The 57163-nt window shown below is 66.8% G+C and carries 51 protein-coding genes and 1 tRNA gene (1 of these 52 cut by a window edge); 17 read left to right on the plus strand and 35 right to left on the minus strand.

Annotated features, from left to right (window positions below; genetic code table 11):
- Positions 1 to 65: 65 nt before the first annotated feature.
- The 4 genes from ASD82_RS17345 to ASD82_RS07640 form a co-directional block, all read right to left on the minus strand.
- On the minus strand, positions 66 to 881 hold the full coding sequence (locus tag ASD82_RS17345; protein WP_082585278.1) for a hypothetical protein: 816 nt from the start codon (positions 879 to 881) through the stop codon (positions 66 to 68).
- A 75-nt stretch (positions 882 to 956) separates the two neighbouring features.
- Positions 957 to 1691 carry a hypothetical protein gene (locus tag ASD82_RS17695; RefSeq protein ID WP_157599217.1) on the minus strand — a complete coding sequence of 245 codons (735 nt, stop codon included), beginning with the start codon at positions 1689 to 1691 and terminating at the stop codon, positions 957 to 959.
- 34 nt (positions 1692 to 1725) lie between these two features.
- A complete protein-coding gene (locus ASD82_RS07635) occupies positions 1726 to 2070 on the minus strand; it encodes a hypothetical protein (protein WP_056717243.1) in 345 nt (114 codons plus the stop codon).
- Between the two features lie 431 nt (positions 2071 to 2501).
- Positions 2502 to 3260 (minus strand): hypothetical protein, encoded by a 759-nt coding sequence (locus ASD82_RS07640; RefSeq protein ID WP_056717244.1) that lies wholly within the window; start codon positions 3258 to 3260, stop codon positions 2502 to 2504.
- Between the two features lie 121 nt (positions 3261 to 3381).
- On the opposite strand from ASD82_RS07640, the gene ASD82_RS07645 reads away from it, so the two are divergent.
- The 3 genes from ASD82_RS07645 (at position 3382) to ASD82_RS07655 (ending at position 7534) form a co-directional block, all read left to right on the plus strand.
- Positions 3382 to 3966: an RNA polymerase sigma factor gene (locus ASD82_RS07645; RefSeq protein WP_235577826.1), complete on the plus strand. Its 585-nt coding sequence runs from the start codon at positions 3382 to 3384 to the stop codon at positions 3964 to 3966.
- Positions 3966 to 4976: a FecR domain-containing protein gene (locus tag ASD82_RS07650; protein ID WP_056717245.1), complete on the plus strand. Its 1011-nt coding sequence runs from the start codon at positions 3966 to 3968 to the stop codon at positions 4974 to 4976. Before ASD82_RS07645 ends, ASD82_RS07650 begins: the two co-directional genes overlap by 1 nt.
- 146 nt (positions 4977 to 5122) lie before the next feature.
- Positions 5123 to 7534 carry a TonB-dependent receptor gene (locus tag ASD82_RS07655; protein WP_235580663.1) on the plus strand — a complete coding sequence of 804 codons (2412 nt, stop codon included), beginning with the start codon at positions 5123 to 5125 and terminating at the stop codon, positions 7532 to 7534.
- A 17-nt stretch (positions 7535 to 7551) separates the two neighbouring features.
- Here the strand turns inward: ASD82_RS07655 and ASD82_RS07660 are convergent, their stop codons facing one another.
- The gene (locus ASD82_RS07660) at positions 7552 to 8601 is read right to left on the minus strand and encodes a DUF535 family protein (RefSeq protein WP_056717246.1); all 1050 of its coding nucleotides are present in this window, start codon (positions 8599 to 8601) and stop codon (positions 7552 to 7554) included.
- 103 nt (positions 8602 to 8704) lie between these two features.
- A complete protein-coding gene (locus ASD82_RS07665; RefSeq protein WP_056717247.1) occupies positions 8705 to 9745 on the minus strand; it encodes a hypothetical protein in 1041 nt (346 codons plus the stop codon).
- A gap of 218 nt (positions 9746 to 9963) precedes the next feature.
- On the opposite strand from ASD82_RS07665, the gene ASD82_RS07670 reads away from it, so the two are divergent.
- Complete coding sequence (locus ASD82_RS07670) at positions 9964 to 10446, plus strand: hypothetical protein (protein ID WP_056717248.1); 483 nt, start codon at positions 9964 to 9966, stop codon at positions 10444 to 10446.
- 51 nt (positions 10447 to 10497) lie between these two features.
- Here the strand turns inward: ASD82_RS07670 and ASD82_RS07675 are convergent, their stop codons facing one another.
- Positions 10498 to 13200 carry a M1 family metallopeptidase gene (locus tag ASD82_RS07675; RefSeq protein WP_056717249.1) on the minus strand — a complete coding sequence of 901 codons (2703 nt, stop codon included), beginning with the start codon at positions 13198 to 13200 and terminating at the stop codon, positions 10498 to 10500.
- A 296-nt stretch (positions 13201 to 13496) separates the two neighbouring features.
- On the opposite strand from ASD82_RS07675, the gene ASD82_RS07680 reads away from it, so the two are divergent.
- Both ASD82_RS07680 and ASD82_RS07685 read left to right on the plus strand, forming a co-directional pair.
- Positions 13497 to 14444 carry a LysR substrate-binding domain-containing protein gene (locus ASD82_RS07680; protein WP_056717250.1) on the plus strand — a complete coding sequence of 316 codons (948 nt, stop codon included), beginning with the start codon at positions 13497 to 13499 and terminating at the stop codon, positions 14442 to 14444.
- A gap of 73 nt (positions 14445 to 14517) precedes the next feature.
- Positions 14518 to 15114 (plus strand): hypothetical protein, encoded by a 597-nt coding sequence (locus tag ASD82_RS07685; RefSeq protein WP_056717251.1) that lies wholly within the window; start codon positions 14518 to 14520, stop codon positions 15112 to 15114.
- Here the strand turns inward: ASD82_RS07685 and ASD82_RS07690 are convergent.
- The gene (locus tag ASD82_RS07690) at positions 15108 to 15626 is read right to left on the minus strand and encodes an adenine phosphoribosyltransferase (protein ID WP_056717252.1); all 519 of its coding nucleotides are present in this window, start codon (positions 15624 to 15626) and stop codon (positions 15108 to 15110) included. The two genes, ASD82_RS07685 and ASD82_RS07690, sit on opposite strands and share 7 nt — an antisense overlap.
- Before the next feature lie 36 nt (positions 15627 to 15662).
- The gene (locus tag ASD82_RS07695) at positions 15663 to 15938 is read right to left on the minus strand and encodes a DUF2007 domain-containing protein (protein ID WP_056717253.1); all 276 of its coding nucleotides are present in this window, start codon (positions 15936 to 15938) and stop codon (positions 15663 to 15665) included.
- 110 nt (positions 15939 to 16048) lie between these two features.
- Between ASD82_RS07695 and ASD82_RS07700 the strand changes: the two genes are divergently transcribed.
- The 4 genes from ASD82_RS07700 (at position 16049) to ASD82_RS07715 (ending at position 21121) form a co-directional block, all read left to right on the plus strand.
- Positions 16049 to 17809 (plus strand): glutamine--tRNA ligase/YqeY domain fusion protein, encoded by a 1761-nt coding sequence (locus tag ASD82_RS07700; RefSeq protein ID WP_056717254.1) that lies wholly within the window; start codon positions 16049 to 16051, stop codon positions 17807 to 17809.
- 12 nt (positions 17810 to 17821) lie between these two features.
- Positions 17822 to 18382 carry a nucleoside deaminase gene (locus ASD82_RS07705; protein ID WP_056717255.1) on the plus strand — a complete coding sequence of 187 codons (561 nt, stop codon included), beginning with the start codon at positions 17822 to 17824 and terminating at the stop codon, positions 18380 to 18382.
- A complete protein-coding gene (locus ASD82_RS07710; RefSeq protein WP_056717256.1) occupies positions 18379 to 19095 on the plus strand; it encodes a VTT domain-containing protein in 717 nt (238 codons plus the stop codon). The genes ASD82_RS07705 and ASD82_RS07710 overlap by 4 nt, the downstream gene beginning before the upstream one ends.
- A gap of 127 nt (positions 19096 to 19222) precedes the next feature.
- Complete coding sequence (locus tag ASD82_RS07715; RefSeq protein ID WP_235580664.1) at positions 19223 to 21121, plus strand: hybrid sensor histidine kinase/response regulator; 1899 nt, start codon at positions 19223 to 19225, stop codon at positions 21119 to 21121.
- A gap of 51 nt (positions 21122 to 21172) precedes the next feature.
- Here the strand turns inward: ASD82_RS07715 and ASD82_RS07720 are convergent.
- The 19 genes from ASD82_RS07720 to ASD82_RS07810 form a co-directional block, all read right to left on the minus strand.
- Positions 21173 to 21248, minus strand: a tRNA-Lys gene (locus ASD82_RS07720).
- Between the two features lie 72 nt (positions 21249 to 21320).
- On the minus strand, positions 21321 to 22007 hold the full coding sequence (gene queC, locus ASD82_RS07725; RefSeq protein ID WP_056717294.1) for a 7-cyano-7-deazaguanine synthase QueC: 687 nt from the start codon (positions 22005 to 22007) through the stop codon (positions 21321 to 21323).
- Positions 22008 to 22144: 137 nt separating this feature from the next.
- Complete coding sequence (gene queE / locus ASD82_RS07730) at positions 22145 to 22837, minus strand: 7-carboxy-7-deazaguanine synthase QueE (RefSeq protein WP_056717258.1); 693 nt, start codon at positions 22835 to 22837, stop codon at positions 22145 to 22147.
- An 11-nt stretch (positions 22838 to 22848) separates the two neighbouring features.
- Positions 22849 to 23718 carry a tol-pal system protein YbgF gene (gene ybgF, locus ASD82_RS07735; protein ID WP_056717259.1) on the minus strand — a complete coding sequence of 290 codons (870 nt, stop codon included), beginning with the start codon at positions 23716 to 23718 and terminating at the stop codon, positions 22849 to 22851.
- A complete protein-coding gene (gene pal / locus ASD82_RS07740; RefSeq protein WP_056717260.1) occupies positions 23718 to 24224 on the minus strand; it encodes a peptidoglycan-associated lipoprotein Pal in 507 nt (168 codons plus the stop codon). The genes ybgF and pal overlap by 1 nt, the downstream gene beginning before the upstream one ends.
- 250 nt (positions 24225 to 24474) lie before the next feature.
- Entirely contained in the window at positions 24475 to 25806 is a 1332-nt protein-coding gene (tolB, locus tag ASD82_RS07745; protein WP_200946195.1) for a Tol-Pal system beta propeller repeat protein TolB, read from the minus strand.
- Positions 25803 to 26747: a cell envelope integrity protein TolA gene (tolA, locus tag ASD82_RS07750; RefSeq protein ID WP_056717261.1), complete on the minus strand. Its 945-nt coding sequence runs from the start codon at positions 26745 to 26747 to the stop codon at positions 25803 to 25805. The genes tolB and tolA overlap by 4 nt, the downstream gene beginning before the upstream one ends.
- The gene (gene tolR, locus ASD82_RS07755) at positions 26734 to 27186 is read right to left on the minus strand and encodes a protein TolR (RefSeq protein ID WP_007808412.1); all 453 of its coding nucleotides are present in this window, start codon (positions 27184 to 27186) and stop codon (positions 26734 to 26736) included. The genes tolA and tolR overlap by 14 nt, the downstream gene beginning before the upstream one ends.
- A gap of 13 nt (positions 27187 to 27199) precedes the next feature.
- Complete coding sequence (gene tolQ / locus ASD82_RS07760; RefSeq protein ID WP_007808409.1) at positions 27200 to 27886, minus strand: protein TolQ; 687 nt, start codon at positions 27884 to 27886, stop codon at positions 27200 to 27202.
- A gap of 38 nt (positions 27887 to 27924) precedes the next feature.
- The gene (ybgC, locus tag ASD82_RS07765; RefSeq protein ID WP_056717262.1) at positions 27925 to 28332 is read right to left on the minus strand and encodes a tol-pal system-associated acyl-CoA thioesterase; all 408 of its coding nucleotides are present in this window, start codon (positions 28330 to 28332) and stop codon (positions 27925 to 27927) included.
- Positions 28325 to 29374: a Holliday junction branch migration DNA helicase RuvB gene (gene ruvB / locus ASD82_RS07770; protein ID WP_056717263.1), complete on the minus strand. Its 1050-nt coding sequence runs from the start codon at positions 29372 to 29374 to the stop codon at positions 28325 to 28327. Before ruvB ends, ybgC begins: the two co-directional genes overlap by 8 nt.
- Positions 29375 to 29577: 203 nt before the next feature.
- Positions 29578 to 31509 (minus strand): potassium transporter Kup, encoded by a 1932-nt coding sequence (locus ASD82_RS07775; protein WP_056717264.1) that lies wholly within the window; start codon positions 31507 to 31509, stop codon positions 29578 to 29580.
- A gap of 15 nt (positions 31510 to 31524) precedes the next feature.
- On the minus strand, positions 31525 to 32121 hold the full coding sequence (gene ruvA / locus ASD82_RS07780) for a Holliday junction branch migration protein RuvA (protein ID WP_056717265.1): 597 nt from the start codon (positions 32119 to 32121) through the stop codon (positions 31525 to 31527).
- Positions 32122 to 32158: 37 nt separating this feature from the next.
- Complete coding sequence (ruvC, locus tag ASD82_RS07785; RefSeq protein ID WP_235577823.1) at positions 32159 to 32701, minus strand: crossover junction endodeoxyribonuclease RuvC; 543 nt, start codon at positions 32699 to 32701, stop codon at positions 32159 to 32161.
- Positions 32702 to 32813: 112 nt separating this feature from the next.
- Positions 32814 to 33536, minus strand: coding sequence for a YebC/PmpR family DNA-binding transcriptional regulator (locus ASD82_RS07790; RefSeq protein WP_007808398.1), 723 nt, complete (start codon positions 33534 to 33536; stop codon positions 32814 to 32816).
- A gap of 84 nt (positions 33537 to 33620) precedes the next feature.
- A complete protein-coding gene (locus ASD82_RS07795) occupies positions 33621 to 34268 on the minus strand; it encodes an alpha/beta hydrolase (protein ID WP_056717267.1) in 648 nt (215 codons plus the stop codon).
- Between the two features lie 89 nt (positions 34269 to 34357).
- A complete protein-coding gene (gene aspS / locus ASD82_RS07800; RefSeq protein WP_056717268.1) occupies positions 34358 to 36112 on the minus strand; it encodes an aspartate--tRNA ligase in 1755 nt (584 codons plus the stop codon).
- Between the two features lie 121 nt (positions 36113 to 36233).
- Positions 36234 to 36797 (minus strand): DUF3011 domain-containing protein, encoded by a 564-nt coding sequence (locus tag ASD82_RS07805; RefSeq protein WP_056717269.1) that lies wholly within the window; start codon positions 36795 to 36797, stop codon positions 36234 to 36236.
- 105 nt (positions 36798 to 36902) lie between these two features.
- Positions 36903 to 37229 (minus strand): zinc ribbon domain-containing protein, encoded by a 327-nt coding sequence (locus ASD82_RS07810; RefSeq protein ID WP_056717270.1) that lies wholly within the window; start codon positions 37227 to 37229, stop codon positions 36903 to 36905.
- 278 nt (positions 37230 to 37507) lie between these two features.
- On the opposite strand from ASD82_RS07810, the gene ASD82_RS07815 reads away from it, so the two are divergent.
- The gene (locus ASD82_RS07815) at positions 37508 to 39991 is read left to right on the plus strand and encodes a TonB-dependent receptor (protein WP_056717296.1); all 2484 of its coding nucleotides are present in this window, start codon (positions 37508 to 37510) and stop codon (positions 39989 to 39991) included.
- A gap of 480 nt (positions 39992 to 40471) precedes the next feature.
- Complete coding sequence (locus tag ASD82_RS07820) at positions 40472 to 41203, plus strand: CsgG/HfaB family protein (protein WP_056717271.1); 732 nt, start codon at positions 40472 to 40474, stop codon at positions 41201 to 41203.
- A gap of 108 nt (positions 41204 to 41311) precedes the next feature.
- Here the strand turns inward: ASD82_RS07820 and clpB are convergent, their stop codons facing one another.
- Complete coding sequence (gene clpB, locus ASD82_RS07825; protein WP_056717272.1) at positions 41312 to 43903, minus strand: ATP-dependent chaperone ClpB; 2592 nt, start codon at positions 43901 to 43903, stop codon at positions 41312 to 41314.
- A gap of 148 nt (positions 43904 to 44051) precedes the next feature.
- Here clpB and otsB point away from each other — a divergent pair, with 148 nt between their 5' ends.
- The 3 genes from otsB to otsA are packed head-to-tail and all read left to right on the plus strand — an operon-like array spanning position 44052 to position 48038.
- Positions 44052 to 44891 carry a trehalose-phosphatase gene (gene otsB / locus ASD82_RS07830; protein ID WP_056717273.1) on the plus strand — a complete coding sequence of 280 codons (840 nt, stop codon included), beginning with the start codon at positions 44052 to 44054 and terminating at the stop codon, positions 44889 to 44891.
- Positions 44851 to 46656, plus strand: a complete 1806-nt coding sequence (locus ASD82_RS07835; RefSeq protein ID WP_056717274.1) for a glycoside hydrolase family 15 protein — start codon at positions 44851 to 44853, stop codon at positions 46654 to 46656. Before otsB ends, ASD82_RS07835 begins: the two co-directional genes overlap by 41 nt.
- Complete coding sequence (gene otsA / locus ASD82_RS07840; RefSeq protein ID WP_056717275.1) at positions 46656 to 48038, plus strand: alpha,alpha-trehalose-phosphate synthase (UDP-forming); 1383 nt, start codon at positions 46656 to 46658, stop codon at positions 48036 to 48038. The genes ASD82_RS07835 and otsA overlap by 1 nt, the downstream gene beginning before the upstream one ends.
- Before the next feature lie 3 nt (positions 48039 to 48041).
- Here the strand turns inward: otsA and pgeF are convergent, their stop codons facing one another.
- Together pgeF and rluD are read right to left on the minus strand one after the other, a co-directional pair.
- Positions 48042 to 48791, minus strand: coding sequence for a peptidoglycan editing factor PgeF (gene pgeF, locus ASD82_RS07845; RefSeq protein ID WP_056717276.1), 750 nt, complete (start codon positions 48789 to 48791; stop codon positions 48042 to 48044).
- A 69-nt stretch (positions 48792 to 48860) separates the two neighbouring features.
- Positions 48861 to 49835: a 23S rRNA pseudouridine(1911/1915/1917) synthase RluD gene (gene rluD / locus ASD82_RS07850; RefSeq protein WP_056717277.1), complete on the minus strand. Its 975-nt coding sequence runs from the start codon at positions 49833 to 49835 to the stop codon at positions 48861 to 48863.
- Positions 49836 to 49939: 104 nt separating this feature from the next.
- On the opposite strand from rluD, the gene ASD82_RS07855 reads away from it, so the two are divergent.
- Positions 49940 to 50770, plus strand: coding sequence for an outer membrane protein assembly factor BamD (locus tag ASD82_RS07855; RefSeq protein WP_235580665.1), 831 nt, complete (start codon positions 49940 to 49942; stop codon positions 50768 to 50770).
- A 60-nt stretch (positions 50771 to 50830) separates the two neighbouring features.
- Here ASD82_RS07855 and ASD82_RS07860 read toward each other — a convergent pair whose 3' ends face one another.
- The 4 genes from ASD82_RS07860 to sucC form a co-directional block, all read right to left on the minus strand.
- Complete coding sequence (locus ASD82_RS07860; protein WP_056717297.1) at positions 50831 to 52462, minus strand: NAD+ synthase; 1632 nt, start codon at positions 52460 to 52462, stop codon at positions 50831 to 50833.
- Positions 52463 to 52636: 174 nt separating this feature from the next.
- A complete protein-coding gene (locus ASD82_RS07865; RefSeq protein ID WP_056717279.1) occupies positions 52637 to 52972 on the minus strand; it encodes an endonuclease domain-containing protein in 336 nt (111 codons plus the stop codon).
- Positions 52973 to 53311: 339 nt separating this feature from the next.
- The gene (gene sucD / locus ASD82_RS07870; RefSeq protein ID WP_056717280.1) at positions 53312 to 54184 is read right to left on the minus strand and encodes a succinate--CoA ligase subunit alpha; all 873 of its coding nucleotides are present in this window, start codon (positions 54182 to 54184) and stop codon (positions 53312 to 53314) included.
- A 14-nt stretch (positions 54185 to 54198) separates the two neighbouring features.
- The gene (gene sucC, locus ASD82_RS07875; RefSeq protein WP_343123467.1) at positions 54199 to 55533 is read right to left on the minus strand and encodes an ADP-forming succinate--CoA ligase subunit beta; all 1335 of its coding nucleotides are present in this window, start codon (positions 55531 to 55533) and stop codon (positions 54199 to 54201) included.
- Between the two features lie 116 nt (positions 55534 to 55649).
- On the opposite strand from sucC, the gene ASD82_RS07880 reads away from it, so the two are divergent.
- Positions 55650 to 57163, plus strand: the 5' portion of a protein-coding gene (locus ASD82_RS07880; protein ID WP_056717282.1) for an ATP-binding protein. The gene runs 136 nt beyond the window's last position; only the first 1514 of its 1650 coding nucleotides appear in the window; its start codon is at positions 55650 to 55652; its stop codon lies off the right edge, out of view.

The raw sequence follows: 57163 nt of genomic DNA on the forward strand, positions 1-57163 counted from the left end.
CGCCCCAGGAGTGCTTCGATGAAAGCTGATCAGCTGTGCAGTTCAAACTTGATGCTACGCAGCACCTAGAAGAGTGTTTTTGCTACCTTTGAAACACCTTGAATCAAATCCTCAACCTGAGCAGAGGTTGGATCTGTTTGTTTATTGTGATCACAAAGATTTCGTATATCTGCGAGATGCTGATGGAACCTCCATTCTGGGGTACCAATCACATCCGAGTTTTTGAGCAAATCATTTAGGTCAGCGATAGTTGGATATTTCTTGCTAATTTTGATGTTGTGGTTGTTGCAGACTTCAAGCAAGTGCTTCTCCAAGACAACGCCTGCCACGGCCCCGGCAGCACGCATGAACTTGTGCTTCAGCAGTTCTCTTGCCGAGTCTAGCTCTGAGTCTAATAGATCAGCCTGAACAAGTTGCCGAATGTCGTACAGCGAGCTTTCAAATCTATTTTTTAGAGAATGGAGTATCGCTATCTGTTGCTTGATGTGAGGTATGGCTGACTTGGAATCAGCTACAACTTCGCTACCATAGCGGGTGATGCGTAAGCCTTGAAGGGCGTCTTCAATGCGATAGTTCTCGAAGCTAATGTCCTTGCGACCCTTCGGCTTTTCGTACAAGCGAATAAAGTCGTTCAACCTGTCGGGGAGAAGCTGCCTTAGCAAAGCTATGCACTCCGAATACCACGACTGGTAAGAGTCACTGAAGTTTGGCAGCGCATCGAGATAGGCCTTCGCGGCCTTTTTGTCACCTTTACTCGATTTCAATACAGCCGATTCGTACTCATCGCCGTATACGTGATGTGCGAAGGATTGTTCGACTAACTGCGCTTGATGACACAATTTTTCGAAGTCTTTCTTATATCGATCTATGTTGGACGACATAGGAAGCCCCCTGTGCTGCCTAACGCTTGAGTTAAGCAGCGGCGAAGCCGTCCGCCTTGAACGAACTGTTAGCCATCACTTGCGCTTGGTACCCGCAGCCCACATTGCGAAGCGATCATTTCCAGGCACCAATGAGTTTGAGATGTTGAACGCGATCTTTGTGGACTTTCCTTGAAGTAGATGAAGACTAAGGAACGTCTGCAAATACTGTGAAGCCACAGCGCCATGAATTGACTTCTCCGGCGCTATGAGAGCCCTGCAAAATGGCAGCTTTGAGAAGTCTCTAGCAAACGGCGCTTTACCGGTCTCGCAGCAGAGCGAAACAAACAGCTTTGGGCTTGTGTTGTGCTTGGAAAGGCGCCGATCGAATGAAATTGGAAGACGTGCGCCGCCTACGCCGAAGTAGATGGCCGTCTTATCTCCGTGACCAATCAAGATGATGTGGGTATAGGCGGCATGATGTATTGCCCACCACTCGCCGAACTCACCAATCGCTCGAATTTTGACGCTTGAGATGTGATCGTCTGGCAGCAAAAGTCGGCAGAACTGCAAGAGGCTCTTACTGAGGGGGTTTATGAGCCCATCTTCACTCTGAAAGTCGCCTATCGACACGAGGGCGATGCCAAGTGAGTGATGGGCTTTCGATGAGCCAATGGTTTGTGAGGAGGTTCCGTAAGGTAGCCGTACTTGGATTGATCTATCGCTTGCTGCAACAACCTCGCAGCGCCGCATGGCAAAGATGTCTCTGTCGCCTTCGGGCAGAACGCTCGCTGGCACGTAGACGCGATCGCCGACTTGAAATTTTGGCATTAGGTAGGTCTTGCTGTGGTGGCTAACGCTGAAGTTAAGCGGCGAGCGCTTTTTGCGCGTCCGCCTTGAACGAACTGTTAGACCGCCGCACGATGCCCAAAAAGAGCAGCACTAGACAGAGGCCGCCGAATATTGCACTTGCTGCAAGCATGGTGAGGTAGCTGAAGACTTGCCAGTGTGACGTGAGAGTTGTGGCGCCGATGATGAACCAAGAGATCAACCCAAAGAACGCGCTGCCCACGGCCCCGCCAACAACGAACGCGGAAGCCATTACAAGAGCGATGAGCGGCAGATGAAAAACACGCGCGACGCCGAAAGCAACGCCAAAGACCAACAGGCCGACGAGAACCACAATAGCAAGTGAGAAGAGTGGGCCCATAGGTCTAACGCTTAGTAGACCCCATATCGGGGCATATGCAACGGATGTTCAGCTTTCGAAGGGAACCCGTCAAGCGAGCAGATTGTCCGGTTTGGCAAGGGCTTGAGGGATGACGTGAGCGGCTCGGACGACTGGGGGTGACTTTGCATATCTCACAAATCGAGGTGCTATGTCTTATCTCCCACAATTGATGGTGATAACAGCTGCACGTTCGCAGTGTGCGCAAGCCGCCTTATGAGCGAGGTTCGGCGATCTTTCACGCTCGAACGACACCACTCAGGTGACTAGGCCGTGCGCCACGTGGAAACGTCGGTTCATTTTGGTCCCAGGGAAAGGTGGCTCGGCTGCCGCAGGCAGACGAATGCTCTTGCTTCAAAACTCGAAAATACGAGTCCCGATGAAGTCCGCCTTCACAACGCGAGCCCTCATCCTCAATGACTCGCGCCAGCCGCTCTCTTGCCTGAAAACATGACGCAGACCCCCACGAAGACCAGCAGCACCACCGACGCGGAATAACGACTCAAGGCGAGCCCGCCGGACGCCAGCGGCTTGTCCAGGAAGTCGCCAAGCACAGCCCCCAACGGCCGCGTCAGCACGAAGGCTGTCCAGAACAGCAGCGTGGAGGAGACCCGGGTCCAGAAGTGCGCGCCGGCGACTACCACCAGCAAGCCGCCGAAGATGAGCGCTGCGCCCAGGTAACCCAGGCCGGCGGTGTCCGCCGTCCAGTCGCCGAGCGCGGTGCCCAGCGTCTGCGAGAACATGATCGTGGTCCAGTAGAACATCTCGGATCGGGGCGTGCTCACCGACTCGACCGACACCGTGCCCGTCGTGCGGTGCCACACTGCCAGCGAGGCGAGCAGCAGCACCAGCAGCAGCGTGCTGCCGCCCGCGTAGCCGATGCCCAGGGAGCGGGTCACGAAATCCGCCAGGGTGGTGCCCACCGTGGTGGTGGCGATGATCGCCGCCCAGTACACCCAGGGACGAAAGCGCGTGGCGGCGATCTGCACGCCCACCGCCACGAGGAACACCGCGGCGAAGATGGCGGTCGCCACGAGGTAGCCCAGGTTCATCGACATCGACACCGCGTCGCCACCGGTTTCGCCCAGCGTGGTGACGGCGATCTTGATGACCCAGAACAGCAGGGTGACTTCCGGTACCTTGCCGGGTGTCTGGCCGTGGACAGCGTTCATCGGGGCGCCTGCCATGGAAAGTGGTGAAGCCTATACCCATTTGTTTCTGGCGCCATTTCAATTTTGCCCGGCTGGCGCGTCTAGGCCTGCAATCGACAGCCGCGGCAAGCGCAAGCGCGCCATGAGTACCCTGATGGACGGTCCGCACAGTTTTATGGAACACCTCTCGCGCCACGACGACCTGCAGTTCGACCCCGCGCCCACTCATGGCGAGGTGGTGGCGGCGCTGTATCGCGAGCATCACGCTGCGCTGGTGGCCCTGCTACAGTGCCGGCTGAATTCGCGCAGCGACGCGCAGGAGATCGCGCAGGAGGTCTACGTGAAGTTGCTGACCATGAAGGACCTGGGCCACCTGGAAACGCCGCGGGCGTTCCTGTTCCGCATGGCGATCAACCAGTCGGTGGACTACCTGCGCAAGCGCGTGGTGCGCGCCAACCTGTCGCCCCCGCCCGCCAGCGAGGATCTGCACGCCGCGCCGCTGCCCGAGCAGCACCTGTGGGCCGGCCAGCAATGGAAGAAGGTGCAGGCCGCCCTGCGCGAGTTGCCGGCCAAGTGCAGCCAGGCGTTCGTGCTGCACGTGCTGGAAGGCCGCGAGTTTTCCGCGATCGCCACCGAGATGAAGCTCAGCGAACGGATGGTCCGCTACCACGTCAGCCGGGCCATGGCGCACTGCCGTGAACGCTGTTTTGCAATGGAGACGCCGTAATGGCCACCAATACCGGATTCGACGAGGAAACCACGCGCACGGCGGCGCTGTGGTGGACCCAGTTGCGCGATCCCGAACCGTCCCCGGACCTGCTTGAGCGCTGGGGTGCATGGATGGCGGCTGATCCCAGCAACGCCCAGACCTTCGCCCAGCTCAACGCGCTGGGCGAGCTGGCTGCCGACGCCTCGCCCAGCCAGCGCCAGCAGCTGATCGACGAGTTCGCGCCACGCGCCACGAAGCGGTCGTATCGTCCGCTGGCGGCCGCCGCGGCCGCGGCCGTGGTCGGCGTGGCGCTGCTGGGCGGCTGGTGGATGCTGCGCGGCGGGCCGGATCACTCCCCGCTGCCGCAGCAATACGCCAGCGCGGTGGCCGAGGATCGGGCCATCCAGTTGCCCGATGGCACCGCCATCGAACTCGGTGCGGCCTCCAGCCTGACCACCCGCTATGCGCAGCACCGGCGTGACATCGACCTGCGCGCCGGCGAGGCGTTCTTCACCGTCACGCATGACCGCGAGCGTCCGTTCGTGGTGACGGCCGGCCCCCTGCACATCGAGGATCTCGGCACCGCATTCAACGTGCGGCGTACCGGCCAGCGGGTCAGCGTGACGGTGACCGAAGGACGGGTGCGGCTGTCCCCGGCGAACGGCGCCGCGGACGGTGCGGACCTGCCCTCCGGCCGGCTGGACCTGGTGGCAGGCCAGCGCGCCGAGTACGACCCGGTCAGTGGCGCGCTCAGCGTCAGCACGATCGCGCCGGAACACGCGGCGACGTGGCGCCAGCATCGGCTGGAGTTCGTCGACGAACCGCTGTCGACCGTGCTGGCCGACGTCAATCGCTACAGCCGCCAGCCGGTGCAGCTGGCCGATCCGCGCCTGGGCGAGCTGAGGTTCACCGGCACCGTCAACACGACTAACATTGGCCGTTGGGTCGATGCCTTGCCGCACGTTTTTCCCGTGCAGGTGAGCGCGTTTGCCGATCACGTGGTGCTTTCGGGCACCGGAAAGCCCTGAGAGCCGGGAGCGTGGGTGGTGGAAATGTTCGAGGCGAAGGCCCGGCCCGATTTCCACCGGCCACGCTCCTGACCATGGTTCGCACGCACGGTGGGCAGGATGGCGGAACGTAAATGGCGTCGCGGCGACGGACGCAGGTGTTGCAGATGACGTCCGCGAAGCGGATGCAGCGTGCATTCGGCGTTGGCCTGGCATGGATCACGGCGACCGGTTTCGCCGGCGTTGCCGTTGCCTCGGGCGCACCGACTCTGAAAGCCGAGCGCACCAGCTTCTCGATACCCTCGCAGCCGCTGGCCGATGCGCTGATGGCGCTGGGACGCCAGGCCGACGTGCAGATACTCGCCTCCAGCAAAGCGATCGCTGGGCGGCGCAGCACCGGCACCTCCGGCAGGTTGAAGGTGGAAGCGGCGCTGGACCACCTGCTGCAGGGCACCGGCCTGGACTACGAGGTGATCGGCAGCCGCACGGTGGTGGTGCACCAGCGCGAGTTCAGCCCGGCGACTTCCTACGAAAGTCCGCTGCGCGGCACCAAGCCGAATGTGCCGATCGTCTCGGTGCTGGATACCGTGCGGGTCTCCGGCCTGGTGCTGGGCGACTGGGGATTCCTGGCCGACAGCACGCGGGGCGCCACCCGCACCGACGCGGAGCTGGCCGACCTGCCGCAGTCGGTGAGCATCGTGACGCGCGACCTGATGGATTCCCGCCAGGCGTTCGAGGTGGCCGACGTGGTGCGCCACGTGGCGGGCGTGGACTATGTGGATGGCTTCGGCGGCCCGCCGCTGTTCCGCATCCGCGGGTTCACCACCGGCAACGGCCTCACCGACGGCATGCCCAACGGCGTGGCGCGCATCGAGGATCTGCCGCCGCTGATCGGCATCGAGCGGGTCGAGGTGTTGAAGGGCCCGGAGACGATCCTCGGCGAGTCGTCGGTGGACAACAATTTCGGCGGCTCGGTGAACATCGTGATGAAGCGGCCGCAGGCCGAACCGGTGCGCCAGCTGACGTTCTCCACCGGCCAGGGCGACGGCAGCCGCCTGGGCGTGGACCTGGCCGGTCCGCTCGACGAACAGGGCCGGCTCACCTATCGCTGGGTCGCCGCCGGCAATCGCGCCGAGCGCACGGCGCAGGGCTATCGCGGCCAGCGCAGCGGCTACTTCGCGCCCTCCATCGGCTGGCAGGACGACACCACGCGGTGGCTGTTCGGCCTGGAATACGTCGACAACCGCGTGCCGGTTCCGGACCACACGGTGCTGCTCGGGCAGTCGCTGGCCAGCGCGTCGCCATTCGACCGCTTGCTGGGCAACCCCGACGACCATGCGCGATTCCGCACGCGGCGTGCGTTCTACATGGTGGAGCAGGCACTGGGCGACGACTGGAGCCTGCGCAGCCGCGGACAGTACGTGAGCCAGCACAGCAGCGGCCAGGCTTGGGCGTTCTCCGACACCCAGCATTTCGGCCTGAGCGAGGCGCAGGCCAGCAGCTACCGCTATTCCGACGCGTTCTACACCTTGCAGAACGAACTGGCGGCAAGTTTCGAGCAGGGCCTGCTGGTGCACGACGTGCTGCTGGGCGTGGACTATGCCCGCACCCACACCGGCAACGGCAACCAGCCCAGCGCGCTGGTCACCGGCGCAGCGGTCAACGCCGACCTGCAGGCGGACGATTTCCTGCCGTTCGCGTCGGCGAAGAACACCGTCGTCGTCCAGACCCGTCCGCTGGGCGGATCGTGGTCGAGCCAGCTCGGGCTGTTCGCGCAGGACCAGGTGTCGATCGGCGAGTCATGGCATGTGCTGGCCACGGTGCGCCACGCCACCTACGAGCTGACGGGTGCGGCGATGCCCGCGCTGCGCCAGTCGAGATGGATACCGAGATTGGGCGTGGTCTATCAGCCGAGCCCCGATGTGTCGCTTTACGCGTCCAGCAACACCGGTTTCCAGGCCGATGCCCTGCTGGGCGAGGACGGTCGCCCGCTGCCGCCGTCGGTGTCGCACCAGCTCGAGCTCGGCAGCAAGGTCGGCCTGTTCGACCAGCGCGCCAGGCTGACGCTGGCCTGGTACCGCATCCGGCTGGACCACAGCATCAGCCAGGTAGCGCCGGAGGCGCCGCATTTCGCCGTGCCGGGTCCGGGCCAGACCAACACCGGCGTGGAGATCGAATTCGACGGCCAGGTCCTGCCGGGGCTGGATGTCTCGGCCAGCTATACCGGCGCGCGCATCCGCAACCACGACGGCAGTGCTCCGTACGGCGCGCCGCGGCACCAGTGGAACACCTGGGCCAGCTACCGCTTCCAGCGCCCTGCCCTGCAATCCTGGGGTGTGGCCGGCGGCGTGTTCGGGCGCAGCAGCACCAGTGGACGCACCGAGGACGGCGGCTATTTCCGCATGCCGAGCCAGCTGAGCGCGGAGGCGAACCTGAGCTGGTATGCCGATCCCTGGACGCTGACGCTGGGCGTGAAGAATCTTTTCGGAGGCACCTTGTACGCGATCAACGCCGAGTCGTCCTTCGTGCCGGTGCGCCAGGGCCGGCTGGTCCTGTTCAACGGAAGCTTCCACTTCTAGATTCCGCCGCGCGCGCGTCATGGACCGGCAGCCAGCAGGCTGGCGGAAGCGGCCGGGTGTTTCTCGCCGCCGCGAAATCGCTGGGCCGGCGTCGCCGCGCCTTCGCGCGACTCCGCGGCTTCCGCGGCGGCAGGCAGCGCTCCGGTCGATCGCCGCAACGCGGCCGCGAAGGCGTCACCGGCTTCCCGCCGGAAGGCTTCGCTGCGCTGCTGCTTTTCGCGGCGGCTGCGCGGACCTTCGGCGCACGGCGCGGGAATCAGCGACAACGGCAGCGCATGACAGCCCGCGCCGGCGCTCACGCCGCCCTGTGCTTCCCAGAACGCATCGCCGCTGGCGGCAGCTTCCACGTCCGCACCGTCAACCTCCGCACTCGACTGGCCGACGCAGGCCGCCGCCGTGACGGCGCGAATCCGCTTCAACCCGTGCAGCGCCGCCAGCTCGCGCACCAGCGACATCAGCAGGTCCTTCGGATGCAGGCCGTGGCTGCCCCGGATGAATTCCCGCGTCGCCTCGAACGGCGCATGCGGACCCGCGCCCCGCAACGCCCCGATGGTGACGCTGTCGCGCCGATCGAAGGTCAGGATGCACGAGGCCAGCACGTCCTTGTCGTCGCTGAGCAGCAACAGGCTCAGCTCGCCCGCGTCGGCGCGCGAAGGCTTGCGCAGGTGCAGGTGCACGTCGGCCGCATCCTCCAGCCGCAGCGTGGTCAGGCGCGCACCACCACCCAGCACGATGCGTTCGGCCAGCCATGCGGGAAAGCGTCGCATCACGAAATCGTAGTGCGCATTGACGATGCGACGGCGCGCGGCGGGGTTGAAGTGCGTCGAGATGTAGGGCCGGTGCCAGCGCTCGTACAGCCGCGGATCGGCCTGCGCCGCCCGCCACATCGCCTCGCGCGCATGCAGCGAGCGCAGCCACTGCGTCTGGCGGATGCACAGCCGCAGCCAGCTGGTCATGTGCAGGGCCAGCTGCCAGCGACCGTCACCGGAGGCCTGGCGCAGCGACCAGCGACTGCGCACGGCCTCCATCCACAAGCGGGTCGTCCTGCTGATTTGTTCGATGCGCATCGGTCCGCCTCGTCATGCCGAGTTGACCATTGAGACGCGCGAGCCACCGGTTTTTGAAATGCCGGCGATCAGCAGTCCGCTGCACGGCGACCGGCGGACCCGATCACTCCGAAATCGCCAGCACGCATTCGTCCGCGCCGTAGCTGCGGCAACACACCGGAAAGATCGACAGCCCCCCCGGCGCGATGACCGGTCCCAGCAAGCCTTCGAGGAATCCGCTGAAGAAGCTGCAGCCGGAATGGCCCTGCTCCGTGCACAGCGGGCTGTCGAGGATGTGCAGTTGCGAACCCTGCTGATCCACTTCCACCAACGCCCGCAAGGCCGGCGTGCCGATGCGCTCGAGTGCATCGGTCAGGCCCAGGCCACCATCCATCGCGTATTCCCGCGCGAACACCCACGCACCGGCGCGCTGGCCGGCCAGCGCCAGCGAGGATTCGCGCGCGCCGTCCGGCACCGAGCCGCTCAGCGCCAGCAGCCTGGGCATCAGTTTCGGATAGTCGTATTCGAGTGACTGCAGCGCCTTGTCGACCGCGCTCTCGTCCGCGTCCAGGGCCACCACGTCGACGAAGGGATTCGCCTCCACCGATGCGACAGGCGGTGGCGCCGGCGCACGCGTGGTAGGCAAGATGAATTCGAAGTCCGGCTCCGCTGGCGCAGGCGGCGCCGACGGAACGGTCTGCACGGCTTCGGCCTGCACGGCTTCGGTCTTCGCGGGCCGAGCCAGGATCGGCGCCACCGCGAAGGGCTCGTCCGTCAGCACTTCTCTCGATGGCGATGCGGCAGGCGAAGCGACGGGCGCCGGTGCAGGCGCCGCCACCTTCGCGACAGGCGTGACCGGCTCGGGCGCCGGCGGCGGCAGATAGGTCGCCCGCTTCACCGTGGCGCCGAAATGCGGCTGCTCCTCGCCTTCCACGAACGGCGTGATCCGAAAACTGACGAAGCGGTCATAACCTTCCAGCGCCGCTTCCAGTTCGCGCTTCTTGCGCGGCGAGCCGCGCACCACCATCGTCAACAGTGTCCCATGGGGGTCCTGTACCAGACGCTGGCGCTGCAAGGTGAAACCGCTGGCAAGAATGAAACGGCCAACTTCGATGAGCAGGCCTTCGCGACTTTGCGAAAGCCCCTGGATTTCCAGCTCGATCATCAAGCCCCCTGTAGGCGATGCCGATGGAGATGTGGGTTGAAGGACGGCGCCGGTCCCGAACAGGGCCCGGGCGCACATCGGTGCAACGGAGCCATTTTATCGCTGTCCCGCAGCCCGGGGTGTGAACGGATACGGCGGATGGAACATGTCTTGCGGGCACGCGTGGCGTGTGGCGGTGCAAGCACGTATCGTCGCCGCTTCCCCAGCGAAGGTTTGCCATGGCCACGCCGAAACCGTTCCACCATGCTGCCTTTCTGCGCGACCTGGAGCAATTCGTCGCCGGTGGAAGCTGCCCTGCCTCCTGTTCGCCCGAACTTGCCGCGATCCTGCGGACCCCGGGCGTCGATGCCCGGCCCTCACCGGCGGCCAGCCAGCTGGTTCGCCTGCTGCATGCACGCAAGGCCGTGCTGAAGGCAGCGTTCGACACCGGGCAGGTCGCCGACGAATTGCGTCGCCACCAGAAGTTCGCCAGGCCCGGACAGCCGTCGCCGCATATCGTGCAACTGCGCCAGCAACAAGCCGCTGCACGACAGGCTTCCAGCCAGTCGCGACAACTGCTGATCCAGTCCGCCGCCGCCTTCGTGCGCGAGGCCGGCATCGTGCCGCCCGCGCGACTGGCCCTCGAGGTGTTCATCGACGGCTGGATGGAAGCCGGCTTGCCGAAAGAGCCGAGCACGCCAGAGGCGGGCACGCCCGGATAAAAAAGCGCCGCCGGCACGATGCCGTGCCGGCGGCGGATACCTCGTTGCCGCTTAGCGCAGGATGCTGGCCGGGTCCTGCTTCGCCGTCAGCGCACTGCACAGCTGGATCGATTCGCCGGTCTGGGCCAGGCCACGACCGATGCCGGCAGCGTCCTTCTCGCGGGTCTTGAAGAACGCCTGCAGGCGATCGTACTCGGCGGTGGAGCAGCCACCACCGGCGGCCAGCGACGGCAGGCGACCGCCGGAGAAGCTGCCGGTGCGATCGAGGATCTGCTGGTAGTGAGCGGTGAACCAGTTCCACATCGCGTCACGCTGGGCCTGCGTATCGCGACCACCGCGCAGCAGCATGGCCATCTCGCCGACCTTGACCGGCTTGGTCAGCGCGAAGTTGCGCACCTGCTCGGCCAGTGCCGGATCTTCCACGCTGGCCAGGCCACCGAGGATGCCGTTGCGCAAGGCCGGGTCGCTGGTCTTCGGCAACTCGGCGATCAGCGCATCGACCGCGCTCTTGCCGTGTTCCTGCACCGCCACGCCCAGCGCATCGCCAAGCAGGTCGGGATCGGCCGCGGCCAGGTTCAGGTGGCCATCCGCCGTCGGCTTCAACGCCGCATCACCCTGCTTGAGCAGGGCCGCACGCACTTCGGGCAGCTTGAAGTCGAACGCCAGCGAACTGGCCAGGCTGCTGCGCATCAGCGAATCGTCTTCCGGCTCGCCCGCCTTGCGCTGATAGCCGAGCTGCTCCAGTCGCGGCAGGTAGGCGGCCTTCGCCCATGCGGCCAGACGGGCGCGCTGGGCATCGGTGGTGGCGATGCGATGGTAGAGACCGCTGGCCGTGCCCAGTGGCACGGTGGCCACTTCGCGGATCTTCGAGCCGGTCAGCGGCTGCATGGCCGCCAGCACCTGGCCGGCATCCAGATCGCCACGGCGGAAGCTGGCGTTGATCGCGTCGGCGTAGGCCAGCTGCTCGGCGTCGCTGAGCGTGCCGACCTGCTTGATCAGGCGGTCGAGCCCGTCCTTGTCGAGGCTGAAGCGGTAGTAGCCGCTGGCGTTCGCGTTCGGCATCACCCAGGTCGACTTGCTGGCGCCGGGCAGCTCCATCGAACCGGTGGCCTGGTCGAGCATGTCGCAGGCGACCTTGCTGGACGGTGCTCCATCTTTGCCGTGGGCGACGGTGCCGTAGCGCACGCACACCGGCACGCCCCAGATGCGCTTGGCGTCGCCGCTGCTGCCCAGCGGCAGGTAGCGGCTCTGGTTCAGCTGCAGCACGGTCTTGCCATCCTTCTGTTCCAGCTTCGTGGCCACGTAGGGCACGCCGGACTGGTCGAGGAAGCTCTTGAACGCATGCTTGAACGCATCGCCCTTGTCGGCCGCGGTGGCGATCGCCGAGACCAGGTCGTCGGCGGTGGCGTTGGCGAATTTCTGGCTCTGGATGTACGCCCGCATGCCCTTCTGGTAGGTCTTCTCGCCCACGTAGTTCTCGAACATGGCGATGACGCTGGCACCCTTCTGGTAGGTGATGCCGTCGAACGCGGTCATGATGTCGCCGTTGCCGGAGATCGGCTGACGGATGCTGCGCGCGCTGACCAGGCTGTCGTTGCTCATCGCGCCCTGCGCGCCGCGCACGCGGTCGAGGTCGGCGCGGTATTCCGGATGCACCTGCATGGTGACTTTCTGCTGCATCCAGGTCGCGAACGCCTCGTTGAGCCAGATGTCGTTCCACCACGCGGTGGTCACCGTGTCGCCGGTCCACTGGTGCGCCAGCTCATGCGCGTTGACGTTGAACGAGCCCTGCACGTTGCGGGCCGGGGAATCCTTGTCCAGCAGCAGCAGCCAGTCGCGGAACGTCACCAGGCCCGGGTTCTCCATCGCGCCGGCTTCGAAATCCGGCGCCGCCAGCAGGTCGAGCTTGCCGAACGGATAGCCGAAACCGTAGTAGTTCTCCAGCGCATGGATGATGCTCGGCGTTTCGCCCAGCACGTGCTCCATGCGATGACCCTCGCCCTTGGCGGCGATGCCGCGCAGCTTCAGCGGTTCGCTGCGGTAGGCGTCGGGCGAGATGTCCGGGCCGTCCACGATGTCCCACGGACCGACCGCGAACGCGACCAGGTAGGTCGGCAGCGGCTGGGTCTGGGCGAAGGTCACGGTCTTCCAGCCCTTGCCGGCCGGCTGCTCCTTCACCTGCTTGGTATTGGCCACCACGTTCTCGTGGTCGGGCACGGTGATGCTGATGTCGAACGGGGTCTTGAAGCCGGGTTCGTCGAAACCGGGGAAGGCGAAACGCGCGCTGATCGGCTCCATCTGCGTCATCGCATACGGCTGGCCCTTGGCGGTGACCTTGTACAGGCCCTGCAGCTGCTGGTTGAGCGGCGCGCTGTACTCGAACTTCACGGTGAGGTCCTGCGGCTTCAGCGTGCTGCCGAAATCCACCCGCACCACGCCCGCCTTCGGGTCGACGTTGACGTACTTGCCCGCGTGCATCTTGCCGGCGGCGTCGGTGATCGTCACCTTCGACACTTTCAGTTCGGCGCCATCCAGCCACAGGTGGTCGGAGGCCTGGTTCAGCTTGACCTTGATCGTGGTGGTGCCGGAAAAGTCCTGCTGCGCCGGATCGACCTTGAACGCCAGCTGGTACGACTGCGGCACCGCCCAGCCCGGCAGGCGACCCTGCGGCGCCTGGTCGGCGGTGGCGGCAAACGCGGCGCCACAACAAGTGGCGAGCGCGGTAAGCAGGAGCGGGCGGACGAGACGGCGCATGGTGGTTTCCCTGGGTTGTGGAGAATCCCCAAGCTAGAGCCGCCATGACCTTCGACCCAGTGCCAGAAGGCATGGCCGGGCATCAGCCTGGCACGGGCCCAAAAAAAACCGGCGATGAAGCGGACTTCATGGCCGGCCGGGGAAGCCCGCGCGCCTGCGGGGGAGAGGGAGGGGACTCCGACGCGCGGGTTGTCACGAGATCAATGGCGACAGCGTACCGAGCCTTCTTGCATTGCTCCAATTGATTGTTACCATCTCGCCCATAGTTTCTGGCTATTGTCGTACCGGGATGAGCGATGAATCTGCGCGACCTTCAATACTTGGTGGCCCTGGCCGAGCACCGTCATTTCGGGCGTGCCGCGAATGCCTGTTTCGTCAGCCAGCCCACTCTGTCCACCCAGATCAGGAAACTGGAGGAAGAACTGGGCGTGCCGCTGGTCGAGCGCACGCCGCGCAAGGTGCTGCTGACCGAGGTCGGCCGCGACATCGCGATGCGCGCGCGCAACGTGCTCAACGAGATCGAGCAGATCCGCGGCGTGGCCCGGCGCACGCTGGACCCGGAATCCGGCACGGTGCGGCTGGGCATCTTCCCCACGCTGGGGCCGTACCTGCTGCCGCATGTGCTGCCGCTGGTGCGCAAGGCCTTCCCGCGACTGGAACTGCTGCTGGTCGAGGAGAAGACCGAGACCGTGCTGCGCCTGCTGCACGAGGGCAAGCTCGACGCCGGCATCCTCGCCCTGCCGCTGCACGAGGACAGCCTGCATCAGGAATTCCTGTTCGAGGAGCCGTTCCTGCTGGCGGTGTCCGAAGCGCATCCGCTGGCTCACAAGCAGGGCCAGCTGAAGCTGGCCGACCTCACCCACCAGAACCTGCTGCTGCTGGAGGACGGCCACTGCTTGCGTGACCAGGCGCTGGAGGTCTGCCACATGGCCGGCGCGGGCGAACACTCCGGCTTCCGCGCCACCAGCCTGGAAACCCTGCGCCAGATGGTGGCGGCCAACGTGGGCATCACCCTGCTGCCGGTGACCGCGGTGAAACCGCCGGTGGCGCCGCTGGAAAACCTGCACCTGATCGAGTTCCGGGGAACGCCGCCGAGCCGGCGCATCGCGATGGTCTGGCGCAAGAGTTCGGCGATGGACGCCTTCCTGAAGCGTCTCGCCGACGTGCTGCGCGACCTCCCCGCCGACCTGCTGGACGCGCACACCGCGGCGACGCCGCCGGCGGCCAGGGTCTCCGCCGGCTGACGCCGAACGGCCGGACGCAAGCCGGCATCCATCATCCACCGCAAGCAGCCAGCCGACCACGGACACCCTGACGATGCGCAACCTGCTGATCGCCGCCGCGGTGCTGCTGGCCCTGCTGTTCGTGCTGGCGCACCGGCAGCATGCCGCGGTGGAAACCGGGCCGGGCGTGCTGGCCTCCGAGGCGCCGCAGCAGGTCGATCTGGACCAAGGCGCACTACTACAACGCGACGGCGTCAGCCTGCAGACACGCGCCCACTTCGACATCACCGCGCGGGTGCTGTCGCGCAAGGACTATTCGGGCTCCCGCGATGGCGACCTGGTGCCGCTGGACCTGGCGCTGGGCTGGGGCCGCATGTCCGACAGCACCGTGCTGGCCGGCATCGACATCAGCCAGTCCGGGCGCTTCTACTACTGGCACGTGAAGGACTTCCCGATACCGCGCCGCGAGATCGAAACCTCCAGCGCCAACATGCACATGATCCCGGCCGACGAGGACGTGAAGCGCCAGCTGGAGCTGATCCGGCCGGGCCAGGTGGTGCACATCGAGGGCTTCCTGGTCGATGCCAGCCGGGCGGACGGCTGGCACTGGAACACCTCGATGACCCGCGACGACACCGGTGGCGGCGCCTGCGAATTGATCTACGTCGAAAGCGTCACCGTCACTCAGTAGTGCAGCAGGCCGTGCAGCGGCTCGCCGCCGGGCCAGCGCTCGCGCCCGCGCAGCGCGTCCAGTTCGATCACCACGCTGGCGCCGACCAGCTCGGCGCCCAGTTGCCCGACCAGCTCCCGCGCTGCGGCCAGCGTGCCGCCGGTGGCCAGCACATCGTCGACCAGCAGCACGCGCTCGCCCGGGCGGATCGCGCTGCGCTGCACTTCCAGCCGATCCGTGCCGTACTCCAGCTGGTAGTCCACCGCGATCACCGGCGGCGGCAGCTTGCCGGGCTTGCGCAGGGGCACGAAGCCCGCGCCCAGTTTTTGCGCCAGCGCCGCGCCGAAGATGAAGCCGCGCGCCTCGATCCCGCACACCGCCTGCACGCCGCGGCCCAGCCACGGTTCGGCCAGCGCATCGATGCAGCGGACGAAGCCCGCGGCATCGGCCAGCAGCGGCGTCACGTCGCGAAACACCACGCCGGCGCGCGGAAAGTCGGGCACGGCGCGGATCAGCGCGGCGAGTTCATGCATGTCGTTTCCTCGGGAATTCACGCCGTGAAGTGCCGCTCAGCACGGCAGGGGCAGCGGCTCGCCGGGCAGTTCGTCGTCGCGCATCGCTTCGCGCGCTTCGCTCAGCTGCATCTCGACCCCGGCCACGATGGCCTGGCCGTCGGCCAGCGCAGCCTCGGGCACCATCACCGCGATGTAATCCATCGCCGGCAACTGGCCCACCGCGCCGGTCAGGTACTCGCCGGCGATGAACGCGGGGATGCCGCCGGCTTCCAGCGCATCCTTGACCAGATGGGCATCGAACAGGTTCTCGGCGCGATAGACGATGTGCATGGCTGCACGCTAACCCGCACGGCAGCGCGGGGCAAGCCGGCCGCCCTGCCCCGATCACGGTGACAGGGTAAACTTGCACGTTTCCACCACCGTCCGTGAGCCACAGCCCGATGTCGACCGATCAGCCCGCCGCCGCACCCGCCCCGCCGCCGGCCGCGGCACCCCAGGATTTCATCCGGCAGATCGTGCGCGACGACCTCGCTTCGGGCAAGCATACGGCGATCCACACCCGCTTCCCGCCGGAGCCGAACGGCTACCTGCACATCGGCCACGCCAAGGCGATCTGCCTGAGCTTCGGCATCGCGAAGGAATTCGGCGGCTGGTGCAACCTGCGCCTGGACGACACCAACCCGGGCAAGGAAGACCCCGAATTCGTCGAGGGCATCAAGGACGACGTGCGCTGGCTCGGCTTCGAATGGCACGAGCTGCGCCACGCCTCGGACTACTTCGAGGTGTTCTACCGGGCGGCGTGCAAGCTGATCACCGACGGCGTGGCCTATGTCGACGACCTCGACGCCGAGCAGATGCGCGCGTACCGCGGCACGCTGACCGAGCCGGGCCGCCATTCGCCGTATCGTGAGCGCTCGGTGGCAGAGAACCTCGACCTGTTCGCGCGCATGCGCGCGGGTGAATTCGCCGACGGCAGCAAGACCCTGCGCGCGAAGATCGACATGGCCTCGGGCAACATCAACATGCGCGACCCGGCGATCTACCGGGTGCGCAAGATCGCCCACCAGAACACCGGCGACGCGTGGCCGATCTACCCGATGTACGACTACGCGCACTGCCTGTCCGACGCGCTGGAAGGCATCACCCATTCGCTGTGCACGCTGGAGTTCGAGGACCACCGCCCGCTGTACGACTGGTTCGTCGACAAGGTCGACCTGCCGAACCATCCGCAGCTATGGCAGCCGCTGCTCGCCGCGGGCCTGCCCACCCAGCCGGCCAAGCCGCGCCAGATCGAATTCTCCCGGCTCAACCTCAGCTACTGCATCACCAGCAAGCGCAAGCTGGCCCAGCTGGTCAGCGACGGCTTCGTCGACGGCTGGGACGACCCGCGGATGAACACCTTGCGCGGCCTGCGCCGCCGCGGCTTCACCCCGGCAGGACTGCGTCTGCTGATCGAGCGGCTGGGCGTGAGCAAGCAGAACAGCGTGATCGACTACGCCGTGCTCGAAGGCTGCATCCGCGAGGACCTGGATGCCACCGCGGCGCGGCGCATGGCGGTGCTCGACCCGCTGAAGCTGGTGTTGACCAACCTGCCCGAAGGCCACGAGGAAACGCTGGGCTTCGCCAACCACCCGAAGGACGAGAGCTTCGGCACGCGCGAGGTGCCGTTCGCCCGCGAGGTGTGGATCGAGCGCGACGATTTCGCCGAGGTGCCGCCGAAAGGCTTCCATCGCCTGAAGCCCGACGGCGAAGTGCGCCTGCGCGGCGTGGGCATCGTCAAGTGCACCGACATCGTCAAGGACGCCGACGGCAACGTCATCGAACTGCATGGCACGCTGGACCCGGAAACCCGCCATGGCCTGCCCGGCGCCGACCGCAAGGTGAAGGGCACGATCCACTGGGTCAGCGCGAAGCACGCGGTGGCCACCGAGGTGCGCCTGTACGACCGCCAGTTCAGCGTGCCCGCGCCCGACAACGAGGAAGACGGCAAGACCTGGCTGGACCACATCAACCCCGACGCCAAGCGCGTGGTGCAGGCGTGGCTGGAGCCGGCCGCGGCCCGTGTCGAGCCCGAACAGCGCTTCCAGTTCGAACGCCTGGGCTACTTCGTGGCCGACCGCGTCGACCATCGCGCCGAGGCTCCGGTGTTCAATCGCACGGTGACCTTGCGCGACGTCTGGGCCCGGGCCGCCGGCCAGTAAACGGAGAACCGCATGTTACCCCTGCAAATCCATCTGACCCTGCCGCCGTGGATCGGCGACGTGGTGGATACCAACAGGCGTTACCAGAGTGACGAGGAACGCGTCGGCCTGGCGATCGAGTTGTCGAGACAGAATGTCGAGCGCGGCGGCGGCGGTCCGTTCGGCGCGGCCGTGTTCAACAACCACAGCGGCCGGCTGGTCGCCGTGGGCGTGAACCGCGTGGTGCCGCAGAGCTGCTCGGTGGCGCACGCTGAAATGATGGTGATCATGATCGCCCAGCAGCGGCTGAGCCGGCATCGGCTGAACGAGGACGGCGGCCACTACGTGCTGGCCACCAGCTCGCAGCCGTGCTGCCAGTGCTACGGCGCCAGCGTGTGGGCCGGCATCGACGAACTGCTGATCGGCGCGCGCGCCGAAGACGTGGAAGAGCTGACCGATTTCGACGAAGGCCCGCTGCCGGCCGACTGGATCGGCGAACTCGAGCGCCGCAACATCTCGGTCCGCCGCGACATCCTGCGCGACCAGGCCCGCGCGGTACTGGCCACTTACGGCGCCAGCGGCACACCGTATTGAGCCGCTGGCGCGCCACGCTGCCGCTGGTGCTGCTGGTGCTGGCCGGCGTCGTGCTGTTCGCCTCCGGCTCGCTGGACCAGTTGACGCCGCACCGGCTGCTGGCCAACCAGGCCAGCCTGCATGCACAGATCGATGACCACCCGTGGTTGAGCCGGCTGGCCTTCACCGGCCTGCTGACGCTGACCGTGGCCACCGGCATCCCCGGCACCATCGTGGTGATCCTGGCCGGCGGCTTCGCCTTCGGGGTAGTCGACGCCACGCTGTATTCGTCGCTGGGGCTGACCCTGGGATCGCTGATCCTGTTCCTGGCCAGCCGCTACGCCTTCGGTCCGGGCAGCCGCCAGCCGCCGGCCATCGTGGCGCGGCTGCACCATGGCTTCGAGCGGCACCCGGTCAGCTACACCCTGTTCCTGCGCTTCATTCCGGTCGTGCCGTTCGGCGCGGTCACGGTGGCGCTGGCCTGGCTGCGCTGCCCGTTGTGGCTGTTCCTGGGCGCCAGCTGGCTGGGCGGCACGATCGCGCTGATCTTCGAAACCTCGATCGGCGCCGGGCTTGGCGACGCGATGAGCCAGAGCGACAGCCTCGGCCTGGGCCTGTTCCTGCACCGCGAGGTGCTGTTGCCGCTGGGCGCGATCGCCCTGCTCGCCCTGCTGCCCCTGCTGATCGAACGCATGACCCGGCGCCGGCGCCGGCGCCGATTCCCGCTGGACTGAAACGGATCGCGGCAGCTGCCAAGCCGACCCGTTTCGCGCTAGTGTGACACCGGACAACCGGCAGCACTTCGGGCCCGGCATCAATGCCCACCGGTCCGCGACGCGATGGGGGACGGGACGGATGGACATGGCGGCTGACTCCTGGCCCAAACGACTGTGGCAACGCCGGTCGTTGATGCAGCGCATGGCCTTCGTGGCCCTGATGCCTGCCCTGATCACCGCCGCCCTGCTGGCGGCCTTCATGGCCCAGCGCCAACTGGTCAACCTGCGCGAGATGGCCCGGAGCAATGCCGACGCCATCGCCACCCAGGCCGCCTCGATCAGCCTGCAGCCGCTGCGCAACATGCAGTTGCGCGAGCTGAACCGCATCGCCGACTCGGTGGGCGACCTGCCGCATGTCATCCGGGTGCAGATACGAAGCGGCGCCGGCCAGATCCTCGCCGACCACAACGAGCTCGACGGCAACCGCGAGCCGGCGGAAGTCCTCACCGTGGTGCGCGAGATGATCGACCGCGACCAGCCCGGAGGCGTGGCCGAAGGTTCGGTGCGGGTGGACGTCAGCCTGCACCAGGCCATCGCCATGCAGCGTGCCAGCCTGCGTCACGCGCTGATCGCCCTGCTGGTCAGCCTGCTGCTCGCCGGCGTGCTCGCGTGGCAGGCAGCGCGCTGGATCAGTGCGCCATTGCGTCACCTTGCCGGCGCCGTGCATCAGCTGGGGCTCGGCGACCGGCCGGTCGAGGTGCCGGTGACCGACCGCACGGAAATCGGCGAACTGCAACAGGGCTTCAATCATGCCGCCGCCGCGCTGCATGACATCCAGAGCGGCATGCGCCAGCAGATCGAACAGGCGACGCGGGAACTGGCGCACAAGAACGCCGCGCTCGAAGCCGCCAGCCTGGCACGGTCGCGTTTCCTGGCCGCGGCCTCGCATGACCTGCGCCAGCCGCTCTATGCGCTGACACTGTTCTCCTCCGCGCTCAGCGTCGACGAGGACCGGCCGGAACAACTGGACCGCATCGCCCACATCCAGGAATGCGTGCAGTCGCTCGACCACCTGTTCAACGAGTTGCTCGATCTGTCGCGACTGGAGACCGGCGCGGTGCAGGTCGAGATCAGCGAGTTCCCGCTGGCCCAGGTGTTTGCCGAAGTCGCCCGGAACTTCGACATGGTCGCCGAGCAGCGCGAGCTGCAGTTGCTCATCCATCCGACCCGGCTGTGGGTCCGCAGCGACCGCACGATGCTGAGCCGCATCCTCAACAATCTGGTCAGCAATGCGCTGCGCTTCACCCATCATGGCGGCGCGCTGATCGGTGCCCGCCGATGCGGTGACGGGCTGGTCCGCATCGAGGTCTGGGACACCGGCAGCGGCATCGCGCCGGAACACCTGCCCAACGTGTTCGACGAGTTCTACCGCATCGACGATCGCGCCGACGCCGGACTGGACGACGGCTCGCAATCGGGCCTCGGACTGGGGCTGGCCACGGTGCAGCGGCTGGCGGTGCGGCTCGACACCGAAGTGCGGGTGCAGTCCCGGCTCGGTCGCGGCAGCGTGTTCCATTTTCGCCTGCCGACCGCCCACGCCAGCCCCGGGGAATCGATGGCGCCCCACGAGATGCCGGTCGACCTGAGCGGCAAGCGGGTGCTGGTGGTGGACGACGACCCGGCCATTCTCTCCGGGGTGCGTTTCCTGCTGCGCAGCTGGGGCTGCGAGGTGGAGGTGGCCGAGGATCGCCTGCAGGCGATGGAGGCCGTCGAGAACTGGCCCGGCCCGCCGGACATCGTGATCAGCGACCTGCACCTGCGCGGCGGCACCCGCGGCATGGACCTTTTCGCCGCGCTCGACCGGCACTACCAGCGCGACGGCGACACGCCGTTCGCACGACTGCTGGTCACCGGCGAGACCCGCGTCGACCACCTGCGCGAGATCATCGCGGCGAACATTCCGCTGCTGTACAAGCCGGTCTCGCCACCCCAGTTGCGCAGCGCGATGATGTCGGCGTGGACCAGCACCCGCGCCGGCCGGTGATCAAGATTTCGACGCGCAAAAAAAGAGCGCCCGGCAGGGCGCTCTGAAAACTGGTGGGTCGTCCGGGATTCGAACCCGGGACCAATGGATTAAAAGTCCAGTGCTCTACCAACTGAGCTAACGACCCATCGTTGAAAACTCAAGCGATCAATTTTACGGGCTGCGTGGCAAGGGCACAAGCAAGCGCCCCGCGGCCGGATCACGCATAACGCGTGGGATCGGCCAGCCCGGCCTCGCGAAAGCCCTGGGCGCGCAGGCGGCAGGCGTCGCAGTGTCCGCAGGCGCGACCTTCGTCGTCGGCCTGGTAGCAGCTGACCGTGGCGGAAAAGTCCACGCCCAGGCGCTGCCCTTCGCGGGCGATGTCGGCCTTGCTCATGCGCATCAGCGGCGCGTGGACACGGATACCGGCGCCCTCGACGCCGGCCTTGGTCGCCAGATTGGCCAGCTGTTCGAACGCCTCGATGAAGGCCGGCCGGCAATCGGGGTAACCCGAATAGTCGACCGCGTTGACGCCGCACCAGATGTCGCTGGAGCCCAGCACCTCGGCCCAGCCCAGCGCGATCGACAGCATGATGGTGTTGCGCGCCGGCACGTAGGTGACCGGGATGGCGCTGGCGTCCGCGGCATCCAGCGGCACGTCGATGTCGGCGGTCAACGCCGAGCCGCCGATGCTGCGCAGGTCGATGCCCACCGTCTTGTGCTCGACCGCACCCAGCATGCTGGACACGCGGTCGGACGCCGCCAGTTCCGAATGATGGCGCTGGCCATAGGAGACGCTCAGCGCGTGCACCTGATAGCCCTGTTCACGAGCCATGGCGATGACGACGGCCGAATCCATGCCGCCGGAAGCGAGTACGACGGCCTTGCGGGGGAAATTTTCAGACATGGTTTGCATCCACGGGGTACGACCGGTCACCGGCCGGAAAGCGCCACCGGCAACACAGGCCGGCGCGCGATGTTCGTTGCAGGGTCCGGCCACCGATGGCCGTTCCCGCTTCCCGCGCCCCGGGCGGGCGCAGAAAACTATCTCCCGGCGGCGTCATTCCACAGCAGCTTGTGCAGCTGCAGCTGGAAGCGCACCGGCAGCCTGTCGGCGATGATCCACTCGGCCAGTTCGCGCGGCTCGACCTTGCCCCAGACCGGCGAGAACAGCACCATGCAGCGATCGGCCAGGCTGTGCTCGGCCAGCATGGCGCATGACCACTCGTAGTCTTCGCGACTGGCGATGACGATCTTGATCTGGTCGTGCGGCAGCAGATGATCGAGGTTCGACCACAGGTTGCGCGCGCTTTCGCCCGAGCCGGGCGCCTTCAGGTCCATCACCTTGCGCACGCGGGGGTCGACGGCGGAGACGTCCAGCGCGCCCGAGGTCTCCAGCGACACCTCGTAACCGGCATCGCACAGGCGCTGCAGCAGGATCAGGCAGCGCTTCTGCGCCAGCGGCTCGCCGCCGGTGACACAGACGTGCCGCGCGCCATGCGAGGCGACTTCGGCCAGGATCTCGTCGATCCCGTGCCAGTCGCCGCCATGGAACGAATATTCGGTATCGCACCAGACGCAACGCAGCGGGCAGCCGGTGAGGCGCACGAACACGGTGCGCCAGCCGATCGCGTCGGCTTCGCCCTGGATCGAGTGGAAGATTTCGGTGATGCGCAGCCGCTCCGGGACGGCCACGGCAGGCGTCGCCGACGCCTGCTGCGCGTCATGACCACTCATCGCCGCGGGACTCAGTTGCCCGACTGCAGTTGCAGACGCTGCAGACGTTCCTTCGCCAGGCTGGCCGCCTTGGAACCCGGGTACTTCGTGGTGACCTGGGTCAGCGTGGCCCTGGCCTCGTCGCTCTTCTTCAGCTCGAGCTGGCTGTAACCCACCTTGAGCAGGGCGTCGGGCGCCTTGTCACTCTGCGGGAACTGGCTCAGCAGCTGCTGAAACGACTCCAGCGCCACCGGGTAGTTGGTGGTGGCGTAGTACGACTCGCCCAGCCAGTACCAGGCGTTGGGAACCAGCGGATGATTCGGGAATTGCTGGATGAAGCTGCGGAACTCGCGCGATGCTTCCACGTAATTGCCGCCGCGGATCGCCTTGAACGCCACGTCGTAAGCCGCCTGCGCCGCCGCCGGATCGCCTGCGGCTACAGCCGCGCTGGCTGCGACCGCCGGAGCGTTGCCGGCGGCCGCTGCTGCCGGCACATTCGCGCTGGCGCCTGCGGCGGGGCTGCCCGCGGCCGCGGCCGCTGCCGCCGGGTTGCCGGCGCCGGGCGCCGCGCCCGCGCCACCCGACTCCAGACGCCCGAGCCGGGCATCGAGATCGGTGTACTGGGCCTTGTTCTTGTCGTCGAGCGTCTGCAGCTGGTGCTGCAGTTCCTCGACCTGACCCTGCAGTTGCTGCACCTGGGCCTGCAACTGCTGCATCTGGTTGACCATGCCCGTGCCGGACTGGTCCTTGTTCTGTGCCTGCTGTTCCAGCCGCGCGACACGATCGGCGAGGCTCAACCGGGAGTCCTGCGCGAAAGCCGGGAACGCGAACAGCACGGCGGACGCGATGGCGCCCGCCGTGCTGATCCTGGCTGCAAAGCTGTTAGCCAGTCGCTTCATCATTACTGCGCCGTGTAGACGATCTCGACGCGACGATTCTTGCTCCAGCAATCCTCGTTGTGCTCACGGCAAACCGGCTTTTCCTTGCCATAGCTGATCACTTCCAGCTGGCTGGCCTGGCCGCCATTGGCCTGCAGCGCGTCGGAAACGGCATTGCCACGACGCTCGCCGAGGCCGAGGTTGTACTCGCGGGTGCCGCGCTCGTCGGTGTTGCCTTCCAGACGGATGTGCGACATCGGGCGATCCTGCAGGTACTTGGCGTGGCACGCCATGATCTGCTGGAACTCCGGCTTGATCTCGGTCTTGTCGAAGTCGAAGTACACGACGCGCTGACGCAGGCAGGCATCGGTATCGAGATCGGCGGGGGTGTACTTGCCGTCAGAGACGGGTGCCTGCACGGGAGCAGCCTGCTCCGGAGCCGGCTGCGGTTTGACTTCCTGCTTCTTGGAGCAAGCGGCCGCGCCTACGCAGAGCAGGGCAACCAGGGCGACGCGAACGGTCTTATTCATGGTGACGTTCCTTACGGGTTGAGTTCCGACAAACAATGACGATAGGAATTACGGGACAGCTGACGCCGGTTGACCGGCTGTTATTTTGACACTTGAAAGATCGATGGTGCGTGAGCCTGCACCATCCACCTGACTGGCTCTCGACGCGACAAGCGCCGTCACCGGAAACCGAAACGCGCCTTGCCGGCGCTGTTCGGGCCCAATCCCTGGGCATCATGCTGCCGCACTTTCGCGCAGCAGCATGAAAATATCATCGTTGCCGGTATGGCCCCCAGGCCGGTTCGCGCACGTCGCCATCGGAAAGTACGAGGCGCTGGCGAACCTGACCGTCAGCCGATACGGCGTACAGCACGCCGCGACGTCCTTCGGTAGCGGCATAGAGCAGCATGCTGGCATTCGGAGCAAAACTCGGGGACTCGTCAATCGGGCCCGGCGAGAGGAATCGCACCTGGTCACCCAGGCTGCGATCCATGATGGCAATACGATACACGTTCCCATTGCCCTGCACCATCGCGATCTGCTTGCCGTCGTAGCTCACCGAGGCGTTCGCGTTGTTCTGGCCCTGGAAACTGATCCGCTGCGGCGATCCGCCGCTGGCCGGGACCTGGTAGATCTGCGGCCGGCCGGAACGGTCGGAGGTGAAATAGATGCTCTGGCCGTCCGCCGACCAGACTGGCTCGGTGTCGATCGACAGGCTGTTGGTCAGGCGGGTTTCATGGCGGCTGCCCAGGTCCAGCACGAACAGTTCGAGGTTGCCCACGTAGGACAGCGCCACCGCCAGCTTGCTGCCGTCCGGCGACCACGCCGGCGCACCATTGATGCCGCGGGGGTGCGACTCCACCAGCTGGCGCGAGCCGGTGGTGATGTCCTGCACGTAGATGTTCGAGTTGCCGCTCTCGAACGACACATAGGCCAGCTTCTTGCCGTCCGGCGACCAGGCCGGCGACAGCAGCGACTCGCGCGAACGCGCCACCACCTGCGGGTTGTAGCCGTCCGAATCGGCCACCAGCAGCGAATACGTCGTGTTGTTGCCCAGGCCGACGGCGGTGATATAGGCGATGCGGGTCCAGAAGGCGCCACGCACGCCGGTGATCTTCTCGTAGATCACGTCGGCGATCTGGTGCGCCACGCTGCGCAGGTCACCGGCGGGCGCCGGCGGCATCTGCTGGTGCAGCAGGCTCTGCTGCTTGTTGACGTCCCACAGTTCGTATTCGACCTGGACCATGCCGTTGCCGGCGTCCCTGATGCTGCCGACCACGATGTAGTCCTGCTTGAGCAGGCGCCAGGTCGGGAACTTGATGTCGGCCCCCTTCGACGGGAACTCCACGATGTCGCTCTTGGCCAGCGAACGGAACTTGCCCGAGCGGTTGAAATCGTTGCGCATCACGTCGGCGACATCGGTCGACAGCGGGGCGCCCCCGGCTTGGGCAAAAGGCACCACCACGATCGGGGTGGCGGTCTTGACGCCACCGACGATGTCCACATTCAGCGACTGGGCCGCGGCAGGACCGGCGAACAAGGCCACGGCGGCCAGCAGGATGATGGCGAAGCTTGAGCTGAATTTGCGCATGGGCTTGATCATTGCGGCCTGAATGTGAAGGTAAGGTTGCGTTGGAACACGCTTTCAAAGCCCTTGTACGGCAGGGTCTTGGTGCGCAACACCGCGTTTTCGACCGAACGGCGACCTGCGTCGTCGTACGGACAGCTGGAATCGACGGTGGCACTCATCACGTCGCCACCGGGCGATTGCACGATATGAACCTGACAGGGGAGCGCCGCTATGTTATCCGGCCTTAACCAATTGGGCGTGACCGCATTCTGAATGGCCGCGGCGTATTCGTCGGCCAGATTGCTGTTCTGGCTGTTGTTGCCAGTCTGGCGCTGGTCGGCGGCCGGCAGGTCGGGCTGACCGTCATCCTGGGCGTTCTTGAGGTCCTCCAGCTGCTGCTTCGCCTGCTTTGCCTTGTTGTCCAGCTGCCTGGTCTGGGCCGAGGCCGCATCCATCTTGGCGAACAGCGCGTCGAGCTTCTTCTTTTCCTCAGCCTTCTTCTTCGCCGCCTCGGCATCCAGTTCGGACTGGCGCTGGCGTTCCTTTTCTTCCTGCAACTGCCTGGCGTCTTCGGCCTGCTTGGCGGCGTCCTCGACCACGCGTTCCTGGTCCTTGACGTCGACATGCTTGGGCGGCGGCGGCAGCTGGCTTACCGGCGGGGTCACCGGCGGTGGCGGGGTCGGCGGTGGGATGGTCGGCGGCGGCGGGGTGGAATCGGGCACGGGCTTGGCCTTGACCGCCTTCGGTGGCGGGCTGCCGGTGCGCCCGATCAGGGTTGCCTCGATGATCGGCCCCTGCAGCTCCAGCGGCTTGGCGCAGGCAATCGGGTTCATCCACGCCGGCAGATGCAGCGCGTTGAAGAAATTCTCGTAACTCGAACACGGCAGAACCGCGAGGAACAGAAACCCCACGATGCCGATGTGCAGGATGGCGGAGACTACGACCGCCTTCGGCGTCGCCTTACTTTCGTCCATCGGACGTGCTCTTGCCCTGCACCGGCTGGGCCATCAGGCCGACCTTGGAGACGCCGGCCTGCTGCAGGTCGGCCAGCACCTGGACCACGCCGCCGTAGTGCCCCTGGTCGTCGCCGGCCACCAGCACGTTGACGTCCGGATTGGTGCGCACGAACGCGCCGACCTTGGTCTGCAGTGCCGCCGCGTCCAGCAGCTCCTTCTCGGCGCCGGGCAGGGTCAGGAACAACTGGCCGTCCTGCTTCACCGTGACGATGACCGGGTCCTTCTTCTGCTGCAGCGACTTGGCGTCGGCCTGCGGCAGGTTCACGTCCACGTTGGACTTCATCATCGGCGTGGTGACCATGAAGATGATCAGCAGCACCAGCATCACGTCGATGTAGGGCACCACGTTGATTTCGGATTTGAGCTTGTAGCGCCGCTGACGGCCGGAGGTTCGCATGAGTGCTCTCCGCTCAGGCGACGTCGTCGGTCTGGATCTGCCGCTGCAGCACGGAGGAGAACTCCTCCTGGAACACGTCGTAACGCGAGGCGATGCGCTCGACCTTGGTGGCGTAGCGGTTGTACGCCCACTGCGCCGGGATCGCGGCGAACAGGCCCATGGCGGTGGCGATCAGCGCCTCGGAGATGTGCGGGGCGACCACCGCGATGGTGACGTCCTTCATCTCGCCCAGGCCCTGGAACGCACCCATGATGCCCCATACCGTGCCGAACAGGCCCACGTACGGGCTGATCGAGCCGACGTTGGCGAGGAATTCCAGGTTGCGTTCGAGCAGGCCGATCTCGCGCGTGCCGGCGACCTGCATGGCGCGCTCGGAACCCTCGATCACGCTGCGGGTGTCATGCGTCTTGCGCTGGCGCTGGCGGGCGAACTCGCGGAAGCCGGACTCGAAGATGTTCTCGATCCCGCCGGTGCCGCCCTGGCGGCTGCTGACCTCGCGGAACAGCTGGGCCAGGTCGCCGCCGGACCAGAAGCGCTCCTCGAATTCCTCGGCGTTCTCCATCGCCGCCTTGGTCTGCGAATACTTGCGCACGATGATGACCCAGGACAGGAACGAGAACACCAGCAATACCAGCAGCACCAGTTTCACCGGCAGGCTCGAATCCGCGATCAGCGTGAAAATGTTCAGTCCACCGTTCATTGCTTGCAGGTACTCCGCCGGTTCGGCTTGGTTGTTCTTTAAGGAATCAGGTCGGCCGGAATCGGTGCCGGCCGCATGCGCTGGAGATCGACGCAGGCCACCCGCACGCTGGCGCGGATCAGGCAACTGCCGTCCGCCTTCATGATCGTCTGGGTGAACAGGATACTGGCAGCGCGCCGTTCTTTGACGTCGACCGTTACCGTCAGTTCATCATCCAGCAGGGCTGGCTTGAGAAAGTCGATGTGCATGTCGCGCACCATGAAGGCCAGCCCGGTGGCCTGCTTGTACGCCAGCTGGTCCACGCCCAGCGCGCGCATCCACTCGCTGCGGGCGCGCTCCATGAAACGCAGGTAGCCGGCGTGATAGACCACGCCGCCGGCGTCGGTGTCTTCCCAGTAGACCCTGACCTTCCAGCTGAAAGGCAGTTGCGTGGCCGGCTCAGACATCGCCAGCCCCCGCCTCGAACAGGTCGGCCGCCTGCGCCTGGCGCGGCGGCGGGGTCAGCCCCAGGTGGCGCCAGCCCTTCGCGCTGACCATGCGGCCGCGGGCGGTGCGCACCAGGTAACCCTGCTGGATCAGGTACGGCTCGACCACGTCTTCCAGCGTGCCGCGGTCCTCGCTCAGCGCGGCGGCCAGCGACTCCACGCCAACCGGCCCGCCGTCGAAATTCTCGATGATCAGGCCGAGCAGGCGCCGGTCCAGTTCGTCGAACCCCTGCGGGTCGATCTTCAGCATGTCCAGCGCGGCCTGCGCCGCGGCCAGGGTGATCTCGCCACCGGCGCGCACCTCGGCATAATCGCGCACCCGGCGCAGCAGGCGGTTGGCGATGCGCGGCGTGCCGCGCGAGCGGCGGGCGATTTCCTGCGCCCCTTCCGGCGCGCAGCTGATGCCCAGGATTTTCGCCGCCCGGCGCACGATCGCGGTGAGCTCGTCGGTGGTGTAGAACTCCAGCCGCTGCACGATGCCGAAACGGTCGCGCAAGGGCGCGGTGAGCATGCCGGCGCGGGTGGTGGCCCCGATCAGGGTGAATGGCGGCAGGTCCAGCTTGATCGAGCGGGCGGCCGGGCCTTCACCGATCATGATGTCGATCTGGAAGTCTTCCATCGCCGGATAGAGCACTTCCTCGACCACCGGCGACAGGCGGTGGATCTCGTCGACGAACAGCACGTCGTTCGCCTCCAGGTTGGTCAGCAGCGCGGCGAGGTCGCCGGCGCGTTCCAGCACCGGGCCGGAGGTGGAGCGCACGTTGACGCCGAGCTCGTTGGCGATCACGTGGCTCAGTGTGGTCTTGCCCAGGCCAGGCGGGCCGAAGATCAGCACATGGTCCAGCGCCCCGCCCCGCTTCCTGGCCGCCTCGATGTAGATCGACAGCTGTTCGCGCACCGCCTGCTGGCCGAGGTATTCGGTCAGCCGCTTCGGCCGGATGGTGGCTTCCAGCGCCTCGTCGTCGAGCTGGGCGGATGCAGCGATGATGCGGGCTTCGGTCATGCCGCCATTATGGCAGGCGGATGAAACGGAGCGGGAATCACCGGCAGAGGCGGCCCTTCATGCCGGGAACGTGCTTTCCTGCACTTTCCCGGCTCGCCTGACCGGGCGATGCCCGATCAGGCTCCGAATGCCGATCGCAAAAACGATCGGCATTCGTGCGGCCCATCCGTGGGCCGCGGTGGAGATCCAATCCGCTGCGCGGATCAGATCTCCACCTGCGCCCCCAGCTCGATCAGCCGGTTGCCGGGGATCTGGAAGAACGCAGTGGCGGGCAGCGCGTTGCGCGACATGAAGGCGAACAGCTTGTCGCGCCACAGCGCCATGCCGGGACGACGCTCGTCCGCCACGATGCTCTCGCGGGACAGGAAGAAGGTGGTGTCCATCATGTCGAAGGCGAGACCTTCGCGCGAACACTGCGACAGCGCCTGCGGAATGTTCGGGTCCTCGGCGAAGCCGAAGCGCAGCTCCAGCGCGTAGAAGTCGTCGCTTCCGGACGACAGCGCGGTGAGCTGGATGCGTTCGTCGGCCTCGGCCACCGGTGTCTCCAGGATGCCGACGGTGAGCAGCACGTTGCGCTCGTGCAGCACCTTGTTGTGCTTCAGGTTGTGCAGCAGGGCATGCGGCACGGCGCTGAGATTGGCGGTGAGGAACACCGCCGTGCCGGGCACGCGCAGCGGCGGGTGCGCGGCCATGTTCTCGATGAACGGCGCCAGCGCCAGGCCGCCCTGCTTGATCTCGCGCACCACCAGCTCGCGACCGCGGCGCCAGGTGGTCATCACCGCGAACATCAGCAGGCCCAGCACCAGCGGGAACCAGCCGCCCTGCAGGATCTTCAGCGTATTGGCGCCGAAGTAGCTGAGGTCGATCGCCAGCAGGATCAGGCCCAGGCCGATCACCAGCAGCCGGCTCCACTGCCACATGCGGCGGGCCACGATCATCACCAGGACGGTGTCGATCGCCATCGTGCCGGTCACCGCGATGCCATAGGCGCCGGCCAGCGCATTGGACGAGCCGAAGCCGACCACGGTGGCGATCACCGCCACCATCAGGGCGCGGTTGATCCACGGCAGGAAGACCTGCCCGATCGCCTCGCGCGAGGTGTGCACCACCTGCATGCGGGGCAGGAAACCCAGCTGGATCGCCTGCCGGCACACGGTGAAAGCGCCGGAGATCACCGCCTGCGAAGCGATCACCGCCGCCACCGTGGCCAGCGCGATCATCGGATACAGCGCCCACTCCGGCACCGAGTGGTAGAACGGATTGGCGATGGTCTCCGGATGCACCAGCAGCAGGCCGCCCTGGCCGTAGTAGTTCAGCAGCAGCGCCGGCATCACGAAGAAGAACCACGCGGCACGAATCGGCACCCGGCCGAAATGGCCCATGTCGGTATACAGCGCCTCGGCGCCGGTCACGCACAACACCACCGAACCCAGTGCCAGGATCGAGGTCTTGCCATGGGTCATGAAGAACTGCACCGCATGCCATGGATTCAGCGCACGCAGCACTTCCGGTGCCTGGATGATGTTCCACACGCCGATCACCCCCAGCGCCAGGAACCACACCACCATGACCGGCCCGAAGATCGCGCCGACCTTGGCCGTGCCATGCCGCTGCAGCCAGAACAGGCCCAGCAGCACCGCCACCGTCACCGGCACCACGTAGTGCGACAGCGACGGCGCGGCCACCTGCAGGCCCTCGATCGCGGACAACACGGTAATGGATGGCGTGATCACGCCATCGCCGAAGAACAGCGCCGCCCCCAGCAAGGCCATCAGCATCACCGCCCGACGCGTGGCCACGGACTTGCCGCTGGCACGCTGCGCCAGCGTCATCAGCGCCATGATGCCGCCCTCGCCCTTGTTGTCCGCGCGCATGACCAGGCTGACGTATTTCACCGCCACCACCATGATCAGCGACCAGGTCACCAGCGACAGGATGCCCAGCACCGTGCTCGGCCGCGGATGCAGGCCGTGCTCGGGCAGGAAGGTCTCGTGCATGGTGTACAGCGGGCTGGTGCCGATGTCGCCGAACACCACGCCGATCGCGCCGAGGATCAGCGTCGACTTGGCGCCACGCACGTGGGCGGTATCACCGTGGGCCGATGGCTGGGCCGGGTTGTCTGCTTGCGTATTCATTGAAGTCCTGGCGAACTAGCTGCCCAGAGCGGCGCGCAGCGCCTTGCGGATGATGGCTTCGGCCGTATCGCCTTCCGCGGCCACTTTCTGCACCAGGCGGCTGACTTCGGCTGGCTTGTAGCCCAACTGCTGCAGCGCCACGGTCGCTTCGCCGGCCGCATCGAGCGGTGCGCTGGCGCGCTGCGGCGACACGCCGGGAACGCCGGCCACGCCATCGAGCCGGTCGCGCAGTTCCACCACGATGCGCTCGGCGGTCTTCTTGCCGATGCCGGGGATCTTGGTCAGGGCCACCACGTCACCGGCCTGCACCAGCCGCGCGAAATGGTCGGTGGACACGCCGGACAACACGGACAAGGCGATCTTCGCGCCAATGCCGCTGACCTTGAGCAGGTTGCGGAACAGCGCGCGCTCGGTCTCGTGCAGGAAGCCGTACAGGGTGATGCCGTCTTCCTTCACCGCATGATGGATCAGCAGCACCACTTCCTTGCCCAGGCCCGGCAGGTCGTAGATGGTCGACATCGGCGCCTCGACGTCGTAGCCGACCCCGCCCACGTCGACCAGCAACGACGGCGGCTGCTTGCCGATCAGGGTGCCGCGCAGACGCCCGATCACCGGCGTCGTCCCGCGATCTTGTTCATCCGCGACGCCTTCATCGGCGTCGCCTCCAGGCGGTGCGCGGAATGCCGACCCGGGCCAGGCTGGCCCGGGTATGCGCATGGGTCACGGCGATCGCCAGCGCATCAGCGGCGTCAGCCTGCAGCGGACCTTTCAGGCCAAGCAGAACACCGATCATGTGCTGCACCTGGGTCTTGTCGCCGCGGCCACTGCCGACCACGGACTGCTTCACTTCGGTTGCCGCGTATTCGTGCACCACGATCCCCTGACTGACCACTGCGCAAATGGCGGCGCCACGCGCCTGGCCCAGCTTCAATGCCGAGTCGGGGTTGCGCGCCATGAACACGCGCTCGATCCCGCACTCGGCCGGCCGATGCGTGGCGATGATGTCACACAGCTCGTCAAAGATGCGTTTGAGCCGCAACGGGAAAGTCGCCTCGCCCGCCACCGCAAGCGCGCCGTGGAACACATGGCTCAGCTTGCCCGTGTCGTCCACGTCGATGATGCCCACGCCGGTGCGCTGGCTGCCCGGATCGATACCGATGATCCGGGTGGATCGGGATTCGGTCAAAGCCACGGCTCGCACCTGGTCATCTCGCGGGCGCTGGAACGAGCCAGGAAACTCGCCGTGCGCACCAGCGAAACCGGAATCCCGAATCCCGAATCCCGGATTCCAGCGCCTTGCGGCTTCACGTCGGCAGCAGAGCGTTGTGCGACACCTCGCTGACGTCGTCCAGCGAGTCCAGCTTCTCGAGCAGGTCCATCAGCTGTTCCAGCGCCTCTTCCGGCACCTCGACGCGGTTGTTGGGGCGCATCACCACGCCGGCGTGCAGCGCGCTCAGCCCCGCGTCGACCAGCGCCTGCTGCACCGCCTCGAAATTTTCCGGCGCACACAGCACGGTGCTTTCGCCGTGCTCGTTGACCACGTCATCGGCGCCGGCTTCCAGTGCTGCTTCCAGCACTTTCTCCTCGGCCGCCTCGTCGCCGCCCGTGGCAAACACCAGCTCGCCGCAACGGGTGAACTGGAACGCCACCGAGCCGGACGTGCCCAGGTTGCCACCGTGCTTGGTCAGCGCGTAGCGCACGTCGGCCACGGTGCGGGTGGGGTTGTCCGTGAAGCTTTCGATGATCAGCGCGGTGCCGGCCGGGCCATAGCCCTCGTAGCGCAATTCCTGCATGTCGGCACCGCCGTCGGCACCGGAGCCGCGCTTGATCGCGCGCTCGATGGTGTCCTTGGTCATGTTGGCCGACAAGGCCTTGTCGATCGCCGCACGCAGGCGCGGGTTGCCGCCAGGGTCTGCCACTCCGGCGCGGGTGGCGACGGTGATTTCGCGGATCAGCTTGGTGAACACCTTGGCGCGCTTGGCGTCTTCGGCGTTCTTGCGACCTTCGATGGACGGACCTCTACCCATGACGATTCCTGCACGACGGCGGTTGGACAAGCCGGGAATTTTACCTGAATTGAACCTGTGTGCCGGATCGCGGGGTGCGGCGTCTCAACGAGGCGCCGGCGGCGAAAAACGCCCGTGGCGCAGGAAACCGGCGGCCAACTGCGCCACTTCGGGCGAAAACAGCAGGCCGGTGTGGTTGGTTTCGACCACGCAATGGTCGGCAAGCCCCGGCAGACGGGTCTCCTCGACCGCCACGGTGCCATCATGCTCGCCCTGGAAATGGCCGAGCATGGCGCCCAGTCCCAGCGGCGTGCAGCCGGCGATCATGCCCACCTCGCGCGGGCCATCCCAGCGTTCGAGCCCCTGCTCCAGCAGCTCGCGGTTGTGCCCCAGCAGGACCTCGCCACCGCGCCCCCAGCCGGCGAAGCTGCGCGCCGCCGCACTGCCGCGCAGCGGCGAACCGAGGCAGACGATGCGACCGGACGGCAGTGCGTCGGCGTCATGGCAGGCACGCAACGCCAGCAGCCCGCCCAGGCTGTGTCCGACCAGGTGCACGGACTGGGCATCGGCCTCGCCGAGCAAGGCGGTCATGCGCGCATGCAGCCGATCCAGGATGCGCTGCTCGGTGGCCGCCACGCTGAGGTAGTCGAAGCGATGCACGCGAAAGCCGGCCTCCATCAGCCGGCGATGCAGCATGGACAACGCGAAACCGCGCATCCACAGGCCGTGCAGCAGGATCACATGTTCAGACATGGCGAGCGCCGGGAAAAGTGGCCTGGGAGGCGGGAATCGAAAACGTGGAAGCGGCCGGCGTGGACAACCGCCCGAAGCCGCCCACGCTCCTAAGCCCGCACCGCCACGTGCAATTCCTTCAACTGTGCATCGCCGACCGGCGACGGCGCGTCGGTCATCAGATCCTGCGCGCTGGTGGTCTTGGGGAAGGCGATCACGTCGCGGATCGACTCGGTGCCGGCCATCAGCGCGGCGATGCGGTCGATGCCGAAGGCCAGGCCGCCGTGAGGCGGCGCGCCGAACTTCAGCGCCTTGAGCAGGAAGCCGAACTTCGCCTCGGCCTCGTCCGCGCCGATGCCAAGCAGCTCGAACACCGCACTCTGCATGTCCGGCCGGTGGATACGGATCGAACCGCCGCCGATCTCGTTGCCGTTGAGCACCATGTCGTAGCCCCGGCTCACCGCGGTGGCGGCGTGGCTCTTCAGGTCGGCGATGTCGTCGATCTTCGGCGCGGTGAACGGATGATGCAGGGCGACGTAGCGCTGTTCCTCCGCGTCGTATTCGAACATCGGGAAGTCGGTGACCCACAGCGGCTTCCAGCTGTCCTCGACCAGGCCGCGGTCCTTGCCCACCTTCAGGCGCACCGCGCCCATGAAGTCGCTGACGGTCTTCCACGCGCCGGCACCGAAGAACACGATGTCGCCGCTCTGCGCGCCGGTGGCTTTCAGCACGCCGTCCAGCGCCGCGTCGTCGAGGAACTTCGCCACCGGCGAATTGATGCCTTCGCGCCCCTTGGCCATATCCTCGACCTTGAGCCAGGCCAGGCCCTTCGCGCCGTAACGCGAGGCGTATTCGGTCAGGCCGTCGATGTCCTTGCGCGACAGCGCGCTGCCGCCGGGCACGCGCAAGGCCGCCACGCGACCGTCCGGGGCATTGGCCGGCTCGGCGAACACCTTGAACTCGATGTGCCTGAGCACGTCGGCCACGTCGACCAGCTCCAGCGCGATGCGCAGGTCCGGCTTGTCCGAACCGAAGCGGCGCATCGCCTCCATCCAGGTCATGCGGGGGAACGCGGCGTCCAGCTCCACGCCCTGCACTTCGCGGAACACGTGGCGGATCAGCTCCTCCACGAAATCCTGCACGTCTTTCTCTTCGACGAAGGCGAACTCCAGGTCGAGCTGGGTGAATTCCGGCTGGCGGTCGGCGCGCAGGTCCTCGTCGCGGAAGCAGCGGGCGATCTGATAATAGCGATCGAAACCGGCCATCATCAGGATCTGCTTGAACAGCTGCGGCGACTGCGGCAGCGCGTAGAACTGGCCCGGGTGCACGCGGCTGGGCACCAGGTAGTCGCGCGCGCCCTCGGGAGTGGCCTTGGTCAGGATCGGCGTCTCGATGTCCTGGAAGCCGCGCTCGTCCAGGTAGCGGCGCAGCGTCTGCACCAACCTGATCCGCTTGCGCATCATCGCCTGCATCTCGGGGCGGCGCAGGTCGAGGTAGCGGTAGGTCATCCGCATGTCTTCGTTGGGATTCTCGTGCAGCGCGAACGGCAGGTCCTTCGCGGCGTTGAGGATCTCCACCGTGTCGGCCAGCAGCTCGACCGTGCCAGTCTTCAACTTGTCGTTGACCGACACGCGCGGGCGGATGGTGCCGGTGACGCGCAGGCAATACTCGTTGCCGATCTCGCCGGCCACGGCAAAGGCCGCGGCGTTGTCGCGGTCGACCACCACCTGCGCCAGGCCCTCGTGGTCGCGCAGGTCGACGAAGGCGACGTGGGCCTGCAGACGAATCTTGTTGACCCAGCCGCACAGGGTGACGGACTGGCCGATCAGCGACTCATCGATGAGGCCGCAGTAATGCGTGCGCATGCGTTGGAACTCCGGCGTCGCCGCGGGGCGACTTCAGGCAGGGGAAAAGACCGCCAAGTTTACCACCGCCGCGCGCCGCGGCGGACTGGTGGCGGACGACCGCCACCAGCCCGGGCCCGCATCACCAGCGGCGATCGACCAGGAACTGGCCGCGGCAACCATGCGCCACCCACACTCCGGCGCGGTTCCAGCCCCAGCTGTAGCCCTCCGTGCAGCGGGCATCGGAGAGCTGACGGCCCAGTCGCACGCTGCCGTTGCGGCCCACGTCGACCTGGCACATCTGGTACTTCTTCTTGTTGCTGTCGCACTGCAGGCTGATCCGGCGATTCCAGTCCGGGCCGGGCTGCCAGCCGCCGTGCTGATGGCCATGTCCCCGACGATCACCGCGGTTGTCACCATAGCCACCGCGTCCCGCCGGACCGAACAGGCCGCGACAACCCCGGTCGACCCACAAGGTGCCGTGGTCCATGCCCCAGCTCTGACCCTCGATGCAGGCGCCCTTGGACTCCTGCTTGTAGAGTTCAACCCGGCGCCACGGCACGGCGCAGCGGGCATAGTGCCCGTCCTTGCTCACGCAGCGCACCGGCGTATCGGACTGCGCACGCACCGGTGGCGCGATCCCGAGCAGGCTGCCCAGCAGTCCTGCGATGACGATTCCACTGGTCCATCCGCTGATTGCGCGCATCAGTCTGGCTCCTCGCTGGCAGTGGCGGCAGCAGGATCGCCGCCGTCCTCGGGCGTCAGCATATCTTGCGACGCCACGCAGGAAACTGCGCGGCCGTTCCGTGGTTCAGCTTCCGCTGCTGCCCGATCCGCCCGCTGCCGGCGCGGGGCTGGCAGCCGGAGCGGGAGCAGCGGCCGCAGTTGCCGGTGCACCGGCAGCAGGCTTGGCTTCGCCCGGTGACGCATCGACCAGGTTGCGCTTCTTGTCGCCGTCCTTCTTGAAGTCAGTCTCGTACCAGCCGCTGCCAGCCAGCCGGAAGGACGGCGCGCTGACCCGCCGGTGCAGGCTCGGGGTGTCGCACGCGGGGCAGACCACCGGATCGGTGTCGGACAACTTCTGCAGGCGGTCGAAACGGTGGCCGCACTGGCTGCATTCGAATTCGTAGATGGGCATGAAGGCTCCGGAAAATCCCGCCGGCATGCGAGCCGGCAACTGGCCATTATCGGCGCTGACCGGCGGATTTCAACGTGCCGGACCGCTCATGGCGACGTGCGCGGCCGGGTAGTAGCCTCGGGACCGCAACCAGGCGCGACCGCCCCGCCATACGCCCGCACGCCGCGATAGATGCAACGGCGATGGACGTATAGACGTCTATACGTCTATTGACGGCCGATCCGTGCACCACTAGTCTGTGGCTGCTGCATCGCAACAACACCTATCCGGAGAACCTCATGAGCAAGCGTCCCCGTACGACCGCGTCGGCATGGCTTCCTGCCGCGGTGTTGCTGGCACTGGCCGGCAATGCCGCGGCGCAGGAAGCACAGGCACCGGCACCCGCCAAGGCCCGCGACCTCAGTGCCGTGATCGTCACCGGCACCCGCGCCGACAACCGCACGGAAAGCAGCTCGCTGACCCCGATCGACGTGGTGTCGGCCAAGGTCCTGCAGCAGACCGGCACCAGCGAGTTGTCCACGGCGCTGGCGCGCATCATTCCCTCGCTGAACTTCCCGCGCCCGGCCGCCGCTGACTCGGCCGATACGCAGCGCCCCGCCCAGTTGCGCGGCCTGTCGCCCGACGAAGTGCTGGTGCTGGTGAACGGCAAGCGCTGGCATCCGGGCGCCATCCTGCTCAACAACGGCGTGATCGGCCGCGGCTCGCAGCCGGTGGATCTGAACACCATCCCGATGTCCGCCATCGACCACATCGAAGTCTTGCGCGACGGTGCGTCCGCCCAGTACGGCTCGGACGCCATCGCCGGCGTCATCAACATCATCCTGAAACAGGGCGCCAAGGGCGGCGACGTGCAGGTCAGCGGCGGTCAGTATTCCGCGGGCGACGGCAGGCAGTGGCAGGGCTCGGCCAACTTCGGCATCCCGCTGGGCGGCGACAAGGGCTGGTTGCGCTTCGCGCTGCAGAGCGGCAAGCAGGATCACACCAATCGTGCCGGGCCGGACAATCGTCCCGGCTTCCCGCAACTGGGCGTGAACTTCCGCCAGGGCGACCCGGACGTGCATGACAACAACCTGCTGCTGAATGCGCAGTACGACATCACCCCGGACGTGCAGCTGTACAGCTTCGGGCACTACGGTCGCCGCCAGAGCACGTCGCCCGCGTTCTTCCGCTACGGCACCAATTCGCCCAAGCCGAACAATGCACTGATCGGCCAGGTGTATCCGGACGGCTTCCTGCCGCTCGAACACGCCGACTCCACCGACACCTCGCTGGTGGCGGGCCTGCGTGGCAAGATCAATGGCTGGCGCTGGGACCTGAGCGGCAACTACGGTCGCAACCGGGTTTCCTACGAAACGCGCAACAGCACCAACTATGCCTACCTCAACGACTTCGGCAGCGCGCCCAGCGTATTCAGTGACGGCATCCTCAGCGCCTCGCAGCAGAGCCTGGACCTCGACGTCGCCAAGGACATCCAGGCTGGCTGGCTGCCCAATTCGCTCACGGTGGCGTTCGGCGCCCAGTATCTGCGGCAGACCTACGCCATCGATGCCGGCTCGCTGCCGTCCTGGTACGTGGGCACCTCCGGCGTCTCGGGCGGCGCGCAGGGCTTCGCCGGCTGGCAGCCGGCGAACGCGGTCGACGCCTCGCGCCACGACGTGGCCGCCTACCTCGACCTCGAAACCAACCTCACCGACCGGCTTGGTGTCGCCGCCGCCGTGCGGCATGAGCACTACAACGACTTCGGCAACACCACGTCCGGCTCGCTGTCGGGGCGCTTCGACTTCACCGACAGCTTCGCCATCCGCGGCAGTGCCTCCACGGGCTTCCGGGCGCCCTCGCTGGGGCAGGAGTATTTCTCGCAGATATCCTCGCTGTTCTATGGCGCCGGCAGCCTGCCGGGCCTGCCGGCTGGCATCTACAACCGCGGCCTGGTGCCGGTCGGCAGCCAGATCGCCCAGCTGCTGGGCGCCGAAGCGCTGAAGCCGGAGAAGTCCAGGAACTACACCCTGGGCACGGTATGGAGCCCCACTGATGCGCTGACCCTCAGCCTGGACGTGTACCAGATCAACATCCGGGACCGCGTGGCGCTGTCCGGCGCGATCTCGACCACCACGCCCGCGGTGGTCAGCTACCTGGCCGCCAACGGCATCAGCGACCTCGGCTACAGCAGCGTCAACTACTTCACCAACGCGGCGAACACGCGCACCCGCGGCGTCGACTTCGTGGGCAGCTACCTGGCCGACCTCGGCAACGCGGGCACCCTGGCCACCACGCTCAGCGCGAACTACAACCAGAACACGGTCACCGACGTGAAGCCCAACCCGGCGGTGCTGGACAACCTGGGCGTCAGCTTCGTTCGCCTGAACCGCCAGGACATCCAGGGGTACCTGGGCAATTCGAGCCCGCGCAGCAAGCTCATCCTCAATGAGCAGTACAACGTCGGCAACTGGGGCGTGACCGGCACGCTGACCCGCTATGGCCGCTACACCAGCTATGTCAGCAGCCTGGCCAGCTACAACCCGAGCGCCACGCCGCCGGTGATCGACCAGACCTTCACGCCCAAGTGGGTGCTCGACCTGGCGGTGAACTACAACCTCCATGACTGGACCTTCACGGTGGGCGCGGACAACGCCCTCGACGCCCATCCGGACAGGAACATCGCCAACAACACCAACAACGGCACCCTGCCCTACTCGACCTTCTCGCCGTTCGGCTACAACGGCGCCTACGTCTACGGCAAGGTGCGTTACAGCTGGCAGTGACGACGAACCATTCCTGACAATACGCAGCCCCGGCGCGACCGGGGCTGCGCCCGACTCACCGTTCGCCACCGACTTCATTGACCGCCTGGGCCCCACCATCGGGGCACCACTGCCCCGGCAGCTCCCGCAACGCCGGCGCTGTCGTCCCCGCCGCCAGGCATTGACGGTTTTGCCTTACAGCACCTGCCGTCCGCGCTGACAGCCGACCCGACGGCGCCCCGGGATAATCGCCGCACAGGGTGCCGCCCGGCACAGGGGAATGCACCCCGGCAGGGATCGCTTGACAAGGCCAATCCCGCACGACCAGCATCCGGCGTGATCGCGCAACGGCAAACGCCTGCGCCGCCCGCGACACTCGGCAGCCGGAATCCAGGGGGATTGCGGGGGGACTGCACCCTGGCACGACACCACACCTGTACGTTCGCCGCGGCATCGCGCGTCGATCGGACAGGCATCACGCCAATGACTGGAGGGGACTTGATGAAACTCGCAAACCACACGGGCCTGCTGGGCGCAGCGCTGGCCCTGGCATTGACCGCAGGCGGGGCCGCCATGGCCCGCGAAGCGCCGACGATGACCGTCGCCGTGATCGACTTCACCAACCAGACCAGCTCCGCCAGCTGGTGGAACGGCGACGTCGGCAACCAGCTGGCCGACGTGCTCAGCAACGAGCTGAGCGCCACCGGCGACTTCAAGGTGATCGAACGACAGAAGATCGACGCCGTGCTCGCCGAGCAGGACCTGGCCGCTTCCTCGCGCATGCGCCCGGGCAGCACGCCGCACACCGGCAACATCACCGGCGCCCAGTACCTGGTCACCGGCAGCGTCGCCGCTTACACCGAAGACACATCGAAGACGGGCGGCGGCCTCAACATCGCGGGCTTCCGCGTGGGCGGCGGCAAATCCCAAGCCTACGTGGCGATCGATCTGCGGGTGATCGACGCGGAAACTTCCGAAGTGGTGTATTCGCGCACGGTCGAGGGCAACAGCTCCGGCGGCGGGGTCAATCTCAGCGGCTTCACCCACGGCGTCGGCGGTGACTTCGGCCACTCGAAGAAGACGCCGGCCAGCAAGGCCGTGCGCGCGGCGTTGATCGAGGCCACCGATTATCTGGACTGCGTGATGGTCAAGCGCGACGGCTGCGAGGCCCGCTACCAGCAGAAGGAACAGCGCCGCCGCGACAACGACAAGAAGGTGCTCGACCTCGAGTAAGTCCAAGCGACCGCCCCACCGGGGCGGAGGCCGCATCGAGCAAACCACGGGGCCATCCGGCGAGGATGGCCCTGTTTCGTTCAGGCGAACCGGACTGCCGGCGCCGCATCAGGACTTGCGGAACACCAGCTGTCCGCCCTCGGCGGCCACGCCGACCGTATCGCCCGGCTGGAACTGCCCTTCCAGAATCTGCCTGGCCAGCGGATTCTCCAGTTGCTGCTGGATTGCCCGCTTCAGCGGCCGCGCACCGTAGACCGGATCGAAGCCCACGTTGCCGAGCAGCGCCAGCGCATCGTCCGCCACGTCGAGCTTCAGCTGACGCTCGGCCAGTCGCCGCTCCAGATACTGCAGCTGGATCTTCGCGATGGCGCGGATCTGCGCCTTGTCCAGCGGACGGAACACCACGATCTCGTCGAGCCGGTTGATGAACTCGGGACGGAAATGCGCCTGCACCACACCCATCACCGACGCCTTCATCTGGGTGTACTGCTCTTCAGCGTCGCCGCCGTTTTCCGAGGCGTCCTGGATCATCTGCGAACCCAGGTTCGAGGTCATCACGATGACCGTGTTGCGGAAGTCCACGGTGCGGCCCTGGCCGTCGGTGAGGCGGCCGTCGTCGAGCACCTGCAGCAGGATGTTGAACACGTCCGGGTGGGCCTTCTCCACCTCGTCCAGCAGGATCACGCTGTACGGCCGGCGGCGCACCGCCTCGGTGAGGTAGCCGCCTTCCTCGTAACCGACGTAGCCCGGAGGCGCACCGACCAGGCGCGAGACGGAGTGCTTCTCCATGAATTCGCTCATGTCGATGCGCACCATCGCATCGGTGGTGTCGAACATGAATTCGGCCAGCGCCTTGCACAGCTCGGTCTTGCCCACGCCGGTGGGGCCGAGGAACAGGAACGAACCGTTCGGGCGGTTCGGATCGGACAGGCCGGCACGGGAACGGCGGATCGCGTCGGACACGGCGTGCACCGCCTCGTCCTGGCCCACCACGCGCTGGTGCAGCTCGTCCTCCATCTTCAGCAGCTTGTCGCGCTCGCCTTCCAGCATCTTGCTGACCGGAATACCGGTCCAGCGCGCCACCACTTCGGCGATTTCCTCGGCGGTAACTTTCGTCTGCACCAGCTTGAAGTCCTGCGTCTCGGCGGCCTGCGCCGCGGCGAGCTGCTTCTCCAGTTCCGGCAGTTTGCCGTACTGGATTTCGCTCATCTTCGCGTAGTCCTGCCGCCGCTGGGCGGACTCCAGCTCCTGGTGTGCCTGCTCGATCTGCTCCTTGACCTTGGTCGTGCCCTGCAGCGACGCCTTTTCGGACTTCCAGATTTCGTTCAAGTCGGAGAACTCGCGTTCGAGTTTCTCGATGTCGGTTTCCAGATCGGCCAGGCGCTGCTTCGATTCGCTGTCCTTTTCCTTCTTCAGCATCTCGCGCTGGATCTTCAGCTGGATCAGCCGGCGTTCGAGCCGGTCCAGTTCCTCCGGTTTGGAGTCGATCTCCATGCGGATGCGCGAGGCGGCCTCGTCCATCAGGTCGATCGCCTTGTCCGGCAGCTGGCGATCGGCGATGTAGCGATGCGACAGCGTGGCCGCGGCGACGATCGCCGGGTCGGTGATCTCCACCCCGTGATGCACGGCGTAGCGCTCCTTCAGGCCGCGCAGGATCGCGATGGTGTCCTCGACCGACGGCTCGCCCACGAACACTTTCTGGAAGCGCCGCTCCAGCGCGGCGTCCTTCTCGATGTACTTGCGGTATTCGTCCAGCGTGGTGGCGCCGATGCAATGCAGTTCGCCACGGGCCAGTGCAGGCTTGAGCATGTTGCCCGCATCCATGGCGCCGTCGCCCTTGCCGGCGCCGACCATCGTGTGCAGCTCGTCGATGAACAGAATCACCCGGCCTTCCTGCTTGGAGAGATCGCTGAGCACGGCCTTGAGCCGCTCCTCGAATTCGCCACGGAATTTCGCGCCGGCGATCAGCGCGCCCATGTCCAGCGCCAGCACGCGGCGGTCACGCAGGCCCTCGGGCACTTCGCCCTTGATGATGCGTTGGGCCAGCCCCTCGACGATCGCGGTCTTGCCCACGCCGGGTTCGCCGATCAGCACCGGATTGTTCTTGGTGCGCCGCTGCAGCACCTGGATGGTGCGGCGGATTTCCTCGTCGCGGCCGATCACCGGGTCGAGCTTGTTGCGCTCGGCGCGTTCGGTCAGGTCGATGCAGTATTTCTCCAGCGCCTGGCGCTGCTCCTCGGCGTTCTCGCTCTGCACCTTCTCGCCGCCGCGCAGCTTGTCGATGGCCGCTTCCAGATTCGCCTTGTTCGCACCGGCCGCCTTCAGCGCCGCGCCCAGTTCGCCCTTGTCCTCCAGCGCCGCCAGCACGAACAGCTCGCTGGCGATGAACTGGTCGCCGCGCTGCTGGGCCAGCTTGTCGGTGAGGTTGAGCAGGCGGTTGAGGTCGTTGCCCAGGTTGATGTTGCCTTCCTGCCCGCTGACCCGAGGCAGGCGCTCGAGCATTTCGTTCACCCGCTGCGTGAGCATCGGCACGTTGACCTGGGCCTGGGTCAGCAGCGGCGCCGTGGAGCCGCCCTGCTGGCCCAGCAGCGCCGCCATCACGTGCACCGGTTCAAGCATGTTGTTGTCGCGGCCCACGGCCAGCGATTGCGCGTCGGCCAGCGCCTGCTGGAACCGCGAGGTGAGTTTGTCCATCCGCATGTCGAAGATCCCCGAAGCTGGTTTGGCGGTGCATCCGCCACTGACGCAAAAATGCGGACGGCGAAGCACGATTCAAGCTGGCCCGTCCACGGCGACGGCGTGAGCGGCATGTCCGGCCTTTCACATTCGGCTTGTTACGGTGGATGCGATGTCAACTCCACGCCCCTCCACCGCATCGCCACGCCCCGGCCTGCCGGCTCCCCCGCTGCCCGCTGCCGACGCCCGCTGGGCGCTGCTGTTCGACGTCGACGGCACCTTGCTCGACTTTGCCGACGATCCGCGTTCGGTGCGCGTCAGCTCCGCCTTGCTGGCCCTGCTGCACGAGCTGCATGCGGCAACCGACGGCGCGCTGGCGCTGGTCAGCGGACGCGAACTGGATGATCTCGACCGGCTCTTCGAGCGCCCGCGCTGGGCAGCGATCGGCCTGCACGGGCTGGAGCTGCGCCAGGCCAGCGGCAGCTTCCGCCGCCTCAGCGTGCCGCAGGCCAGCCAGGATCGCATGCACCGCGAGGCACGGGCGCTGGCCGCGCGGTTCGACGGCGTGCAGGTAGAGGACAAGCAGCTGGCGATCGCGCTGCACTGTCGCCGCGCGCCGGCGCAACTGGCCCGCCTGCACGGCGCCGCCGCCGAACTGATCGCGCGGCTGCCCGGCTACGAGTTGCAGCCCGGCCACCAGGTGCTGGAGTTCAAGCCGGCGGGCATGGACAAGGGCCGCGCCGTGCTGGAGCTGCTGCAGCGCGCGCCGTTTGCCGGCCGCAGCCCGGTCTACCTCGGCGACGACCTCACCGACGAGCACGCCTTCGACGCGGTCAATCGTCGACACGGCATCAGCATCCGCATCGGCGAGCGCGACCCCAGCGCCGCCCACTTCACCCTGCCCGGCCCGGCTGCCACCGAAGCCTGGCTGACCCGCGTCCTGCACGCACTGACGCACGGAGTCCCTACCCATGCCCGAGTTCCCCACGGAGGCCCAGCACGCCAGCCTTGAGCTTGGCGTGATCGGCAACGGCAGCGTTGCCGCGCTGATCGACCCGCATGCGCGCATCGTGTGGTGCTGCCTGCCGCGCTTCGATGCCGACGCCAGTTTCTGCAGCCTGCTTTCGCCCACCAGCGGGGGCGGCGACTGGGCGATCGAACTGGAGGACTTCGATCACGTCGAGCAGTTCTACCTGGCCAACACCGCGGTGCTGGTGACGCGCCTGTTCGACCGTCACGGCGGCGCCATCGAGATCACCGACTTCGCGCCGCGGCATCGCCTGAACGGCCGCTTCTATCACCCGGAGATGCTGGTGCGCCGGGTCGCGCCCATCGCGGGTTCGCCGCGCATCCGCGTGCGCATGCGCCCGCTGTGCGAGTACGGCGCACGCGCGCCAGCCACTACCGCCGGCAGCAATCACATCCGCTACCTGCTCAGCGACGTGGTGCAGCGCCTCACCATCGACATCGCGCCGCCGCTGGTCGAACGCCAGCTCCCGTTCGGACTCGACCGGCCGGCCCACTTCGTGTTCGGCCCCGACGAGACCGTCGACACGAACGTGGCCGACTTCGTCCATCTGGCGCTGGAACGGACGCTGGACTACTGGCGCGAATGGGCCCGCTACCTGTCGATTCCCTACGAATGGCAGGAGGCGGTGATCCGCGCCGCGATCACCCTGAAACTCTGCCAGTACGAAGCGACCGGCGCGATCGTGGCGGCGCTGACCACGTCCATTCCCGAATCGGCCGGCAGCGCGCGCAACTGGGACTATCGCTATTGCTGGCTGCGCGACGCCGCCTTCACCGTGCGCGCGCTGAATCGCCTCGGCGCGACCCGCACGATGGAGGAATACATCCGCTACACCTTCAACCTGGTCGCCCAGCTCGCTGAGGGCGAGCTCGGCCCGGTATTCGGCATCACCTTCGAGAGCGAACTGCCCGAGCGCCAGGTGGAGACGCTCTCCGGCTATCGCGGCATGGGTCCGGTAAGGGTGGGCAACGACGCGTGGCGTCAGCGCCAGAACGATGTCTACGGCTCGGTGGTGCTCGCCTCGACTCAGCTGTTCTTCGACCGCCGGCTGGAACATCGCGGCGACGAAGTGACCTTTCGCCGGCTCGAGCGCATGGGCGAGATGGCGCTGCGCGTGGCCGAACAACCCGATGCCGGACTGTGGGAATACCGCGGGCGCGTTGCCGTCCATACTTACTCGGCAGCGATGTGCTGGGCCGCCTGCGACCGGCTGGCGCACATCGCCACCGAGCTGGGCCTGGACGAGCGAGCGCGCTACTGGCACGAGGAGGCGGTGCAACTGCATGGACGCATCGAGGCCCGTGCCTGGAACGGGAAACTCGGCCACTTCGTCGACGCCTACGACGGCGAGCACCTGGACGCCAGCCTGCTGCTGCTGGCCGACATCGGTTTTCTCGAAGCCACCGACCCGCGCTTCGTGGCCACGGTCGACGCGATCGGCGTGGCGCTGGGTCGCGGCGACTACCTGTTCCGCTACATCGCCCCGGACGATTTCGGCGCGCCGGAAACCAGCTTCAACATCTGCACGTTCTGGTACATCGAGGCGCTGGCCGCCACCGGACGCAGGGAACGGGCGCGGGCGCTGTTCGAGCACATGCTGAAACAGCGGAACGCGCTGGGCCTGCTGTCGGAGGACCTCGCCCCGGCCACCGGCGAACACTGGGGCAACTACCCGCAGACCTATTCCCTGGTCGGCCTGATCCAGGCGGCGATGCGCCTGTCGCGGCGCTGGGAGGAGGCCCTGTGATGACGGCGCGCAAAGCCGGCGGCCGGCTGGTGGTGGTTTCCAATCGCGTCGCGCTGCCCCGCCAGGGCGCGCCCGGCGGGCTGGCGTCGGCGTTGCTGGCCGCGCTCGACGAACACGGCGGCCTGTGGTTCGGCTGGAGCGGCAAGGTGGCCGGCGAGACGGCCGCGGAACTGCATCAGCAGCAGGAGGGAAAGATCGACTACGCCACCATCGATCTTTCCCGCACCGACCACGACGACTTCTACACCGGCTTCGCCAACGGCGCGCTGTGGCCGCTGCTGCACTACCGGCCCGACGTGGTCGATTACCGGCGCAGCCACCTGGCCGGCTACCTGCGCGTCAACGAGGTGTTCGCGGAAAAACTGCAGCAGCTGATCAAGCCGGACGACGTCATCTGGGTGCACGACTACCACCTGATCCCGCTCGCCTCGATGCTGCGGCGCCGGGGCGTGCACAACCGCATCGGATTCTTCCTGCACACGCCGCTGCCCGCCGCCGGCCTGCTGATCGCCCTGCCGAATCACCGTGAACTGCTGGAAACCCTGGCCAGCTACGATCTGGTCGGCGTGCACACCCGTCGCGACCTGCGCGCGCTGGAAGACTATTTCCTGCACGAGGCCGGCGCGGTGATGCGCCTGGCCGGGCGCATGCGCATGCCGAACGGTCGCCAGTTCCGCGCCGGCGCGTTCCCGATCAGCATCGACACCCAGGGCATCGCCGAGGTGGCGGCCAGGGCGGCCTCGATCCGCGAAATCACCCAACTGAAACACAGCCTCGAAGGGCGCGCGCTGATCATCGGCGTGGATCGGCTGGATTACTCCAAGGGCCTGCCGCAACGATTCGAGGGTTATGCGCGGCTGTTGGAGCGCCACCCCGAACTGCACCAGCAGGTGACCTTCCTGCAGATTGCGCCACCCTCGCGCGGCGCCGTGCTGGAGTATCGCGCGATCCGCCACGAACTCGAGCGCAGCGCCGGCCACATCAACGGGAAGTACGCCACGCCCGACTGGGCGCCGATCCGCTACATCAACAAGTCGTTCCCGCACCGATTGCTGGCCGGCTATTACCGCAGCGCCCGGGTCGGCCTGGTGACGCCGCTGCGCGACGGCATGAACCTGGTGGCCAAGGAATACGTGGCCTGCCAGGACCCGGCCGACCCCGGCGTGCTGGTGCTGTCCCGCTTCGCCGGCGCCGCGCTGGAACTGGAAGACGCCCTGCTGGTGAATCCCGCCGACACCGAGGAAGTCGCCGACGCGCTGGCACTCGCCCTGAAGATGCCGCTGGCCGAGCGTCGCCGCCGCTGGGAGGCGATGATGGACGTGCTGCGCACCAACGACATCACGCTGTGGCGCAGGAATTTTCTGGGCACGCTGCGCGCCTAGCGATCAGCCGCGGTCGAGCCAGACCAGGCTGGCGAAGCGCCCGCTGCGGGCGCCATCGCGACGGTACGAGTAGAACCGCGCATCGGCGAAGGTGTCGAACCCGCCGCCGTGGATGCGTGCCACGCCGGCCGCGGCCAGCCGCTGCCGGGCCAGGCCGGCCAAGTCGCACAGCCAGTGGCCGGGCCGCGTCGCCACGAAGCATCCGGCCGCGGCCGCATCGTGCGCCACAAAGGCGGCGCGCACCTCGGCTCCCACCTCGTACGAGGCGGCGCCGATGCACGGCCCCAGCCACGCCAGCAGTCGCGACGACGGCGTGATCATCTGGCCCAGCGTGGCCTCCAGCACGCCGCCGGCCAGGCCACGCCAGCCCGCGTGGGCGGCACCGATCTCGCCGCCGTCATCGGCACAGAACAGCACCGGCAGACAGTCGGCGGTGAGGATCGAAAGCACGGTGCCGGGGATGTGCGAAACCGCCGCGTCCGCCTGGGGTTCGGCCTTGCCGGGCAGTGGCCCCAGCTCGGCCACCTCGCAGCCGTGCACCTGCTGCAACCAGCGCGGCTCGGCCGGCAGGCGCAGCGACTGCAGCAAGGCGCTGCGATTGGCGGTCACCGCGTCGGCGGCGTCACCGCTGCGCAAGCCCAGATTGAATCGATCGAACGGCGGCGCCGAGACGCCGGGGCCAAGCCGGGTGGTGATCGCGGCCCGCACCTGGGGTGGCGCGGGCCAATCAGGGAAGATCCAGCTTTCAGTCATCAGGCCGGGTATCGGGAAACGGGGAGCCACGAAGCATCGCACACTCGTCGCCCGCGTTCCCGCGGCCGGTCAATAGTGCTCCGAACCGTGCTCGGCCAGATCCTCCCGCAAGGCCTCGATCAGCAGACGCTGGTCTGCGGGACGTTCGGCGCTGAAGGACATCTCCTCGCCCGTGGCCGGGTGGATGAAGGACAGCTTCTCGGCGTGCAGTGCCTGCCGCCGAAAGCCGCGCAAGGTGCCGATCAGTTCCGCGCTGGCTCCCCTGGGCAGCTTCAGCCCGCCGCCGTAAAGCGGATCGCCGATCAGCGGATGGCCGATGTGCGCCATGTGCACCCGGATCTGGTGGGTGCGACCGGTCTCCAGCTGGCATTGCAGCAGGCTGTGGGCGCGGAAGCGTTCGCGCAGCCGGTAATGGGTGATTGCCCGCTTGCCGTCTTCCTCGTCGCGCACCGCCTGGCGCAGCCGGTCACCCATGCTGCGGCCGATCGGTTCATCCACCGTGCCGCCGGCCACCATCGTGCCCAGCACCACCGCCTCGTACTGACGTTCCACCTCGTGCCGCGACAACAGGTCGACCAGCGCGGTGTACGTGGGCAGGGTCCTGGCCACCACCATCAGGCCGGAAGTGTCCTTGTCCAGCCGATGCACGATGCCCGCACGGGGCAGCTCGGCCAGCTTCGGATCGTGGTGCAGCAGGCCGTTGAGCAAGGTCCCCACCGGGTTGCCCGCGCCCGGATGGACGACCAGCCCGGCCGGCTTGTCCAGCACCAGCAGGTGTTCGTCCTCGTGCACGATCGCCAGCGCCATCGCCTCGGGGGCGCTCGACACCTCGTTCTCCAGCTCTACCTCCAGCCGCACCAGCTCGCCGCCGCGCAGCAGCTGCCGCGCGGCCACCTGCGCCCCGTCGAGGCTTACCGCGCCGGACTTGATCCAGCCGCTGAGCCGCGAGCGCGAATAATCGGGGAACATCTCGGCCAAAGCCTGGTCGAACCTGCGTCCCGCCGCGGTCAGCGGGACCTGTGCCTCGTGCCGGATCGTGGTCATGCGGGCATCCGCGGGGGACGGCCGGTTTCGGCTATCATGCCTGTTCGCTCAAACATCTGAATTCCTTCCTTATGCGCCCAACAATCGACTCGCCGAAGCTGCCGATGTCCAAAATGACTGTGATGAAATTGCTCGTGCTGCTGGTGGCCGCGATGTCGATGAGCGCGTGTTCGATGTTCAAATCGAAGCAGAACATCGACACGATGCCGCTGGAGGCGCTGTACGACAACGCGCACAACTCGCTGGAAAACGCAGATTACGCCGCAGCCACCAAGGCCTACCAACGCCTGATCGCCCGCTTCCCGTCCGGCGAGTACAACGAACAGGCCCAGCTGGACCTGGCCTATTCGCAGTACAAGGACAACCAGCCCGATGATGCCCTGTCGACGGTGAACCGCTTCATCAAGACCTATCCGGCCAACAAACACGTCGATTATGCCTATTACCTGCGCGGTCTGATCAATTTCGATCGCACCGGCACCGTGCTGGAGCGCTGGTTCCCCCGCTCGGACAAGGATTCGCGCCGCGACCAGGGCTACAACCTGCAGTCGTTCGACGACTTCTCCGAGCTGTCGCGGCGTTTCCCGGACAGCGCCTATACCGCCGACGCGCGCCAGCGGATGATCTACCTGCGCAACATCCTGGCCCAGTACGAGATCAACGTGGCCGAGTTCTATTTGCGCAACAAGGCGTATGTCGCCTCCGCCGACCGGGCCCAGTACGTGGTCGAGCATTACCAGCAGTCACCACAGACCGGCGATGCGCTGGCCATCCTCACCCGCAGCTACCTGGCGCTGGACCAGAAGGCGCTGGCCGAGCAGAGCCGCCAGGTGCTGGCCATGAACTACCCGAACCACCCCTACCTCACCGACGCCAAGTGGCCGCATCCGCCGTCCACGCTGCGCAAGATGGTGCCGTTCTCGGGCCATCACTGAGTCGATCGGTGAATGCAGTCAGAAAGCCGGCGAGCGATCGCCGGCTTTTTTTGTGCCCGCTCAATGCCAGCCGGAAGTGATCGGATAACGCCGCTCGCGACCAAACGCGCGGGTGGTCACGCGCGGTCCCGGCGCGGACTGGCGGCGCTTGAACTCGTTCAGCAGCACCAGCCGCACCACCCGGCGCACCGTCTCGGCCGCAAAGCCCTGCGCCACGATCTCCGCCTGCGACTGTTCGCGTTCGATGAAGCGCTCGAGGATCGCGTCCAGTTCGTCGTAGGCCGGCAGCGAATCCTGATCGGTCTGGTTGTCGCGCAACTCGGCAGAGGGCGGGCGTTCGATGACTGCAGACGGAATCATGTCGCCACGATCCGCGGCGTCCGCCTGCGCATTGCGCCAGCGCGAGAGGCGATACACCACGGTCTTGTAGACATCCTTCAGCGGCGCATAGGCACCGCACATGTCGCCGTACAAGGTCGCGTAGCCGACCGCCATCTCGCTCTTGTTGCCGGTGGCCAGCAGCAGCCGGCCGTGCTTGTTGCTCAGCGCCATCAGCATCACGCCACGGGTGCGCGACTGCAGGTTTTCCTCGGTGGTGTCCGCGGGTTTGCCGGCGAACACGGGAGTCAACGCGTCGACGAACGAGCGGTAGGTCGGTTCGATGTCGATCACGTGGTAGTCGACGCCGAGTTTCTCCGCCTGGGCGCGCGCACCGTCCAGCGACAATTGCGAGGTGTAGCGCGTGGGCATCATCACCGCGGTGACGCGCTCGGCGCCCAGCGCGTCCACCGCCAGCGCCAGGGTCAGCGCCGAGTCGATGCCGCCGGACAACCCCAGCAGCACGCCGGCAAAGCGGTTCTTGTCGATGTAGTCGCGGGTGCCGCGCACGAGGGCGGCGTACAGCGTGGCCTCCGGTAATTCGTCGACCGCGACCGGCCAGTCCTGCGCCGCGAGCGTGCGCGTGGCCGGATCGAATTCGGCCCACAGCAGCGCATCGACGAAGGCCGGCGCGCGCGCGGCAATCGAACCGTCGCCGTTGACCAGCATCGAACTGCCGTCGTAGACCACCTCGTCCTGGCCGCCCACCAGGTTCAGGTAGACGATCGCGCAGCCGGTTTCCCGCGCCCGTGCCTGCAGCACCGCCTCGCGCTCGACCTGTTTGCGTGCATCCCACGGCGAGGCGTTGATCACCACGATCAGCTCGGCACCCGCGGCGGCGGCCTGCGCGACCGGCTCGGCTTGCCACACGTCCTCGCAGATCAGCAGGCCGATGCGAATGCCGTCGATCACCGTGGTGAGCGAGGCATGACCCGGGCGGAAGTAACGCTTGTCGTCGAACACGCCGTAATTCGGCAACGCCTGCTTGTGCGCGGTGCACTCGACCCGGCCGTCACGCAACACGCTGGCCGCGTTGAACACCTCGCCCTCGCTGTGCGGATGGCCGACCAGGGCCGCGATGCCATGGGTGGCTGCAGCCAGCGCCGCCAGCTCGCTGTCGCAAGCGGCGAGGAAGCTCGGCCGCAGCAACAGATCCTCGGGCGGATAGCCGCTCAGGGTCAGCTCGGGAAACGCCACCAGCGCGGCGCCGCCAGCGCGTGCACTGGCGATGAGCTCGCCGACCTTGGCGGCATTCGCCGCCACCGCACCGACCGAAAAATCGTGTTGAGCCAGTGCCAGACGCAACTTTGCCATGACGGCGTGCATTCCTTGGGAGTTATCCGGGCAATGGTAATTCAAGAAGTGGAGCGTGCCCCCATCCGCCCTGTCGGGCACCTTCCCCCGCGTTGCGGGGGAAGGAAGCACGCGGCCATTTCCTTCCTCCGCTTGCGGGGGAAGGTGCCCGACAGGGCGGATGGGGGAAGCGCCCTACCCCAACGCCCCCAGAATCACCTCCAGCACCAGCTCCGTGCGATCAAGCACGTCATGATTCCAGCAGCGCACCACCGTGAATCCGTGCTGCCGCAACCAGTCATCACGCCCGACGTCGGCCACCGAATCCAGGTGCCCGGAGCCATCGACCTCGACCACCAGGTGTTTTTCCAGGCAAGCGAAATCGACGATATATGGACCGAGCGGGTGCTGGCGGCGGAACCGGCAGCCGCCCAGCTGTCGTTGCCGCAGCCGAGCCCAGAGATGGTGTTCGGCCGGTGTCATGGCGCGGCGCAGCTGGCGCGCAAAGGTGGTCTTGGCATGGTCGCGCATGCAGGCTCTCGTTCGGCGGTGTTCGAGGGCCCCCAGCTTGGCGAGTACGGTCGGGTTCGGGCAGAGGAGTCTTCCACGGGGAGTGTGGGGTTGTATCGGGAGCTTGTGAGAGCGCCCCCCATCCGCCCTGTCGGGCACCTTCCCCCGCTAGCGGAGGAAGGAAACAACAGCAGCGTCACGATCTCCCTTCCCTCGCTCGCGGGGGAAGGAAACAACAGCAGCACCACGATCTCCCTTCCCCCGCCAGCGGGGGAAGGTGCCCGAAGGGCGGATGGGGGCACGCACCAAAACAAAAGGCCGCGCAATGCGCGGCCTTTCATCAACATCACGCCACCAGGCTTACTTCATCAGCTTCGCGAGCGTCTTGCCCAGGTCGGCCGGTGACTTCACCGTGGTGACGCCGGCCTTCTCCAGCGCGGCGAACTTCGCCGCGGCGGTGCCCTTGCCGCCGGAGATGATCGCGCCGGCATGCCCCATGCGCTTGCCGGCCGGGGCCGAGGCGCCGGCGATGAACGAGACCACCGGCTTCTTCACGTACTCGCCGATGAACTCGGCGGCGTCTTCCTCGGCGCTGCCGCCGATCTCGCCGACCATGATGATGCCTTCGGTCTGCGGGTCGTCCTGGAACAGCTTCAGGCAGTCGATGAAGTTGAGGCCGTTGATCGGGTCGCCGCCGATGCCGATCACCGTGCTCTGGCCGAGGCCTTCGTTGGTGGTCTGGAACACCGCTTCATAGGTCAGCGTGCCGGAGCGCGAGACCACGCCGACCCTGCCCTTGCTGTGGATGTGGCCGGGCATGATGCCGATCTTGCACTCGCCGGGGGTGATGATGCCGGGGCAGTTCGGCCCGATCAGCACGATCTCCGGATGCTGCTGCAGCACGTTCTTGACGCGCAACATGTCCAGTACCGGGATGCCTTCGGTGATTGCCACGATGGTCTTGATGCCCGCGTCGATCGCTTCGAGGATCGAGTCGGCCGCGAACGGCGGCGGCACGAAGATCACCGACGCATCGGCGCCGGTTTCGAGCACGGCTTCATCGACCGAGTTGAAGACCGGCAGGCCGATGTGCTCGGAGCCGCCCTTGCCCGGGGTCACGCCGCCGACGACCTGGGTGCCGTAGTCGAGGCACTGCTGCGCGTGGAAGGTGCCCTGCTGGCCGGTGAAACCCTGCACCAGCACCTTGGTGTTCTTGTTGACGAGTACGCTCATGTTTCGATTGCTCCTCAGGCCTTGGCCGCAGCCACGGCTTTTTGCGCCGCGTCGTTGAGATCATCCGCCGGCGTGATCGCCAGGCCGGAGTTGGCCAGCAGTTCGCGACCCTGATCGACATTGGTGCCCTGCAGGCGCACCACCACGGGAATCTTCAGGCCCACTTCCTTGACCGCGGCGATGATGCCCTCGGCGATCATGTCGCAGCGGACGATGCCGCCGAAGATGTTGACCAGGATGCAGTTGACCTTGTCCGAGGAGGTGATCAGCTTGAACGCCTCGGTCACGCGTTCCTTGGTGGCGCCGCCGCCCACGTCGAGGAAGTTGGCCGGCTCGCCGCCCGCCAGCTTGATCACGTCCATGGTGGCCATCGCCAGGCCGGCGCCGTTGACCATGCAGCCGATGTTGCCGTCCATCGTCACGTAGTTGAGGTTGCTCTGCTGCGCGGCAGCTTCGGCGGCGTCTTCCTGGGTCAGGTCGCGCATCGCGGCCAGGTTCGGGTGACGGTATTCGGCGTTGTCGTCGGAGTTGACCTTGCCGTCCAGCGCGGCGAGGTTGCCGTCTTCCAGCACGGCCAGCGGGTTCAGCTCGACCAGGGCCAGGTCCTGCTCGTTGAACAGCTTGTACAGGCCCAGCATGATCTTGGTCAGCTGGTTGACCTGCTTCGCGGTGAGGTCCATCGCGAAGCCGAGCTGGCGGCACTGGTACGGCTGCAGGCCTTCGACGAAGTCGACCACGATGGTGTGGATGTCTTCGGGGGTCTCTTTCGCCACCTGCTCGATGTCCACGCCGCCGTGCTTGGAGGCGATGAACGAGACGGCCTTGGAATCACGATCGACCAGGATCGACAGGTACAGCTCGCGGGCGATGTCGGTGGCGTCGGTGACCAGCACCAGGTTCACCGGCAGCGCGCGGCCGGCCGACTGGTAGGTTTCCATGTTGGTGCCGAGCATGCCCTTGGCGGCGGCACGCACGTCGTCGAAGCTGCGGCAGAACTTGACGCCGCCGGACTTGCCGCGGCCGCCGGCGTGGATCTGCGCCTTGACCATCCACTGGGAACCGCCGAGCGCCTTGGCGGCATCGACGGCGGCGTCGGGGGAGTTGGCGACCTTGCCCGGCGGAACGGCGATGCCGTACTGCGCGAACAGTTCTTTGGCCTGGTATTCGTGGAAATTCATTCGATACCTCGAGCGAACGGAAAAACGATGGCGGCCGCACGCGTGTCGCGATGCGTGGGTCAGGAAGGTCGGACGGCGGAGGAGCGCGCTGCCGAAGGCAGTGCGCCTGCCGGATGGAACCGGGCATACCGCGCCATGCGGCCGCCCATTTTCGCGGAAGCCGGCCCCGATGGAAAGGGCCGCCTGCCCGAAACGGCCGCGCGGCGCTCTCCCATGCGCTTTCGCGGTGGCTCACAGCGCCGATCAGCCCGTCTATACTCGCCCGGAATCGCCAGGGAATAGCCCAAGTGCCCAACAGCGCCCCGTTCGTCGCCACCCCTGCCGCCACTGCGACGATTCGCCACGAGCTGTCGTTCCTCAACGCGTTCCGGGTGGTGCAGGCGCTGGTCTACGCGGGCCTGGCCTTCAGCCCGCCCGGGCTGGGCTGGCCGCAGCTGAACGCCCCCGACCTCGCCCATGGCATGGTCACGCTGTATCTGGTGTTCGCCCTGGTCATGCTGCTGTTGAACCGGCGCAGCATGCCCCACGCGCTGGTCGTGGTGGGTGCGACGCTGGTGGTGGACATCGCCGTGGCGGTGATGGCGATCGCCGCCATGCACGATGCCCGCATCGGCATCGCGATGATGCTGGCGGTGAACCTCAGTGCCGGCGCCCTGATCCTGCCGCTGCGGCTGTCCAGCTTCTTCGCCGCGCTGGCTACGCTGGGCATTCTGGGTCACACCCTTTTCGGCGATTCGGCGAACAATCCCGGCGACCGGGACCTGCTGGAGGCAGGACTGTTCGGCCTGGCCTATTTCGCCACCACCAGCCTGTGCAACGTGCTGGGCCGCCAGCTGCGCGCCACCGAGGCGCTGGCCGAGCAGCGCAGCACCGACCTGGCCAACCTGGCCCAGGTCAACGAGCTGATCATTCGCCGCATGAAGACCGGCGTGCTGCTGGTCGACGATGCCAACCGCATCCACCAGATCAACGAGTCCGCCTGGATGCTGATGGGCAACCCCGGTGCCGACCAGCGCGACCTGGGCCAGCTGGCACCGGAGCTGTCACGCCGCCTGTATCACTGGATGACCTCGGGCAAGCTGGACGAAACCGCCACCCAGCTCGCCGACGGCGTGCCCGAGGTGGTGCCGCGCTTCACCAGGCTGGCGCCGAACGACGACTCGCACGTGCTGATCTTCCTCGACGACACCTCGCTGCTGTCGCGCCGCGCCGAGGAGCTCACGCTGACTTCGCTGGGCCGGCTGTCCGCCTCGATCGCGCACGAGATCCGCAACCCGCTGGCGGCGATCCGCTACTCGGCGCAGCTGCTGGCCGAATCGGACAGCATGGACGCCACCGACCAGCGCATGGTCGAGATCATCAACAATCACTGCATCCGGCTCAACGAGATCATCGAGAACATCCTGCAGCTGTCGCGCCGCGAACGCTCGCGGCCGGAAACGCTGGACCTGGGCCACTGGGCCCAGGCCTTCGTCGAGGAGTACGTGCAGGGCAACGACCTGGGCGCCGATTCGCTGCGTGCGATCGCCAGCAGCGGCACGCCGGTGGCCGCGGTGGCCGACCCGCAGCAGTTGCAGCAGGTGGTGTGGAACCTGGTGCAGAACGCGCTGCGCTACGGCCGCCTGCCCGGCGAGCCGGCGCGGGTGATGGTGGTGACCCGCCAGGGCGAACACGGCGTGCCGATCCTGGAAGTGATCGACCGCGGCCCCGGCATCGCGCCCAAGGTGGCCGCGCAGATCTTCGAGCCGTTCTACACCACCCACGAATACGGCACCGGGCTGGGCCTGTATCTCGCGCGACA

The organism is Rhodanobacter sp. Root179, assembly GCF_001428465.1.
Taxonomy (GTDB): domain Bacteria; phylum Pseudomonadota; class Gammaproteobacteria; order Xanthomonadales; family Rhodanobacteraceae; genus Rhodanobacter.

Bases quoted from the DNA above. Each gene is read 5' to 3' on its own strand.
- ASD82_RS17345 (WP_082585278.1), bottom strand. From the start codon at position 881: ATGTCGTCCAACATAGATCGATATAAGAAAGACTTCGAAAAATTGTGT.
- ASD82_RS17695 (WP_157599217.1), bottom strand. From the start codon at position 1,691: ATGCCAAAATTTCAAGTCGGCGATCGCGTCTACGTGCCAGCGAGCGTT.
- ASD82_RS07635 (WP_056717243.1), bottom strand. From the start codon at position 2,070: ATGGGCCCACTCTTCTCACTTGCTATTGTGGTTCTCGTCGGCCTGTTG.
- ASD82_RS07640 (WP_056717244.1), bottom strand. From the start codon at position 3,260: ATGAACGCTGTCCACGGCCAGACACCCGGCAAGGTACCGGAAGTCACC.
- ASD82_RS07645 (WP_235577826.1), top strand. From the start codon at position 3,382: ATGAGTACCCTGATGGACGGTCCGCACAGTTTTATGGAACACCTCTCG.
- ASD82_RS07650 (WP_056717245.1), top strand. From the start codon at position 3,966: ATGGCCACCAATACCGGATTCGACGAGGAAACCACGCGCACGGCGGCG.
- ASD82_RS07655 (WP_235580663.1), top strand. From the start codon at position 5,123: ATGACGTCCGCGAAGCGGATGCAGCGTGCATTCGGCGTTGGCCTGGCA.
- ASD82_RS07660 (WP_056717246.1), bottom strand. From the start codon at position 8,601: ATGCGCATCGAACAAATCAGCAGGACGACCCGCTTGTGGATGGAGGCC.
- ASD82_RS07665 (WP_056717247.1), bottom strand. From the start codon at position 9,745: ATGATCGAGCTGGAAATCCAGGGGCTTTCGCAAAGTCGCGAAGGCCTG.
- ASD82_RS07670 (WP_056717248.1), top strand. From the start codon at position 9,964: ATGGCCACGCCGAAACCGTTCCACCATGCTGCCTTTCTGCGCGACCTG.
- ASD82_RS07675 (WP_056717249.1), bottom strand. From the start codon at position 13,200: ATGCGCCGTCTCGTCCGCCCGCTCCTGCTTACCGCGCTCGCCACTTGT.
- ASD82_RS07680 (WP_056717250.1), top strand. From the start codon at position 13,497: ATGAATCTGCGCGACCTTCAATACTTGGTGGCCCTGGCCGAGCACCGT.
- ASD82_RS07685 (WP_056717251.1), top strand. From the start codon at position 14,518: ATGCGCAACCTGCTGATCGCCGCCGCGGTGCTGCTGGCCCTGCTGTTC.
- ASD82_RS07690 (WP_056717252.1), bottom strand. From the start codon at position 15,626: ATGCATGAACTCGCCGCGCTGATCCGCGCCGTGCCCGACTTTCCGCGC.
- ASD82_RS07695 (WP_056717253.1), bottom strand. From the start codon at position 15,938: ATGCACATCGTCTATCGCGCCGAGAACCTGTTCGATGCCCATCTGGTC.
- ASD82_RS07700 (WP_056717254.1), top strand. From the start codon at position 16,049: ATGTCGACCGATCAGCCCGCCGCCGCACCCGCCCCGCCGCCGGCCGCG.
- ASD82_RS07705 (WP_056717255.1), top strand. From the start codon at position 17,822: ATGTTACCCCTGCAAATCCATCTGACCCTGCCGCCGTGGATCGGCGAC.
- ASD82_RS07715 (WP_235580664.1), top strand. From the start codon at position 19,223: ATGGCGGCTGACTCCTGGCCCAAACGACTGTGGCAACGCCGGTCGTTG.
- queC (WP_056717294.1), bottom strand. From the start codon at position 22,007: ATGTCTGAAAATTTCCCCCGCAAGGCCGTCGTACTCGCTTCCGGCGGC.
- queE (WP_056717258.1), bottom strand. From the start codon at position 22,837: ATGAGTGGTCATGACGCGCAGCAGGCGTCGGCGACGCCTGCCGTGGCC.
- ybgF (WP_056717259.1), bottom strand. From the start codon at position 23,718: ATGATGAAGCGACTGGCTAACAGCTTTGCAGCCAGGATCAGCACGGCG.
- pal (WP_056717260.1), bottom strand. From the start codon at position 24,224: ATGAATAAGACCGTTCGCGTCGCCCTGGTTGCCCTGCTCTGCGTAGGC.
- tolB (WP_200946195.1), bottom strand. From the start codon at position 25,806: ATGATCAAGCCCATGCGCAAATTCAGCTCAAGCTTCGCCATCATCCTG.
- tolA (WP_056717261.1), bottom strand. From the start codon at position 26,747: ATGGACGAAAGTAAGGCGACGCCGAAGGCGGTCGTAGTCTCCGCCATC.
- tolR (WP_007808412.1), bottom strand. From the start codon at position 27,186: ATGCGAACCTCCGGCCGTCAGCGGCGCTACAAGCTCAAATCCGAAATC.
- tolQ (WP_007808409.1), bottom strand. From the start codon at position 27,886: ATGAACGGTGGACTGAACATTTTCACGCTGATCGCGGATTCGAGCCTG.
- ybgC (WP_056717262.1), bottom strand. From the start codon at position 28,332: ATGTCTGAGCCGGCCACGCAACTGCCTTTCAGCTGGAAGGTCAGGGTC.
- ruvB (WP_056717263.1), bottom strand. From the start codon at position 29,374: ATGACCGAAGCCCGCATCATCGCTGCATCCGCCCAGCTCGACGACGAG.
- ASD82_RS07775 (WP_056717264.1), bottom strand. From the start codon at position 31,509: ATGAATACGCAAGCAGACAACCCGGCCCAGCCATCGGCCCACGGTGAT.
- ASD82_RS07790 (WP_007808398.1), bottom strand. From the start codon at position 33,536: ATGGGTAGAGGTCCGTCCATCGAAGGTCGCAAGAACGCCGAAGACGCC.
- ASD82_RS07795 (WP_056717267.1), bottom strand. From the start codon at position 34,268: ATGTCTGAACATGTGATCCTGCTGCACGGCCTGTGGATGCGCGGTTTC.
- aspS (WP_056717268.1), bottom strand. From the start codon at position 36,112: ATGCGCACGCATTACTGCGGCCTCATCGATGAGTCGCTGATCGGCCAG.
- ASD82_RS07805 (WP_056717269.1), bottom strand. From the start codon at position 36,797: ATGCGCGCAATCAGCGGATGGACCAGTGGAATCGTCATCGCAGGACTG.
- ASD82_RS07810 (WP_056717270.1), bottom strand. From the start codon at position 37,229: ATGCCCATCTACGAATTCGAATGCAGCCAGTGCGGCCACCGTTTCGAC.
- ASD82_RS07815 (WP_056717296.1), top strand. From the start codon at position 37,508: ATGAGCAAGCGTCCCCGTACGACCGCGTCGGCATGGCTTCCTGCCGCG.
- ASD82_RS07820 (WP_056717271.1), top strand. From the start codon at position 40,472: ATGAAACTCGCAAACCACACGGGCCTGCTGGGCGCAGCGCTGGCCCTG.
- clpB (WP_056717272.1), bottom strand. From the start codon at position 43,903: ATGCGGATGGACAAACTCACCTCGCGGTTCCAGCAGGCGCTGGCCGAC.
- otsB (WP_056717273.1), top strand. From the start codon at position 44,052: ATGTCAACTCCACGCCCCTCCACCGCATCGCCACGCCCCGGCCTGCCG.
- ASD82_RS07835 (WP_056717274.1), top strand. From the start codon at position 44,851: ATGCCCGAGTTCCCCACGGAGGCCCAGCACGCCAGCCTTGAGCTTGGC.
- otsA (WP_056717275.1), top strand. From the start codon at position 46,656: ATGACGGCGCGCAAAGCCGGCGGCCGGCTGGTGGTGGTTTCCAATCGC.
- pgeF (WP_056717276.1), bottom strand. From the start codon at position 48,791: ATGACTGAAAGCTGGATCTTCCCTGATTGGCCCGCGCCACCCCAGGTG.
- rluD (WP_056717277.1), bottom strand. From the start codon at position 49,835: ATGACCACGATCCGGCACGAGGCACAGGTCCCGCTGACCGCGGCGGGA.
- ASD82_RS07855 (WP_235580665.1), top strand. From the start codon at position 49,940: ATGTCCAAAATGACTGTGATGAAATTGCTCGTGCTGCTGGTGGCCGCG.
- ASD82_RS07860 (WP_056717297.1), bottom strand. From the start codon at position 52,462: ATGGCAAAGTTGCGTCTGGCACTGGCTCAACACGATTTTTCGGTCGGT.
- ASD82_RS07865 (WP_056717279.1), bottom strand. From the start codon at position 52,972: ATGCGCGACCATGCCAAGACCACCTTTGCGCGCCAGCTGCGCCGCGCC.
- sucD (WP_056717280.1), bottom strand. From the start codon at position 54,184: ATGAGCGTACTCGTCAACAAGAACACCAAGGTGCTGGTGCAGGGTTTC.